Origin of the sequence: Microbacterium nanhaiense (assembly GCF_014646015.1) — a bacterium.
Taxonomy (GTDB): domain Bacteria; phylum Actinomycetota; class Actinomycetes; order Actinomycetales; family Microbacteriaceae; genus Microbacterium; species Microbacterium nanhaiense.
On the sequence record NZ_BMMQ01000013.1, the window covers coordinates 1 to 41,958 of the forward strand.

The 41,958-nt window shown below is 67.0% G+C and carries 42 protein-coding genes, 2 tRNA genes and 1 other RNA gene; 26 read left to right on the top strand and 19 right to left on the bottom strand.

Annotated features, from left to right (window positions below; genetic code table 11):
• Nucleotides 1-145: 145 nt before the first annotated feature.
• On the bottom strand, nucleotides 146-1,123 hold the full coding sequence (locus tag IEX05_RS14535) for an arsenic resistance protein (RefSeq protein WP_188703110.1): 978 nt from the start codon (nucleotides 1,121-1,123) through the stop codon (nucleotides 146-148).
• Nucleotides 1,124-1,198: 75 nt separating this feature from the next.
• Between IEX05_RS14535 and IEX05_RS14540 the strand changes: the two genes are divergently transcribed.
• Complete coding sequence (locus IEX05_RS14540) at nucleotides 1,199-1,687, top strand: GNAT family N-acetyltransferase (RefSeq protein WP_188703112.1); 489 nt, start codon at nucleotides 1,199-1,201, stop codon at nucleotides 1,685-1,687.
• A 31-nt stretch (nucleotides 1,688-1,718) separates the two neighbouring features.
• Here the strand turns inward: IEX05_RS14540 and IEX05_RS14545 are convergent, their stop codons facing one another.
• The 3 genes from IEX05_RS14545 to IEX05_RS14555 all read right to left on the bottom strand — a co-directional run bounded on the left by IEX05_RS14545 (nucleotide 1,719) and on the right by IEX05_RS14555 (nucleotide 3,811).
• Nucleotides 1,719-1,940, bottom strand: a complete 222-nt coding sequence (locus IEX05_RS14545) for an SCO4848 family membrane protein (RefSeq protein WP_188703114.1) — start codon at nucleotides 1,938-1,940, stop codon at nucleotides 1,719-1,721.
• Nucleotides 1,941-2,001: 61 nt separating this feature from the next.
• Complete coding sequence (locus IEX05_RS15485) at nucleotides 2,002-3,297, bottom strand: GNAT family N-acetyltransferase (RefSeq protein ID WP_308423423.1); 1,296 nt, start codon at nucleotides 3,295-3,297, stop codon at nucleotides 2,002-2,004.
• A gap of 43 nt (nucleotides 3,298-3,340) precedes the next feature.
• Nucleotides 3,341-3,811 carry an HIT family protein gene (locus tag IEX05_RS14555; protein WP_188703115.1) on the bottom strand — a complete coding sequence of 157 codons (471 nt, stop codon included), beginning with the start codon at nucleotides 3,809-3,811 and terminating at the stop codon, nucleotides 3,341-3,343.
• Between the two features lie 449 nt (nucleotides 3,812-4,260).
• Between IEX05_RS14555 and IEX05_RS14560 the strand changes: the two genes are divergently transcribed.
• The 4 genes from IEX05_RS14560 (at nucleotide 4,261) to IEX05_RS15545 (ending at nucleotide 6,172) form a co-directional block, all read left to right on the top strand.
• Entirely contained in the window at nucleotides 4,261-5,193 is a 933-nt protein-coding gene (locus tag IEX05_RS14560) for an SDR family NAD(P)-dependent oxidoreductase (RefSeq protein ID WP_188703117.1), read from the top strand.
• A gap of 156 nt (nucleotides 5,194-5,349) precedes the next feature.
• Entirely contained in the window at nucleotides 5,350-5,613 is a 264-nt protein-coding gene (locus IEX05_RS14565; RefSeq protein WP_188703119.1) for a hypothetical protein, read from the top strand.
• A 15-nt stretch (nucleotides 5,614-5,628) separates the two neighbouring features.
• Complete coding sequence (locus tag IEX05_RS15610) at nucleotides 5,629-5,889, top strand: metallothionein (protein ID WP_505744128.1); 261 nt, start codon at nucleotides 5,629-5,631, stop codon at nucleotides 5,887-5,889.
• A gap of 175 nt (nucleotides 5,890-6,064) precedes the next feature.
• Complete coding sequence (locus IEX05_RS15545) at nucleotides 6,065-6,172, top strand: alpha/beta fold hydrolase (protein ID WP_373286310.1); 108 nt, start codon at nucleotides 6,065-6,067, stop codon at nucleotides 6,170-6,172.
• 36 nt (nucleotides 6,173-6,208) lie between these two features.
• On the opposite strand, the gene IEX05_RS14570 is transcribed toward IEX05_RS15545, so the two are convergent.
• On the bottom strand, nucleotides 6,209-6,853 hold the full coding sequence (locus IEX05_RS14570) for a phosphotransferase (protein WP_229661359.1): 645 nt from the start codon (nucleotides 6,851-6,853) through the stop codon (nucleotides 6,209-6,211).
• On the opposite strand from IEX05_RS14570, the gene IEX05_RS14575 reads away from it, so the two are divergent.
• From IEX05_RS14575 to IEX05_RS14595, 5 genes are all read left to right on the top strand, one after another.
• A complete protein-coding gene (locus tag IEX05_RS14575) occupies nucleotides 6,788-8,419 on the top strand; it encodes a M20/M25/M40 family metallo-hydrolase (RefSeq protein WP_229661360.1) in 1,632 nt (543 codons plus the stop codon). The two genes, IEX05_RS14570 and IEX05_RS14575, sit on opposite strands and share 66 nt — an antisense overlap.
• A 2-nt stretch (nucleotides 8,420-8,421) precedes the next feature.
• Nucleotides 8,422-9,891, top strand: a complete 1,470-nt coding sequence (locus IEX05_RS14580) for an MFS transporter (protein WP_188703177.1) — start codon at nucleotides 8,422-8,424, stop codon at nucleotides 9,889-9,891.
• 56 nt (nucleotides 9,892-9,947) lie between these two features.
• Nucleotides 9,948-10,397, top strand: a complete 450-nt coding sequence (locus IEX05_RS14585) for a MarR family winged helix-turn-helix transcriptional regulator (protein WP_188703125.1) — start codon at nucleotides 9,948-9,950, stop codon at nucleotides 10,395-10,397.
• Nucleotides 10,390-11,619 carry an MFS transporter gene (locus tag IEX05_RS14590; RefSeq protein ID WP_229661361.1) on the top strand — a complete coding sequence of 410 codons (1,230 nt, stop codon included), beginning with the start codon at nucleotides 10,390-10,392 and terminating at the stop codon, nucleotides 11,617-11,619. Before IEX05_RS14585 ends, IEX05_RS14590 begins: the two co-directional genes overlap by 8 nt.
• A gap of 69 nt (nucleotides 11,620-11,688) precedes the next feature.
• Nucleotides 11,689-12,144 carry a DUF3817 domain-containing protein gene (locus IEX05_RS14595; protein WP_188703130.1) on the top strand — a complete coding sequence of 152 codons (456 nt, stop codon included), beginning with the start codon at nucleotides 11,689-11,691 and terminating at the stop codon, nucleotides 12,142-12,144.
• A gap of 45 nt (nucleotides 12,145-12,189) precedes the next feature.
• On the opposite strand, the gene IEX05_RS14600 is transcribed toward IEX05_RS14595, so the two are convergent.
• A complete protein-coding gene (locus IEX05_RS14600) occupies nucleotides 12,190-14,541 on the bottom strand; it encodes an ATP-binding cassette domain-containing protein (RefSeq protein WP_188703132.1) in 2,352 nt (783 codons plus the stop codon).
• A 68-nt stretch (nucleotides 14,542-14,609) separates the two neighbouring features.
• On the opposite strand from IEX05_RS14600, the gene IEX05_RS14605 reads away from it, so the two are divergent.
• Nucleotides 14,610-15,530, top strand: coding sequence for an AEC family transporter (locus IEX05_RS14605; protein ID WP_188703134.1), 921 nt, complete (start codon nucleotides 14,610-14,612; stop codon nucleotides 15,528-15,530).
• 39 nt (nucleotides 15,531-15,569) lie between these two features.
• Here the strand turns inward: IEX05_RS14605 and IEX05_RS14610 are convergent, their stop codons facing one another.
• Nucleotides 15,570-16,340 carry an SDR family oxidoreductase gene (locus IEX05_RS14610; RefSeq protein WP_188703136.1) on the bottom strand — a complete coding sequence of 257 codons (771 nt, stop codon included), beginning with the start codon at nucleotides 16,338-16,340 and terminating at the stop codon, nucleotides 15,570-15,572.
• A gap of 85 nt (nucleotides 16,341-16,425) precedes the next feature.
• Here IEX05_RS14610 and IEX05_RS14615 point away from each other — a divergent pair, with 85 nt between their 5' ends.
• The 3 genes from IEX05_RS14615 to ppgK all read left to right on the top strand — a co-directional run bounded on the left by IEX05_RS14615 (nucleotide 16,426) and on the right by ppgK (nucleotide 18,603).
• Entirely contained in the window at nucleotides 16,426-17,199 is a 774-nt protein-coding gene (locus IEX05_RS14615; RefSeq protein WP_188703138.1) for a glycerophosphodiester phosphodiesterase family protein, read from the top strand.
• A 179-nt stretch (nucleotides 17,200-17,378) separates the two neighbouring features.
• Nucleotides 17,379-17,768, top strand: a complete 390-nt coding sequence (locus IEX05_RS14620; RefSeq protein ID WP_188703141.1) for an RNA polymerase-binding protein RbpA — start codon at nucleotides 17,379-17,381, stop codon at nucleotides 17,766-17,768.
• 76 nt (nucleotides 17,769-17,844) lie between these two features.
• Entirely contained in the window at nucleotides 17,845-18,603 is a 759-nt protein-coding gene (ppgK, locus tag IEX05_RS14625; RefSeq protein WP_188703144.1) for a polyphosphate--glucose phosphotransferase, read from the top strand.
• Between the two features lie 107 nt (nucleotides 18,604-18,710).
• Here ppgK and IEX05_RS14630 read toward each other — a convergent pair whose 3' ends face one another.
• The 3 genes from IEX05_RS14630 to IEX05_RS14640 all read right to left on the bottom strand — a co-directional run bounded on the left by IEX05_RS14630 (nucleotide 18,711) and on the right by IEX05_RS14640 (nucleotide 22,343).
• On the bottom strand, nucleotides 18,711-20,114 hold the full coding sequence (locus IEX05_RS14630; RefSeq protein ID WP_188703145.1) for a CAP domain-containing protein: 1,404 nt from the start codon (nucleotides 20,112-20,114) through the stop codon (nucleotides 18,711-18,713).
• Nucleotides 20,115-20,209: 95 nt separating this feature from the next.
• Nucleotides 20,210-21,553, bottom strand: a complete 1,344-nt coding sequence (locus IEX05_RS14635) for an acyltransferase family protein (RefSeq protein ID WP_188703147.1) — start codon at nucleotides 21,551-21,553, stop codon at nucleotides 20,210-20,212.
• A 103-nt stretch (nucleotides 21,554-21,656) separates the two neighbouring features.
• Nucleotides 21,657-22,343 carry a response regulator gene (locus IEX05_RS14640; protein ID WP_188703149.1) on the bottom strand — a complete coding sequence of 229 codons (687 nt, stop codon included), beginning with the start codon at nucleotides 22,341-22,343 and terminating at the stop codon, nucleotides 21,657-21,659.
• Nucleotides 22,344-22,478: 135 nt separating this feature from the next.
• On the opposite strand from IEX05_RS14640, the gene IEX05_RS14645 reads away from it, so the two are divergent.
• The 3 genes from IEX05_RS14645 (at nucleotide 22,479) to IEX05_RS14655 (ending at nucleotide 26,118) form a co-directional block, all read left to right on the top strand.
• Nucleotides 22,479-23,444: a DMT family transporter gene (locus IEX05_RS14645; protein ID WP_188703151.1), complete on the top strand. Its 966-nt coding sequence runs from the start codon at nucleotides 22,479-22,481 to the stop codon at nucleotides 23,442-23,444.
• A gap of 4 nt (nucleotides 23,445-23,448) precedes the next feature.
• Nucleotides 23,449-25,329: a sensor histidine kinase gene (locus IEX05_RS14650; protein WP_188703153.1), complete on the top strand. Its 1,881-nt coding sequence runs from the start codon at nucleotides 23,449-23,451 to the stop codon at nucleotides 25,327-25,329.
• Nucleotides 25,330-25,425: 96 nt separating this feature from the next.
• Nucleotides 25,426-26,118, top strand: a complete 693-nt coding sequence (locus tag IEX05_RS14655) for a DedA family protein (RefSeq protein WP_188703155.1) — start codon at nucleotides 25,426-25,428, stop codon at nucleotides 26,116-26,118.
• Nucleotide 26,119: 1 nt separating this feature from the next.
• Here IEX05_RS14655 and rnpB read toward each other — a convergent pair.
• From rnpB to IEX05_RS14670, 3 genes are all read right to left on the bottom strand, one after another.
• Nucleotides 26,120-26,478, bottom strand: an RNA gene (gene rnpB, locus IEX05_RS14660) — RNase P RNA component class A.
• A gap of 23 nt (nucleotides 26,479-26,501) precedes the next feature.
• A complete protein-coding gene (locus tag IEX05_RS14665; protein WP_188703157.1) occupies nucleotides 26,502-27,233 on the bottom strand; it encodes a zinc ribbon domain-containing protein in 732 nt (243 codons plus the stop codon).
• A gap of 1 nt (nucleotide 27,234) precedes the next feature.
• Nucleotides 27,235-27,307, bottom strand: a tRNA-Val gene (locus IEX05_RS14670).
• Between the two features lie 167 nt (nucleotides 27,308-27,474).
• Here IEX05_RS14670 and aceE point away from each other — a divergent pair.
• From aceE to IEX05_RS14700, 6 genes are all read left to right on the top strand, one after another.
• Nucleotides 27,475-30,204: a pyruvate dehydrogenase (acetyl-transferring), homodimeric type gene (aceE, locus tag IEX05_RS14675; RefSeq protein ID WP_188703159.1), complete on the top strand. Its 2,730-nt coding sequence runs from the start codon at nucleotides 27,475-27,477 to the stop codon at nucleotides 30,202-30,204.
• A gap of 73 nt (nucleotides 30,205-30,277) precedes the next feature.
• Nucleotides 30,278-31,507: a PucR family transcriptional regulator gene (locus IEX05_RS14680; protein WP_229661362.1), complete on the top strand. Its 1,230-nt coding sequence runs from the start codon at nucleotides 30,278-30,280 to the stop codon at nucleotides 31,505-31,507.
• A gap of 78 nt (nucleotides 31,508-31,585) precedes the next feature.
• Entirely contained in the window at nucleotides 31,586-32,509 is a 924-nt protein-coding gene (locus IEX05_RS14685; protein WP_308423424.1) for an ACP S-malonyltransferase, read from the top strand.
• Nucleotides 32,510-32,533: 24 nt separating this feature from the next.
• Entirely contained in the window at nucleotides 32,534-33,535 is a 1,002-nt protein-coding gene (locus IEX05_RS14690) for a beta-ketoacyl-ACP synthase III (RefSeq protein ID WP_188703162.1), read from the top strand.
• Between the two features lie 71 nt (nucleotides 33,536-33,606).
• Nucleotides 33,607-33,852, top strand: coding sequence for an acyl carrier protein (locus IEX05_RS14695; RefSeq protein ID WP_114116764.1), 246 nt, complete (start codon nucleotides 33,607-33,609; stop codon nucleotides 33,850-33,852).
• A 71-nt stretch (nucleotides 33,853-33,923) separates the two neighbouring features.
• Complete coding sequence (locus IEX05_RS14700) at nucleotides 33,924-35,165, top strand: beta-ketoacyl-[acyl-carrier-protein] synthase family protein (protein ID WP_188703163.1); 1,242 nt, start codon at nucleotides 33,924-33,926, stop codon at nucleotides 35,163-35,165.
• Nucleotides 35,166-35,234: 69 nt separating this feature from the next.
• Here the strand turns inward: IEX05_RS14700 and IEX05_RS14705 are convergent, their stop codons facing one another.
• Both IEX05_RS14705 and IEX05_RS14710 read right to left on the bottom strand, forming a co-directional pair.
• On the bottom strand, nucleotides 35,235-35,735 hold the full coding sequence (locus tag IEX05_RS14705; protein ID WP_188703164.1) for a DUF3145 domain-containing protein: 501 nt from the start codon (nucleotides 35,733-35,735) through the stop codon (nucleotides 35,235-35,237).
• Nucleotides 35,736-35,890: 155 nt separating this feature from the next.
• Nucleotides 35,891-35,965 (bottom strand) — tRNA-Asn (locus tag IEX05_RS14710).
• 186 nt (nucleotides 35,966-36,151) lie between these two features.
• On the opposite strand from IEX05_RS14710, the gene IEX05_RS14715 reads away from it, so the two are divergent.
• Nucleotides 36,152-37,804 (top strand): sensor histidine kinase, encoded by a 1,653-nt coding sequence (locus tag IEX05_RS14715; RefSeq protein ID WP_188703165.1) that lies wholly within the window; start codon nucleotides 36,152-36,154, stop codon nucleotides 37,802-37,804.
• Nucleotides 37,791-38,978, top strand: coding sequence for a hypothetical protein (locus tag IEX05_RS14720; protein WP_188703166.1), 1,188 nt, complete (start codon nucleotides 37,791-37,793; stop codon nucleotides 38,976-38,978). The genes IEX05_RS14715 and IEX05_RS14720 overlap by 14 nt, the downstream gene beginning before the upstream one ends.
• 51 nt (nucleotides 38,979-39,029) lie before the next feature.
• Here the strand turns inward: IEX05_RS14720 and IEX05_RS14725 are convergent, their stop codons facing one another.
• The 4 genes from IEX05_RS14725 to IEX05_RS14740 all read right to left on the bottom strand — a co-directional run bounded on the left by IEX05_RS14725 (nucleotide 39,030) and on the right by IEX05_RS14740 (nucleotide 41,520).
• The gene (locus IEX05_RS14725; protein WP_188703167.1) at nucleotides 39,030-39,767 is read right to left on the bottom strand and encodes a response regulator transcription factor; all 738 of its coding nucleotides are present in this window, start codon (nucleotides 39,765-39,767) and stop codon (nucleotides 39,030-39,032) included.
• 123 nt (nucleotides 39,768-39,890) lie between these two features.
• Nucleotides 39,891-40,415: a SipW-dependent-type signal peptide-containing protein gene (locus IEX05_RS14730; RefSeq protein ID WP_188703168.1), complete on the bottom strand. Its 525-nt coding sequence runs from the start codon at nucleotides 40,413-40,415 to the stop codon at nucleotides 39,891-39,893.
• Nucleotides 40,415-40,930 carry a signal peptidase I gene (locus IEX05_RS14735; RefSeq protein WP_188703169.1) on the bottom strand — a complete coding sequence of 172 codons (516 nt, stop codon included), beginning with the start codon at nucleotides 40,928-40,930 and terminating at the stop codon, nucleotides 40,415-40,417. The genes IEX05_RS14730 and IEX05_RS14735 overlap by 1 nt, the downstream gene beginning before the upstream one ends.
• A gap of 32 nt (nucleotides 40,931-40,962) precedes the next feature.
• Nucleotides 40,963-41,520, bottom strand: coding sequence for a hypothetical protein (locus IEX05_RS14740; RefSeq protein ID WP_188703171.1), 558 nt, complete (start codon nucleotides 41,518-41,520; stop codon nucleotides 40,963-40,965).
• 256 nt (nucleotides 41,521-41,776) lie between these two features.
• Between IEX05_RS14740 and IEX05_RS14745 the strand changes: the two genes are divergently transcribed.
• A partial coding sequence (locus IEX05_RS14745) for a transposase (RefSeq protein WP_188703173.1) occupies nucleotides 41,777-41,958 on the top strand: 182 nt, incomplete at its 3' end.

A 41,958-nucleotide genomic window follows, 5' to 3' on the forward strand; every position in this document is an offset into this window, starting at 1 on the left:
AACCGGCTCAAGCAGTGGCGCGGCATCGCGATGCGCTCCGACAAGCTCCTCCGCAGCTACCGAGCCGCCGTCAGCCTCGCCGCGACGCTCATCTGGATCAAATCAGACTTGATCAACACGGCCTAGGCGACGCGATCGGCTGATGCTAGTTCAGCGTCGGACGCCTGCGGGGCACCAGCCGCGGCACGAGGCGCACCATCGCGACCATCGCGATGAGCTCCACAAGCGTCTGGACGATGACCGCGAGGGGTGCGAGGCCGAACTCCGCGGGGAGCGCCAGGACGAGCGGCAGCACGACGAGCCCGTTGCGCGTGGTTCCGCTGAAGATGACCGCGCGCCGCGCCGCCGGGTCCAGCCGCGCTGCGCGGCCCGCGATCGCGCCGAGGGGAATCATCACGACAACGAAGAGCACATATGTCGGTACCAGCCGCAGGAGCGATTCGAGGTGCGCGCCGACACCGGCGATTTGGGATGCGGTGACGCACCCGAGTGTCAGCATCATGAGCGGCACCATTGCGCCGGCCGCCGTGCGGTGGACTCCCGAGCCCCAGCGCGTGCGTGACGCGGCGAATTGCGTGAGTGCGGCGGCCGCCATCGGCAACAGAATCAGCAGGACGAGAGCCTGAACGAAGGGGCGCGGATCGACGGCGGCAGCAACCTCGGATCCGACGAAGAGTCGCAGGTACAGCGGAAGCATGACCATCTGAGCGAGCATCAGCAGGGGAGACGCGGCGAGAAGCCTGCTCGCGGATCCGCCGGCCAGGCCGGCGAAGACGATCACATAATCGATGCAGGGCGCCAGGAGGACGAACAGGGCACCGACGAGGAGGGCTCGCTCACCCGAGATCAGACGGGTGACGGCCCACGCGACGGCCGGCACGACCGCGAAGTTGAGCACGGCAAGGGTGAGGAGAAACCTGCCGTCCCGCAGCGAACTCCGAAGCCGTGAGAACGGCACCCCGAGGAACGTCGCGTAGAGCAGCAGGCCGAGAACCGGACTCACGGCCGCGCCCGCCGCCCCGGCGACGTTCGGAAGTCCGACGCCCACCGCCGCACCGACCCCGAGCGCACCGAGGAAGAGCGCGACCTGGTGCCGCTCCATCCATGCCGTTCCCGCGCTCATTCTGTCCATTCTCGCCGCTTCTGGCCCTACGATTTTCCTGGCGGGATTCCTCGCCCCTTTCCCGGGAGAACACTCATGCAGGTGCGAGACGCACGCGCGGCAGACGCCGAAGCGATCGCCGAGATCTACAACGATGCCGTCCTGAACACCACGGCGATCTGGAACGACGTCACCGTCGATGCCGCCGACCGCGCTGTGTGGATCACGCAACGGCAGGAGAGCGGGTTCCCGGTGCTCGTGTCAACGGACGATGACGACGTGGTCGGCTACGCCACGTATGGAAGTTTCCGCCCCCACGACGGATTCCGTCACACCGTCGAGCATTCGGTGTACGTGCGGGGGGACCAGCGCGGATCCGGCATCGGCGGCACGCTCATGACACAGCTCATCGCGCGGGCTCGCGAGAACGGCGTGCACGTCATGGTCGCCGCCATCGAGTCCGGCAATACCGGCTCGCTCCGCCTGCACGAGAAGTTCGGCTTCGTCGAGACGGGGCGGATGCCGGAAGTCGGCACGAAGTTCGGCCGCTGGCTCGACCTGGTACTGCTGCAGCTGGCGCTGTAGCGACGTACGGGCCGACGCGATGAGTTGCGCGTCAGTCGAAGCCGCCAGCGAGCGCTGCGACGCCGGCGACGAGCGAGAGTGTCGCCATCACCATCGCCGCGATGAAGATGTACAGGTGCACCGTGAGGAACGTCGTGGCCTTGCCGTTGGCGTCACGGGCCCGAGGATCCTTCACGACGCGCCGGAAGAAGTTCGGCCAGGTGAGCACGTTGAACGCGGCGTTGAGAAAGAGGACGACGGCAAGGATGGTCATCCCCTCAGCGTATGGCACGGCTGTTGTTGCCCTCACCATGCGCAGCGAGCGCTTCTTCGACCTACAGGTGTTCGCTAGGCGAGAGGGCGCGCGCCCAGACCTGTTCGTGCTGCTTCACGTAGTGGGACACGCGCCGCCAATGTTCGCCGTGCCCCGTCGAGTACATGGACGCCCACGGTTCACGGCCGGTGTCGTGCGACTCGCGAAGCAGATCGTGCATCGCCGCCGCGCGCCGGTGCATGGTGCGGGGGAGTGCTGTGCGGAGCGCATCGTCCGCGCGATATCCGTCGATGAAAACGGAGAGCTCGCGCGCCGCCTCGTCAGGGTCACGCCCCGCATCGTTGAGAGTAAAAGCTTGAGCCGCGTATGCGAGATCCCACAGTCGAGTGCTTGGCCCCGCGCCGTCCCAGTCGATGAAGACCCAGCGATCCCCCGTGATGAGGTTCCATGGCGCGAGGTCGTTGTGACAGATCAGCTCGGCGTTGGCGGGCTCCAGGAGGGTGTCCCATCGCGCATCCGGCGGGGGAACATATGAGGCGCTGGCGTCGTGAATCGCTCGAACCGTCTCCCCGACGCGGTGGAGCTCGGAATGTGTGAGTGGTTCTCGGCCCATCGCGAGGACGCCGTCGACGTACTCGATGACCTGCCTCGCGTGCGCGTCGCGGCCGACAATGCGCGGCGCATCGACACCCGATTCGCGAAGGTGCCGCACGTAGTCTGCGACGCTCTCCGTCGATCCCGTCCAGGACTTGCGCACGGTGTCGCCGACCCGCACGACGACACCTCCGGCGTTCCCGCTGGACAGCGGGACTTCGTCGAGCGCAAGTTCGAACAACAGGCTTGTGCGCACGGATCCATCCGGCCGGATGATCTTCTCGATGCGGCTACCGCGCGGGAGCGCGCCGAGCTTCTTGATCGCCCGCGCGGAGCGGTGGTTGCGTTCGTCGGTCTGAAACACGATTCGTCGAGCGCCCGCGTCCCGCGCCGCCTCGATCATGAGTCGCTTGACGCGCGCATTCACGCCCGAACCCCACACCGTGGGGGACATGTAGGTCGCGCCGATCTCCAGAGCATCCGGCTGGTCGGACAGGACGAAGTGTGACGTGGTGCCGACGATCGCGCCTTTGAGACGGATCAACCAGGTACGGCACAACGGCGGATCACCGGCGATGCGTGCAATCATTCGCCGACGAAGATCGCCGGCGTCAGCGGGCGCACCTCCGGGCGCGTGCTCCCACACAGGGGCGGTCAGCGCGGCATAGAGCTCGCTGATGTCCTCGTTCCCGATAAACGGCGCCAGGGCGATGTCGGTATCGGAGAGGGTGCGGGGGAGTGCGCCCAACAGGTCGGTCGACATGCGGGTCAGCCTAGTGAACAGAACCGGTCGGCCGCCCGGTATACTAAGCGCGAACAAGCTTCTCCCGAAGTCGTCGCGCGTACGGCTTCCGCTCCTCAAGGTCGACCCATCGCGCCTCGTCATGGCGCAGGTAGAGGCGATCCCCGGCGTGTCGGGGGAGCACGTGCATGTGGACGTGCCACACGTCCTGATCGCCTGCAGGCTCGTTGTGCTGTCGAATCGACGTGCCCTCGCACCTGTACGACGTACGCATTGCCTCCGCGACGCGTTGCGTCAGATCCCAGACGGCGTGCCCGATGACTGTGGAGAGGCCGTAGATGTTCTCGACGTGCGCACGAGGGATGATGAGCACGCCGCCCGGGTTGTCCGGCCACCATTTCGGCGCGATGCGGGCAACGACATGCTCCGTGACGGCGACGACATCCGACGGATCATTCCACTCGTCGAAGATCCCTCGCTGGAAGCGGCAGAACGGACACTCGTACGAGTCTGGTGCATGCGTCGGCCAGGACATGTTTCATCCTCACACGGGGAGCACCTGTACGCTGCCCGCCATCAGTAAACTGACATAATGTGCATTATCGGCGACACCCTAGGTGTAGTTGGGCATGATCTAGGTGGGCCCTGGCCGTTGATCTTAGAGACGCTGACTCCCTCTTCACGCTGGGAAAGCGAGAAGATCAACACCAGGTCCCGCAACAACTCCTCCGAGGAGTTCCGGCACCACGCCGTCGGCCTCATAGGAGTTGCACGGTCGAGCGAAGTATCAGGACGGGCCGCGCGCGGGCGTACACTCCCACCGGCCGTTCCGCTTCCCCATCGACACCTGCCCGGTGCTGCTGCGCTGATCGCCGCGGCGTGCGCCCGCGCTCGGTCCTCCCATCGTGGAAGAACATCGCACAGAGCTTCGTCGACAGCGCAAGGGCCTGTCGGCACTGGAGAGGCGACACCAGGCTGGGCGGCATGACGGATTACCAGAACCTCAAGAACAAGGTCATCGTTGTCACCGGCGCGTCCAGCGGCTTCGGTCGCGGCGCGGCAGAAAAGCTGGCCGATCTCGGTGCACACGTCGTTCTCGCGGCACGCCGCACCGACGTCCTCGATGAACTCGTCTCTGAAATTACAAGGTCCGGGGGCAGCGCGCTGGCCGTAGGTACCGACGTCAGCGATCCCGCGGCGGTCTCGCGCCTTGCGGACACGACCGTGAAGCGGTTCGGGCGGATAGACGTGTGGGTCAACAACGTCGGCGTCGGAGCGCTGGGCATGTTCTGGGATATCCCCATCGAAGACCATGCGCGGGTCATCGACGTGAACTTCAAGGGCCTGATCTACGGCGCGCACGCGGCACTTCGCCGCTTCCGCGCACAAGAGTCCGGTTTCCTCATTAACGTCGGCTCAATCGACAGCGAGGTGCCGTTGGCCTACCAGTCCTCGTACGCAGCATCGAAGGCGGCGGTGCTCAGCTTGAGTCGGACCCTGAACGAGGAACTTCGGCTCACCGGCGACAACGAGAACATCAGGGTGGGCACGATTATGCCGTGGGCGGTCGACACGCCCTGGTGGACTCACGCGGCGAACTATACCGGGCACGCGCCACGAATGGCGAAAATGGACGATCCATCGATCGTCGTGGATGCGATCGTGGCCGCGTGCATGAACCCCAGGGAGGAACAGCCCGTCGGACCGAAAGCGCGCGCGGCGAACCTCTCTCACAATCTCTTCCCCGACCTCACCGAGCGACTTTCGGCGAAAATTGCCGACACCGAAGCAGAGAAGGGGCGCCCCGCTCCCCACACCACGGGCTCGCTCTACGAGCCGATGCCCGAAGGCGTCGGTGTCGAGGGCGGTATTCGGGAGCGGATGCAACGCGAGGACGCCGCACAAAACGAACAGTGATCCCTGCTCCCGCACATGCGCTGTCTTTCATCGTCGAGCGAAAGAGCTTCGGAATGAGGGCGTTAGCATACCCCTTCGCCTGCCCTCAACCCCCTGAACAGCGACAGCACGCGCTCCTAGCGTAGGCCGGACAGTCACACCCAGAACGGAGATGGCATGAGCAACAGCAGCACGCCGGCAAGTCCGGTGAAGGACGAGAACTACAACCTGATCGCCTTCTTGGCCGCGACGTTGAACAACGCCTGGCAAATGGAGACATACATCGCCGACGCCGAGCAGGCAGGCGACACGGAGTTGGCGGAGTGGTTTCGGAAGGTGCAGCACAACAGCCTGAAGGCGGGCGAGCAAGGCAAGCAGATGCTCGTCGCTCGATTGGGCGGTTCTGCCCCCTCCGCCCCGTCCGACGCAGGTCAGAGTTGAGAGACCGCGATTAACGTGGCCACCTGCGACACCTGCGGTAACCAGTACGACAAGGCTTTCACCCTCACGCAGGGTGACCGGTCGGGCACTTTCGACAGCTTCGAATGCGCTGCCCACGCCATGGCACCCACGTGCGCCCATTGCGGGTGCCGGATTTTGGGCCACGGTGTTGAGAACCCGGACGGGATCTTCTGCTGTGCGAACTGCGCGCGAGCTCAGGGAGAATCCGACCTGACGGACCGCATCGAAGCGCGTGAAGCGAGTCCCGCGTCGTGACGAGCTGACCTCGCAGGCCGTGAGCAAAGTCGCTGGCGGCGAAGAGCACCCACTCAGAGGGCTCTTTGCCGCCAGCGACGATCGCTCATGGCCTTGTCAGCGCTCGAAGCTTCCTGCCATTACGGGGCAGGGTGAGGAGCACGTGTCGGGCGAGGGCTGGACGAAACAGGTGCCCGTGTTCGCGGCGGCTGGTTACCGAACGATCACCTACGACCGACGCGGATTTTGTCGCAGCGACGAGCCCCGGTCGGATACGGTGACGACCGCCTCACCGAGGACCTGAACCGCTACGTTGCTCTGCCGGTGTCGGGTGAGCATGTTAGAACATTTCGAGCGCCTCGCTGACGTGCCGCAGGCCGCGCGCTTCGAAGGCGCCGTCCCCCACCTGACGCGCCCACGCCGCAGTTCCGATCGCCTCGCAAAGCAGCTCGAGATGCCACACGTCCGCAACGCGCGGATCAGCCCCGTATCCGTCGAGGAACGCTCGCTCGAGCGAGGGCGCCGCGCGCCATTCCTTCACGGCAAGGCGACAGAAATCGCTCGAACGCGTACGTCTTGCATACCTGCCGAAGTCGATCGCAGTCACTCGGTTGCCATCGATCAGCCAATTGCGTGCGTGCCAGTCGCCGTGAGTCGGCACGAGATCGACGGCTTTCGGTGAAACGGAATCGAGAACGCCACGCGCCGCGCGTTCATCAGCCGGATCAATGCGGTGATTGGCTTCCAGCCATCTCATCGAACGCGAGACGAGGCTGCTGACATACTCCTCGTCGCGCCGCGGGGGCTGGGCCTCGTGGATGAGTCGTAGCATTTCACCGGCCTGCCGGTGCACGTCGGGCGACAGATCGTGCCCGCTCCCTTGCACCAGAATTCCTGGCTGATACTCCAGCACGAACACGTGGAGATCCTCGTCCGCGTGCAGCATCCGGCTTGTGCGGTGCGCGGAGATCAGCGGCGTCGTCACAGCGCGATGCGCCGCGATCTCGCGGCCGATGTGGTGATTCGCCGGCCCCGCGGCCTTAACGATGACGTCGCCGTCGGCGCATCGCGCGTGGAGGACGACGGTGTCGACGAGATGCCACGAAAGATTACTGACGAGCTCCGTCTCCCCCAGCCATGCGTTCACGCGCGTGGCCTGCCGTGGATCGAGCAGGCCACCACTCCAATCAGTCACCGCGACACCGTACCATTGGCCGCCGTGCCGCGGTACGCTCGCGCCATGACGCAGTTCTCACCGCTGGCAGAACACCTCTCTCGGATGATTCAGATCCCTACTGTCGCGGATCGCGATGATGCCACGTTCGAGGCGTTCGTCGCGCTCATCGAAGATCTGTATCCGAACGTCCACGCCGCGCTCGAACGCGAACGAATCACGGATCGCGGTCTGCTTTTCCGCTGGCGGGGTGCGCGCGACAAGGACCCGCTCGTGCTGATGGCGCATTACGACGTCGTGCCAGCGGACTCGAGCGAGTGGGGCGAGGATCCGTTCAGCGGCCGCATCGAGAACGGCGTCGTGCATGGACGCGGCGCGCTCGACGATAAGGGGCCGCTCCTGGTCATTCTCGAGGCAGTCGAGTCGCTTCTCACCGACGGCTTCTCCCCCGCTCGCGATGTTTATCTATCCTTCGGAGGCAACGAAGAGTCCTTCGGCGCAGGCGCGGCGGCGATCGTCGAGACCTTGCGCTCACGCAGCATCCGCCCCTGGCTTGTCCTAGACGAGGGCGGCGCCGTCGTCGACTCTCCGCTCCCGTACACCGCGGGCAGCGCGGCAATGATCGGGACCGGCGAGAAAGGTCAGGTCACGCTGAAGCTGACCGCCACAAGCGAACCGGGTCACGCGTCGGCTCCCCGCGGTATCAGCGCGATTGATCGCCTGGCCCGCGCCACCGCTCGTCTCACGCCCGCGACGTTTCGCCCTCGCACGCCAGAAGCGATCGTGCGCATGCTCCACGCGCTCGCTGATCGGGCGACGGGGCCGGCACGGATTGTGTATCGGCTGCTCTCCCACAGCCGCTTCCTCGCAGGTCGACTTTTCGCCGCACTCGGCGGGGAGCCGGCGGCGCTTGTGCGCACCACGATCGCTGCAACACTTCAGACGGGCGGCTCAGCGCCGAACGTTCTACCCGCGTCTGCGAGTGTCACCTTTAATCTCAGAATCATCCCGGGTGAGTCCGTTGACAGCGTCACTCGACGGGTGCGGCGGCGGATCGGCGACTCCCGCATCGCAGTCTCTTCACTCGAAGGTGCGGATCCCACACCGCTCTCCCCCGTCGACGCACCACAGTTCGAGCTCATCGCGGAAGCAGTGGGTTCTGCCTACCCCGACGCGGTGCCGACTCCCTACTTGATGATGCAGGCCTCGGATGCCCGGTATTTTCACGCGATTTCCGATCACGTGTATCGATTCGCGCCGCTCACGATGACGTCGGAACAGCGTGCCTCGATTCACGGAATCGGCGAGCACGTGTCGATCGACAGCCTCGAGAGGGGGCGCGCCTTCCACGCGGCGCTGATCCGGAGCCTCACGTGAGGATGTGGACGATCGTCGGGTTCCTCGCGGTCGTCGAGTTCACCAGCGGAATCCTGCAGGGCTACTACACGCCCATGCTCACCGACATCGCGCGTGCGCTCGGTATCCACGACGCCGACGTGAACTGGTTCGAGGGCACGCAGCTCATGCTTTCGGCGCTCGTCGTTCCCGCCTTCGCCAAACTCGGCGACATGCTCGGACACAAGCGTATGCTCTTGATATCGACGGCGATCGTCGCCGCGGCGTCGCTCGCCCTGCCGTTCGCGACGACGTTCTGGACCTTTCTCCTCTGCTGGGCAATCCAGGGCGCCTACGTCGTGTGGCTGCCCCTCGAGATCGCGCTGGTGTATTCACGTGCGCACCTCGCCGGCCGTGCGCACCTCGCCGGCATTGGGCGGCGGGGAGAAACGGTCGACCGCACGGGATCCGTGGGTGCCGCGGCCCTGACGGCGCGCGCGGCGGGCGTCCTCGTTGCCGCCCTCGAGTCGGGCGCCATCATCGGGGCTCTGGGAGGGGGCGCGCTCGTCGATGCCCTTGAGCTCCACACCGTCCTTCTCGTTCCCGGCATCGCGGTCACCGCATGCTTCTTCGTGATTCTCTTCGGAGTGAAAGAATCCGCAGCACCCGTCGGAGGCCGTCTCGACACCACCGGGCTGATCCTGATCTCGCTCGCACTCGTCGCCTTCACGGGCGGGCTCAGCCTGCTGCGCGTCAATGGGCCTGCCGATCTCCTCGCCTGGGGTGTAACCATGGCGGGGCTTGCGCTCATCGTGCCCTTCGCCCTCTGGGAGCGACGTCACGACGACCCGCTCATCGACGTGCGCATGTTCGCCAACCCCTCGCTCTGGCCCGTCTTCCTCACCGCGGGACTGTTCGGAGTGAGCGTCCTGGGCGCCCAGGCTCCGCTGTCGACCTTCGCTCGGACGGATCCCGCCACCGCGGGCTACGGCCTCGGCACGACGGGCTTCGCCACCTCCCTGATCATGGGTATCTACCTCATCGCGATGATCACGGGCGCGCTGGCCTACCCGTCGCTGGCGCGCCTGATGAGCCCGCGCCGCGCATTGATCGCTGCGGCGGCGCTCGTCGGTGTCGGCTATCTGCTGTTCCTTCCCCTGCACGACGCGTACGCGCAGGTCGTCATGAACATGGTGGTCTCAGGTCTCGGCTCCGGTGCCCTCGTCGCCTCGCTCCCGGCGACGGCGGCAGCCGCCGCTCCCCCGGCGCAGACAGGCGTGGCGACGGGCCTCACGAACTCCGTCAAGACCGTCGGCGGTGCGGTCGCATCGTGCGCCTTCGGTATCGCGCTGGCCACCGGCGTATCAACGGGAACCGCGGGCTCTCTCGCCGGTTACATGACCGTGTGGGCCGTGTGTGGCGTCACCGCCCTCGTCGCGGCCGCGGCGTTGCTCGTCGTGCCGCGCGGCGCGTTTCAGGACGCATCCGCACGCACCGCTCCCTCGCGAGCGTAGCGAATGGGTGGGATCCGCCGTCCACGTGCATAAGGTGTTTATGTAATAATCACCCTATGAATCCGCAGCCGGACGACGCCACCCGCCTCTCCCTTGCGATCGAGCGTCTCGTGCGCGCGTTCCGTCCTCTGACGGAAGAGGACCCGCTCTCGCAGGCCGCGGCCGCGGTGCTGAGTCGTCTCGACACGAGCGGACCGAGCGGGATCACCGGCCTCGCACGTGCCGAGCGGGTGACGCAACCCGCGATGACGCAGCTCGTGAACCGGCTCCACGGCGAGGGGCTGGTCACGCGCGAAGCATCGTCGAGCGATCGACGCTCGGTCGTCGTCGCGCTGACCGCCGAGGGGCGGAACGCCCTCGACGCGCGCCGCGCCCGCCGCGCGCGCCGCGTGGCCGCGAGCCTGGAATCGATCGACGCCGATGCCCGGCACCGGATCCTGTCCGCCCTGCCCGCGCTGGAACAGTTCATCGACGCGACCTACGCACAGGCGGGCACTCGTGAGTGAGGCGCAGGGCTCGCCGCACTGGAAACGCAATCTCGTGGTGAGCGCCGTCGGATCCTTCACCACGGTCTCCGGCATTACGCTGATCCTGCCGATTCTGCCGCTCTTCGTCGAGGACCTGGGCGTCCGCGACACGGCGGCGATCACGAGCTGGTCCGGCATCGCGTACTCGGCGACGTTTCTCACCGCGGCGCTCACCGCCCCGCTCTGGGGTCATCTCGGCGACCGTTACGGGCGCAAATCGATGCTGATCCGGGCGAGCCTCGGCATGGCGATTGCCATGTCGCTCATCGGGCTGTCGCAGAACGTCTGGCAGCTCGTCGCCCTCCGCCTGCTAGCCGGGCTCCTCGGCGGATATTCGTCCGGTGCGACCATCCTCGTCGCCGCTCAGACCCCGAAGGAGAAATCGGCCTGGGCGCTCGGTGTGCTCTCGTCCGCGATCATGGCGGGCAACATTGTCGGCCCCCTGCTCGGTGGGGGCCTCGCGGAGGCCTTTGACGTGAAGACGGCGTTCTTCGCGGTGGGGGCGCTCATCTTCGTCGCTTTCCTGGGGACGGCGCTCCTCCTCAAGGAAGTACGGCGGCCCCGCACCGAGACGAGGAAGGCGACAGCCGTGCGCTGGCGCGATATCCCCGGCAGATCCACGATCCTTGCGCTACTCGGTCTCTCTGCGATCCTCATGTTCGCGACGATCTCCGCGGAACCCATCATCACCGTTCACGTTGAGCGCCTGACGGGCTCCGATTCGGGAGTCGCCGTCTTCGCGGCCGTGGTGTTCTCGCTGTCCGCCCTCGGCACCATCCTGTCGGGCCCGTGGCTCGGCCAGCTCGCGGATCGAGTCGGTCACCTGCGCGTGCTCACGGTGAGCCTCGCGGCCGCGACGGTGCTGCTTGCCCTGCAGGCACTCGCCCCGGATCTCATCTCGTTCTCCGCGCTGAGGTTCGCCACGGGTCTCGCGCTCGGCGGGATCACCCCCACCGTCGTGGCGACCATCAGACGCCTCGTGCCGGACACATCGGTGGGCCTCGTGCTCGGCTATAACGTGTCCGCGCAGTACGTCGGTCAGGTCTCCGGCCCGATCGTCGCCGGGGCGCTCGGCGGGACGCTGGGCACGCCTGTCGTGTTCGCGATGACGGCGGTCGCCACCCTGCTGGGCGTGGCGGTGACCATCGCCATCCGGGCGCATATCGCGCGCACCGCTCGGCCGCGTTCCGGGCATCCCTAAACGCCGTTGCCCGCCGATGAGCGCGGCGCGCTGAGGCTCCCTCATATCCGCCGTCGGTACCGTGAGAGAATGACTCCCCGTTCGCTGTTCAAGACGTTCGCGCTGGCCGAGGTCGTGACCTGGGCGGGCCTGATCACCGCCATGATCCTGCGCGGCGTCGGCGTGACCGACTCCCTCGTGCCGGTGGCGGGCGGCGTGCACGGCTTCGTCTTTCTCGCCTACTGCGTCGTCACGGTGATCGTCTGGGTCGACGGGCGGTGGGGTGCGGGGCGTGGCGTCCTCGGCCTGGCGCTCTCGGTGATCCCGTTCGCGACGTGGCCGTTCGAGATCGCCACCGATCGCGCGGGGCTCCTCGCGCGGCGGTGGCGTCTCGGATCCGGCGATGAGGAGCCGCGCACGCTCCCCGAGCGGATCCTGGCGTGGGTGCTACGCCACGTCGCGCTCGCAGCGCTCCTCCTCGGCGCGCTCGTCGTGATCGTCTTCGTCGTCCTGTTGTGGCTCGGCCCGCCCGTCGAGCTCTCCTGACACGGATCCCGAACGACGAAGGGCGGCCCGAGGGCCGCCCTTCGCTTATGCGACGTATGCCGCGAGATGCTCCCCCGTGAGCGACGCCCGCGATGCGACCAGCTCGCTCGGGGTTCCCTCGAAGACCACCGTTCCGCCGTCGTGGCCCGCGCCGGGACCCATATCGATGATCCAGTCGGCGTGCGCCATCACTGCCTGGTGATGCTCGATCGCGATGACCGACACTCCCGAGTCGACGAGGCGGTCGAGCATCGCGAGCATGTTCTCGACGTCCGCGAGGTGCAGTCCGGTGGTCGGCTCGTCGAGCACGTACACCGAGGCGCCTTCCGTCATCTGCACCGCGAGCTTCAGACGCTGGCGTTCTCCGCCGGAGAGGGTGTTCAGCGACTGCCCGAGGGTGATGTACCCGATGCCGACATCGACGAGCCGCTGGAGGATCTTCGCGGCGGGCGGCACCTTGGACTCACCGACGGAGAAGAACTCGAGAGCGAGCGACGCCGGCATGTCGAACACGTCGGCGATCGACTTCCCGCCGAGCGTGTACTCGAGGACCTCCGCCATGAACCGGCGACCACCGCAGTCTTCGCAGGGCGTCGTCACCCCCTGCATGAAGCCGAACTCGGTGGTGATCGAGCCATTGCCCTTACACGTCGGGCAGGCGCCCTCACTATTCGCGCTGAAGAGCGCCGGCTTCACTCCGTTGGCCTTCGCGAAGGCCTTCCGCACGGGTTCGAGGAGTCCCGTGTACGTCGCGGGGTTGCTGCGAGAGGACCCCTTGATCGCGCTCTGGTCGACGAAGACGACGCCCTCCGTGCCCGTGAGCGAGGCGGCGAGCGAGCTCTTGCCCGATCCCGCGACGCCCGTCAGCGCGACGAGCACGCCCGTCGGGATATCCACGTCGACCTCGCGGAGGTTGTTCGCCGACGCGCCGCGGATCGCGATGGCGCCCGTCGGAGTGCGCACCGAGTCCTTGACACGGGCACGATCGTCGAGGTGGCGGCCCGTGACGGTGCCCGCGTCGCGGAGCCCGTCGACGGATCCCGCGTAGACGATCTCGCCGCCGGCGGATCCCGCCCCCGGGCCCACGTCGATGACGTGGTCGGCGATCGCGATCGTCTCGGGCTTGTGCTCGACGACGAGGACGGTGTTTCCCTTGTCGCGGAGCTGCAGGAGGAGCCGGTTCATGCGCTCGATGTCGTGCGGGTGCAGGCCCGCCGTCGGCTCGTCGAACACGTAGGTGACGTCGGTGAGCGGCGAGCCCAGGTGCTTGATCATCTTCAACCGCTGCGCCTCACCACCCGACAGCGTGCCCGCCGCACGATCGAGCGAAAGATAGGCGAGGCCGATCTCCACGAAAGATGCCAGGAGCTCGTCGAGCGCGTGAAGCAGGGTCGCAGCGCCCGGCTCGTCGAGCGCGCGTACCCACGACAGCAGGTCGCTGATCTGCATCGCGCAGCAATCGGCGATGTTGCGACCCGCGATCCGTGAGGATCGCGCCGGCTCGGCGAGGCGGGTGCCCTCGCACGCGGGGCAGGGGGCGAACGCGACGGCGCGATCGACGAAGGCGCGCAGATGCGACTGCAGCTGCTCGCGATCCTTCGAGAGCATCGACTGCTGGATCCGCGGAACGAGACCCATGTAAGTCATGTTCACGCCGCTCATCTTGACCTTGGTGTCTTCGCGGTAGAGGAAGTCGTGCAGCTCGGTCTCGGTGAAACGATCGACGGGGGTGTCGGGGTCGAAGAAGCCCGACTCGGCGTACTGCCGCACGCTCCATCCACCGACCTTGTACCCGGGCACCAGGATCGCGCCGTCGTTGATCGACAGGCTCCCGTCGTACAGCTGGGAGAGATCGAGATCGCTGACGCGGCCGGTGCCATCGCATCCGGGGCACATGCCGCCGAGCACGTTGTACTCGGCGCGCTGGCGCTTCGTGTTGCCCGCGCGTTCGATGAGGATCGCGCCCGACGCCTTCACGCTCGGCGTATTGAACGAGAACGCGTTCGGCGGGCCGATCTGCGGGTCGCCCAGACGGCTGAACAGCATGCGGAGGAGCGCGTTCGCGTCGCTCGCCGTGCCCACGGTCGATCGGATGTTCGCGCCGAGACGCTCCTGCTCCACGAGAATCGCCGTCGTCAGGCCGTCGAGGGAGTCGACGTCGGGGCGCGCGAGCTGCGGCATGAAGCCCTGCACGAAGGCGCTGTAGGTCTCGTTGATCATGCGCTGCGATTCGCTGGCGATCGTGTCGAACGCGAGCGAGCTCTTTCCGGATCCGGACACGCCGGTGAACACCGTCAACCGGCGCTTGGGGAGGTCGACATCGACGTTCTTCAGGTTGTTCTCGCGGGCGCCGCGCACGCGGATCGTGTCGTGCTGGTCGGCAGGGTGAACGGTCATAGGACAGATCGTCGCATGCCGCGGCGATAGATTGGAAGTCTCACGCCCACGAGAGGACGACCCCGCGCATGCTCGACATTCTGACCGGTTTCGCGGTCATCGGCCTCGCAATCGTCATCGGATACGTCGTGGGACGCATCGATCTGCTCGGTGCCGAGGGTGGCCCGATCCTCGCGAAGCTGTCGTTCTTCGTGCTGAACCCATTCCTCATGGTCGTGGTCCTGAGCGAGGCCGACATCGCCATGCTGTTCTCCTCGCTCCTTCCCGTGTCGGCGATCGCCGCCGCCGTGATCTTCCTGATATACGGCGTCGTCGCAAAACTCCTGTGGAAGAGGTCCTGGGGCGACACGGTGATGGGCGCGCTCTCGGCGGGCCAGGTCAACGGGAACAACATGGGCATCCCGATCTCGACGTACCTGCTCGGCAACGCGGCGTACTCCGCCCCCATCGTGCTGCTGCAGCAGATCGTGTTCACCCCGATCACGCTGTCCGTTCTCGATGCGCTCTCGAGCGGCGAGACGAAGTGGTGGAAGGCCGTGCTGCGCGCGTTCCGCAACCCGATGGTCCTCGGCTCCTTCGTCGGGTTGGCGGTCGCGCTCACCGGGGTTGAGATTCCGCCGATCGTGCACGAACCGATGCAGCTGCTCGCCAATGCCGCCGTGCCGGTGATCCTGATCAGCTTCGGCATGTCGCTGCACGGGCGCCGCGTGTTGACGGGCCCCGGCACGAGGCGCGACGCACTCCTCGCCACCGCCATGAAGATCCTGCTGATGCCCGCCGCGGCCTACCTGATCGGCCGATTCCTCTTCGGTCTCGACGATCACGCGTTGTTCGTCGTGACGGTGCTGGGTGCGCTGCCGACCGCGCAGAACGTCTTCAACTACGCACAGCGCTACAACATCGGCCTGATCATCGCGCGCGACACCGTTTTCCTGACGACGCTCGGGTGCGCCCCCGTGCTCGTCGCCGCGGCCCTGCTCCTGGGATGACAGAAGGCCCGGCGAACACGCCGGGCCTTCTGCGCTCGATCAGACGATCGGGTTGAAGCTCGACGTGTCGCCGCAGATCCGCTCGTTGTTCTCCGGGATCTCGTCGATCGCCGCCTCGGCGATCTCCGCCGCGAACTCCGCAACGTTGAGCAGCTTGCCCGCCTCTTCGCGGCGCGCATCGATCGCACCGGGCTCGAGACGGTTGAGCAGCGTCGCGGTGATCGTGCCCTCGATCATGTCCGCCGAGACGACCACGAAGTCGATCCCCTTCTCCGCGAGCTCCGGGATCCGCTTGCGGAGGGCATCCTCACCGGCGCGCTTCGACAGCGCGACCGGCGCATACGCCTCCATCGTCGGGGTGGTGCGAATGAAGTGCGCCTGGTGGCTCGTGACGAAGACGACGCGGGCACCGGCGCGCATCAGCGGGAGCGCGGCGTCGAGGGCGCCGACCTGCGCGTCGCGGTTGAGGCGCATGGCGTAGTCCTCGCCCATGTTCGCCTCCATACCGCCGGACGCGTTGAGCACGAGGATGTCCAGACCGCCGAACACATCCCGTACGGCACCGAACATCGAGGCGACGGAGTCCGCGTCGGTCAGGTCGGCGCCGACGACGAGCGTCTGCGTGCCGAACTCCTCGTTGAGCTGCGCCGCGAGCTTCTCGGCGCGCGGCGCCTTGTTGCGGAAGTTGATGACGACGTTCGCGCCGGCGGCGGCGAGGAACTTCGCCGTGTCGGCACCGACGCCTCGCGACGATCCGGTGACGAGGGCGGTCTTGCCGGCGAGGGTTCCGGCGGGAATCGGGTACGACACGAGCGTCTCCTGTATTCGAACGGGCGAAAGCTCCTCGAGACTATCGAACGACGACCGCGATACCCATGAGTGCTAACGTCGCGGCATGGCGTCACACCCGTTCTTCACCGGGCTCAGCAGCCCCCGCATCCTCGCCCATCGCGGGCTCGTCACCGACGAGATGCGCGAGGAGGGCATCGTGGAGAACTCCGTCGCCGCGATCACCGCGGCACACGCGGCGGGCGCCCAGATCATCGAATCCGATTGTCATCTCACGTCCGATGGCGTCGTCGTGCTCTTCCACGACGACACCCTCGAGCGGGTCACCGGCGACCCGCGGGCGATTGCGGACGTCACGCTCGCCGAACTCGAGAGGATCATGGCGACGCGCGGAGGGCTCGCGACCCTCGCGCAGGCGCTCGATGGCTTTCCCGAGTCGCGATTCAACATCGACGTGAAGGCGGCGGCCGCCGCGGATCCCGCCGGCGCGATCGTCGCGGACTATTCCGACCGTGTGCTGCTCACGAGCTTTTCCGACGCGCGGCGCCGACGCGCGCTCGCCGCGGCGCGGCGGGCGGGCGGCGCGCCCGCCACCTCCGCGGGCGCGTCCGTGATCCTTCGACTCCTCCTCGCGACGCGGGTGCTACCGCTGCCCGCTCTCGCCCGCCGGGTCCTCCGCGGCGTCGACGCGCTGCAGGTCCCCGAGAAGCGCGGGCCGATCCGCATCGTGACTCCGGCCGTCATCCGTGCGGCGCACGCCTGCGGCGTCGAGGTGCATGTCTGGACCATCAACGAGCTCGAGGAGATGCGCAGGCTGCTCGGTATGGGAGTCGATGGCATCGTGACGGACGTCGCCGACCAGGCACTTCACGCGATGTGATTGACGGCGGTGTCTCGCCGCGCTAACGTCCGCGGTGAGGGATGCATCGGCAACGACGCGGTGCGTCTGCGAAGGGTCCCCTCTGGGCATCAGCTGGGAAACCCTCTGCTCGCGCGCAGTTTCGGATGATCCGCACAGCGCAGTTCGTTAGACCTGACAGACGACGAGAGGACACGAACATGGCAGATCGCAGCCTGCGTGGTATCCGACTCGGCGCCCAGAGCCTACAAAGCGAAGAGGGCGTCGTGTTCATGGAACGCAAGGAGCACACGTACGTGTGCAGCTCGTGTGGTCGAGAGACGACACTGATGTTCGCCGCCGACGCCGAGGCACCGGCCACCTGGGAATGCCGCACCTGCGGATCCGAGGCACTGCTGCAGACCGCCGACGGCGCCACCGAGGTCGACCATTCCGGCGACAAGGTCGCTCGCACGCACTGGGACATGCTCCTGGAGCGCCGCAGCGTTGAAGAACTTGAGCAGCTCCTCGCGGAGCGACTGGAGTTCATCCGCGAGCGCCGCGGTGAGGGCAACGACCCGACCCGCGAGAAGAAGGCAACGCGCGCCTGACGCGCCGCAGGCCAACGCCGGGATCCGCAAGGGTCCCGGCGTTTTTGCGTGCCGGCGCTCCCATAGAATGTGATGCATGACTGAAGCACCCCAGCTCGCGATCGGAATCGACATTGGCGGCACCGGCATGAAGGCCGGAATCGTCGACCTTGCCACCGGCACGATGAAAAGTGATCGCGTCCGTATTCCGACGCCGACGGGAGCCACCCCGCCCGACGTGCTGGCCACCGCCCGCGAGCTCACGACGATGCTCGGCGACGAGGCAGCGGGGCTGCCGATCGGCGTGTGCTTCCCGGCGATCGTCAAGAACGGCGTGACCCTGTCGGCCGCGAACGTCTCTGAGGAATGGGTCGGTCTCGAGGCCGACAAGATGTTCAGCGACACCCTCGGCCGCGAGATCCACTTCGTCAACGACGCCGACGCCGCGGGCCTCGCGGAGCTCAAGTTCGGCGTCGCGAAGGGCCAGCCCGGCCTGTCGATCATGACGACGCTCGGCACGGGCATCGGCTCGGCCTTCCTCTTCGACGGCAAGCTCGTCCCGAACAGCGAGCTCGGCCACCTGATCTGGAAGGGCAAGAGCATCGAGCTCTACGCCTCGGCCTCCGCGCGCGAGCGCGCCGACATCTCGTGGGCGAAGTGGACCAAGCGCCTGCAGAAGTTCTACTCGCACGTCGAGATGCTGTTCTCCCCCGATCTGTTCATCGTGGGCGGCGGCGTCTCGAAGAACCCGGAGAAGTTCCTCCCGGGTATCAAGACGAACGCCCCCATCGTGGTCGCAGAGCACCAGAACAACGCGGGGATCATCGGAGCCGCGAGCCTCGTCCTGGGCTCGTAGTTTTGCGCAAGAGGATCCGAAGACGCGTCGATTCGCGATAGCGTGCGGACAGAAGCCGGGTGCACAGCATCCGGCTTCTGTTGTGTCAGCGGCCCGGTTCCCAGGATCTACTTCGCCGCATACAGCGCGATGCCTTCGTAGGACCAGTTCTTGTCGCCCCGGCGCAGCGCCTCGGCCTCGGCCGCGTTCGCGGTGAAGAAGTGCTTTCCGAACCTCGCCGACCAGAAGCGGTAGACGGGCTTCGTCGCGGTCGACGGCGCCGACGCGGCGCAGAACGCGACGCCCTCGTAGGACCAGTTCTTGTCCTCCCGCCTGATAGTGTCGGCCTCTCGCCTGCTCAGGGTGTAGAAGTGCGACTCGAAGGTCGACGACCAGAAACGATAGACGGGCGACTTTCCGTCGCCGCAGCGAGCGTCGTTCGCGGCCCACACCCGGAAGTCCTCGCCCTCGAATCGCCAGTTCGGGTCGCCCGAAGAGAGGGCATCAGCCTCGTCCCGGCTGACGGTGTAGAAGTGCGCGTTGTCGAACGTCGATGACCAGAAACGGTAAACGGGAACGGTCTTCGCGCCGGTCTCCGCAGATAGCGCGGGCGGTACGACGGCCTCGGCGTGCGCCTTGTTGTGATGGGCATTGCTCTTCCGGTTCGTGGCCGTCCCTCGCCACAATGTGACGCGGTTTCCGGCCCCGAGGTTCTCCGCGAGCACCTGCACCTCGTAGTCATCGGCCGTGGCGTACGGCCCGATGGAGATGCTGAACGACCCGTCTGGCGCGGTCTTAGCGCTCGCCCACGTCGAGTGGATCGCATACCGCAGCGTGATTCTCGAGCCCGGGGACGACGGATCCGTCACCCGGCCGGCGATCGTGATGACACCGTCCCGCGGGACGGTGATCGCGGAGACGCCTCCCCGCGGGTCGTCGGGATCCGAGGTGGCGGTGTACATCGACGGATCCGCGTCCCGGGCCCGCCCGCTTCCTCCCGTGCTGAATTCCTGCACCATGAAGTATCGCCCGTCCTCCGCGACCGCGACGCCGATGCCGATCCGGTCGACCTCGGGGTCGAGCAGGTGAGCGCGGTGGGCGGGTGAGTCGAGCCAGCCCTGCACGCCACGGATACCGTCCGGCGCGAGGTGCATGTTCTCGTAGAGGCCTCCCGTCCAGCCGTAATCCCACCCGCCCGCATCGGCGAGGAGGCGAGGGTTGTGCTCATAGCCGTGCTGGTCGTAGGAGTTTGCCCAGTTCTGGGCGACCGAACCGAGCTTCGGCGACGGCGCGACCGGACGAAGGCCAGCGCGGATCCGGGCGTTGTTGGTCGCCACCAGGATCTGCGCCTTCACGAGTTCGACGTTCGCCGCGAAGGGCGCCGTCCCGCCGCGCGCAGCGACCTGCTCGGCGGGCGGCGGCTCCCCCGCCGGTGTCTCGGCGGCGGCCGCCGTTGCACCGCCGGCGACGAGCACTGAGGCGACGAGTACGGATATTAGTGCGCGATGAATCCGCGCGCGTGCGAAGACCATGGCCTGCCTTCTCATGCGTGGAGCTTGGAGAATGCTGAGTGGAGCTACTGCCGTTCGAACATATCGCGCAGGACGGCGACACGCGCAAGGTGTCGTCAGGATTCGGCGTGGCGCGGGACCGCATCCCCTCGGTTCCGCACCGCGACGGCGGGGCGTTCGTGTGCGGGCGACGACAGAATCGAAGCGGCGCCGAGAGGCGCGGCGGACAACAGCGCCGTCGACCAATCTCCCAAACCAAGCAGAAGCGCGACTGTCGTGCCGGCAATCGCCAGCACGACGGCCAGCACGACGCGTGCCGCAACGGGGATCCTCGACGTCGTCGGATGGCCGGCGATCGCGTCGGCGCGCCTGGCGAGTGGGCGGTCAGCGCGCGTCACGGCGGCTGCGAACGGGATCACGAGCGCGAAGACCGCCGCGAGCCACGGGATGCGCGTCGCCCACCAGGCCGCGGAGTGCGGCTCCGGCAGCGGAAGGCCCAACAGCCACATCACGGCGAGCATCAGCATGATGAGGGGCATGTGCCAGAGGTAGGCGCTCATCGCTCCCCCGCCTACCTTCGTCGTTACGCGAGACACGCTCGGCCGGGCGGTGACGCGGTCGAGCCACGGAAGGGCCGCCTGCAGTGCGAAGAACTGAGCCGCGCCGAGAAGCACCAGCGCAACGGACGGCGGGTTGAGGTTCTCGATCATGTCCGGCGACCACCCCAGGGCGACGCAGAGGATGAGCAGCCCGAGGGCCACCGCCGTGCCTGCGAGCAGCGCTCGCCGCGACCACGCGCTCGTCCGCCTGTCGAGCATCGTGAAACCGAGCTGTTGCATCAGCAACCACACGAACACGAGGTTGACGTAGCCCATCGCCAGGTCCGCATAGCGACTCGCGAGGTCGACGACGAGGGCGCCGAGGGCGAGACCGGCAAGCACGACGGTGGGCCGGCGCTCATGAAGCCACGACATGGCCGGCACGAGCGCGGTCGCTCCGATGTAGACGGCGAGGAACCACAGGGGTTGCCCGATGCGCAGGCTCGCCTCCGCGACAAGGCCGGAGTCCGCACCGAGCACCCGCGCAATCGCCAACGCGGATCCGACGGCGGCCACCATGAGCGTGGCCGGGACCGCGAGACGACGCACGCGCCCCGCGACGTAGTCGCCGACCGTTGCGCCGCGACTGCGAAGGCGCCGCCACTGGAGGAGGGAGACGTACCCGCCGGCGATGAAGAACAGCGGCATGACCTGCACCACCCATGTCGCGGGCGCGAACCAGGTCTCGCCCGCGAGCGCCACCTTCGTCTGCAGTCCGCCGCCGGTGCCGATCCAGGCGCCCACCATGAGCGCGTGCAGCACGATGACGGTCAGCAACGACAGGGCTCGGACGGCGTCGATGGTCGTCGACCGCTCCGGAACGGTCGGGGGCGGAACGGTGGCTATGCGGATGGTCGTCATCTCGGCTCCTCACGATGGGTACGCTGAGCGACCCTAGAGACGAGATTCCGCCCGTGCCATCACGCACAAGGGTGATATCGATGGCTACCCGAGAGCGACGATGTCACGACCCGACGTCGACGAGCCCCGATTCGTACGCGGCGATGACGACCTGCGCGCGGTCACGCAGCCCGAGCTTGCCGAGGACCCGCGAGACGTGCGTCTTCACCGTCTGCTCCGAGAGGAACAACGTCGCGGCGATCTCCGCGTTCGAGTTACCGGTCGCGATGAGACGCATGACCTCGAGTTCACGCTCGGTCAGTTCAGACAAGATGGCCGAGCGATCCCTCCGGGCCGGCCGCGAGGTGTACTCCGCGATGAGACGCCCAGTGACGGCGGGCGCCAGGAGAGAGTCACCGGCGGCGATAATCCGCACCGCACGTACGAGTTCTTCCGCCGTCGCGTCTTTGAGGAGGAACCCGCTCGCTCCGGCCCTCAGCGCCGAGAAGACGTACTCGTCCGCATCGAAGGTGGTGAGGATCACCACGCGGGGATGCTCGAGGCCGGGCATCGCGAGGATCTCGCGCGTCGCGTCGAGCCCATTGAGCTTCGGCATGCGGATGTCCATCAGGACGACGTCCGGGCGCGCCCCCTTCACGAGCCGCACGGCCTCGCTACCGTCCGCGGCGCTACCGACGACGTCGATGTCCGGCTGTGCGTTGAGCAGCGCGGTAAACCCTTCGCGCACCATCGCCTGATCGTCGATGACCGCGACTCTGATCTGCGGTCCGTCTGCTCCGGGATGCGTCATATGTCGATGGTATGTGCGCCCCCTGCAGGGCACCGCCGATCGGGCGGGCGGACACCGAATATCACACCGTGGTACGAGGGCAGATGGCCCTTTCGAGTGATGCGCCCCGCCTCCTCGCGTCCTTACGGTGATCGCATGCACGTTTTCGCCGTCCTCCTCGCCGCCGTGAGCGCGATCGGACTCGCCGCCGGCACCCACCTCCAGCATCGGGCCGTGAGCTCTGCGACGCCGTCGACGGCGGGTGGGCCGCGCGCCGCGGTGCTCCTCGCGCTCCGACGACCGTCGTGGCTCCTGGGAACCGGTATCATCGTGGCCGCCACGGCGTTGAGCATCGTCGCGCTCGGTCTCGCTCCCGTCGCGCTGGTGCAGCCGGTCGGGGCACTCTCGCTGGTCGGGGCGGCGCTCATCAGCGCCCGCGTGCTGAGAGTGCGACTCAACCGCAGCCTCGTGATCGGGATCGGCGTCGCGGTCCTTTCCGTCGCGGCGTTCGTCGCGTTGTCGTCGGGCTTCGTGCGCGACACGAGGCCGGCGGTGGCCGACCTGTTCGCCCTCGCGTGGCTGATGCTCGCTCTGATCGTCGTCGCGATCACCATCGCTCGGACCTCGCGGGGGCACCTCGCCCGCGTGATCACCGCCGGCGTGCTATTCGGCACCGTCGCGGCCGCCATGCACATCATCGCCAGTGAGACCTTCGCCTGCCTGGCCCGCGAAAGCTGCCGTTTCGTTGCTCCTCTGGGCGAGCTGCTCCCCCTCGGTGTGCTCGGCGGGCTGGTCGTCGTCGGATCCGGCTGCGGCGCGTGGCTTGTTCAGACCGCTTACGCGAGCGGTCCGCCCGAGACCGTGCTCGCCGCACTCACCGTCATCGACCCGATCGTGGCGGTACTCGTCGGTGCCGTCATCCTGGGAGAGTATGTGATCATGCCGATTCCCGTGATCCTCGCCGTCGCCCTCACCGGGATCATCGCGTGCGTCGGCATCGCGATGATCGTGCGCCACCATCCCGGACACCTCCGCCCGTCAGAGGCCCTCGACACGCACGCTCCCGTCGTTGACGACGCGGTACACGACGAGGACCCGGTCCTCGAATGCCGGAGCCTGTGAACTCATGATTGCTGAGCCGTCGGAACGGGGGCGCCGGCGCATATACTCCGTGGCCGGGCTGCTGCGCGACGCGCGCCTCGTCCTGCCTGGCGCCGCGATCTCGCTCGCCGCGTTCGCGCTGCTCGTGCCGCTGTTCTCGCTCTCGATAGCCACGCTCATCGTCTGGATCGGAGCCTTCCTCCTCCCGCTGGCGCTCCTGCTCGCCGGCGCGTTCGCCCGCCTCTCTCGCGCCCGCGTGCGCCAGTGGGGCGCGGAGCTTCCGGAGGTCTCCTATCGCCCCCGTGCACCGGGGATAGCGGGGCGCATCGCACGAATCGGCGAACCGCGCCGTTGGCTGGATCTCGCATATGAGGGCCTGATCGCGCTACCGTTGCGCCTCGTCAGCTTCGTCATCGCGATCGTGTGGATCGTCGTGCCGATCGCGGGCCTCACCTACGGACTCTGGGGCGGTTTCCTCCCGGCCGAGGAGCACACCACGATCGGCCAGATACTGACGGCCGTGATGGGCGGCCGCGTCGACGAGAACTGGGCGCATTCCTTCGGGCTCGACGCCGCTTTCAATGCCCTGGTCGGCCTCCTGTTCGCGGTGACGCTGCCCCTCGTCATGCGCGGCCTGGCCCGGAGCGAGGCCGCGGTCACTAGGGCGGCGCTCGGCGGCGCCCGAACCGTGCCGCAGGATGCGCGCGCGGGCGGCGACGGGAAGGATCGTCTCCCGGCGTCGACCGGCGACGGCTGGACGTGGATCCTCGTCAGTCTTGCTGCCGTCGCGATGCTGGCCGTCAGTTGGCCCGTGTTCGCCGTGCTGCACGGCGCCTCCCCCTGGGCGGCCATGCTCGTCTCGCTGCTCCAGGCCGCGGCGCTCCTGCTCGCCGTCCGCGTGCCGGCCGCCGGCATCGCTCTGCAGACCGCCGGCTTCGTCGCTACCGTGCCGCTCACCGCCACGTCGTCCCCGTGGCCGTGGCCCGTCACGATGCTCATCGCCCATTGCCTGCTCGTCCTCGTGATCGCGCTCCGCCGCTCCTGGCCGTGGGCGATCGGCGCGTGGCTCGCACCACAGCTGGGTGTGTTCGCCGCCGCATCGTTCCAGGGGCTGACGCCCGGGTGGAGCGCCGCAGCCGCGAGCCTCGTCGTTTCGGCGAGCGTCACGCTGGGAATCGCCGTCGTCGGCGCCGCCTTCCGGGCGATCGTCGCGAGCCGCGGCGCGCTGCGGATCGAGCGACAGGCGAACGCTCACCTCAGCGCGCAACGGCGCGAGATCGACGAGCGCACGCGCATTGCGCAGGAGCTCCACGACGTGGTCGCCCACGGCCTGTCGGTCATCAGCGTCCAGGCCACGACGGCGGTCTACCGCCATCCGGGCCTCGATCAGGCGCTGCAGGAGGAGTTCAGCTCGATCGCGCAGTCGTCTCGGCAGGCGCTCTCGGAGATGCGCGGGCTCCTCGCGCTCCTCAGGTCCTCCGACGGCGAGGTCGCCGCGCCCCTCGCGCCGCAGCCGACCTTGGACGACGTCGGCCGTCTCGTCGAAACGACCCGTCAGTCGGGAGCGCGGATCGATCTTCGGGTCTCCGGCACGGACGAGCCCGCTGCTCCCGTGCCGCCGCTCGCGGGCCTGGCCGCCTACCGCATCGTGCAGGAGGCGCTGAGCAACGCCGTGCGCCACGCCCCCGGATCCGTCATTGCGGTCGAGATCGGCGTGGAGCGCACCCGCCTCGTCGTCGATGTGCGAAACGGCCCACAGGATCCGAGCCGTGCGCACACCCCTGCCCCCGGAGCGGGGCTCGGGTTGGCGGGTGCGGCGGAACGCGCGCAGGCCCTCGGCGGCGTTCTCCGCGCGGGCCCGCTGGGCGACGGTTTTCTCGTCAACGCGGTGATTCCCCTCGTCTGAGGAGGCATCCCGGGCCTGCCGATCAACCCTAGGTGCTACCGCGAAAGATACCTGAGACGGACGCGCGGTCACCTCGCCGGTGCGTACGGTGCGGATATGGACTTCTTCATCGACCTGCTGCCGGCGCTCGTCACGTCGCCGTGGCTCCTGGTGGTCGTGCTCGCGGTGTGCACCATCGACGGCTTCTTCCCGCCCGTACCCAGCGAGACCACGCTCGTCGCCGTGCTGACGGCGTCGATCACAGTGGGGGTCTCTCCCCTGTGGATCGCGGCGATCACGGCGGTCGCGGCCGTGGGCGCCATCGCCGGAGACAGCATCGCCTATGCGCTCGGTCGTCGCCTGAGGTCGGGTCGCCTGGCGCGCTCTCGGCGACCGCGCCTGCGGAAGATCGCGGGCTGGGTCACCGACCGCGTCCACTCTTCGCCGGCCGTGATCATCCTCGTCGGCCGCTATATCCCCGGTGGGCGCGTCGTCGTCAACATGGTCGCCGGATCGACCGGGCTCCGGTACCGCCGATTCCTCGTCTTCTCGGTGATCGCGGGAGTGTCGTGGGCCGCGATGACGACCGCAATCGCGTCGGCGTCCGCCGCCTGGCTGGGGCACCCGCTCTGGTCGGCGCTCCTCGGTATCGGCATCATGCTCGTGCTCGGTCTCGTGATCGACCATGTCGCTCGACGCCGCGAGCCAGCGTCATCGGGCGCCACCGCCCAGGCGGCCGTCGCGCGGCGGGGCGAGCACGCGGCGCGACCTAAGCTCGCGCCGAAGACCGCCCCCGCGCGACGTGTGTAAGCGAATGGGCCACCCGATACGCCGGGTTCTGTCTGAGAGACGAATCTCTCCGGACGGCCATCTCTCTCGGCGACGCGTTGCCGCGCCGCTCTAGCAACCTACCCGAGGACTCGGCGGGCCGCGTCATCATCCTCTGTTGGTCTTGCTCCGGACGAGGTTTACCCAGCGGGCCGTGTCACCACGGCCCCTGGTGGTCTCTTACACCACCGTTTCACCCTTACCCGTCCGAGGACGGGCGGTCTACTCTCTGTTGCACTTTCTCGCGGATTGCTCCGGGTGGGTGTTACCCACCGTCCTGCCCTATGGAGCCCGGACGTTCCTCGGCGCGCTCTCGCGCGACGCGACCGTCTGGATGACCCATTCGCTGGTCTAGTCTACGGGCCTCAGAGACCCGACTCGTACGTGCGCACCATGATGCACCCGCATTCGGGGCAGTTCACGACGTCGTCCTCGGCTGCACGCCGCAGCGCGTCGACGTCCGTCGGCGCGAGCGTCATGTGGCATCCGCCGCAGGTGCCGTGTTGGAACAGGCCCGCGCCGACGCCGCGCGACGCAAGACGCTCGTAGTCCTTGAGAAGCGGATCCGGGATCCGCCCGGCGACCGCCTCGCGGTCGCGGGTCAACTGGGTGAATTCGACCGACGCCGCCTCGACGGCGGCCTTGCCCTCTGCGCTCAGGCGCTGCCCCTCGGTCGTGATGCCGGCGAGGACTTCCTGCTGCTCGGAGACGCGCCGTTCGGCCTCCTGAAGCTCCTCCATCAGCTCGAGCTCGCGCGTTTCGAGGGCGTCGATGCGCGCCGCGAGCGCCTCGATCTCGTTCTCGAGCGCGCGGGCATCCCGCGCCACGGCGGTCTTCGAGAGACGCTCTTCGTCGCGCATCTGACGACCGCGGGTCACGCTGATGTCCGCCTCGACTCGGCGAAGCTCCGCACTGATGTCGTCGCGCGCATTGGTGCGCTCGACGAGGGCGCGACCCTCCTCGTTGCGCGACGAGATCAATTCCTTCACGCGCGCCGCGTGCGGGGGATTCTTCCGCTGCGCATCGACTCGCTCCAGAGCGACGTCAATCGACGCAAGATCGAGCAGAATTCGCTGGTCAGCCGCAGATGCCTTCACGTGGGTCCTGCCGGGATCGAACCGACGACAACCTGGGTGTAAACCAGGTGCTCTACCAGCTGAGCTAAGGACCCGTCCGATTGATTCTACGTGCTTTCGATCCCCCGCTTGCACTCGGCACCCGTGAAGAGTGGATAGTCTGGTGTCATACGTGTGCGATGACCCCGACCACAGCTCGCTTTCTCGCACAGCTCGATCCCCAAGCCGGGCATGATCTGCCCGCACGACGAAAGGTCACCTGGTGGCAGTTCACGATCAGGATCCGTACTCGCAGGGCACCGTCGACAGCGACCCCGAGGAGACCGCCGAATGGCAGGAGTCCCTCGACCAGCTGGTCGACGCGAAGGGTGCCCAGCGCGGACGCGAGGTCATGCTGAGCCTCCTGCAGCGCTCGAAGGAGCGCCGCCTGGGCGTTCCGATGGTTCCCACGACGGATTACGTCAACACGATCTCCGCGGAGGACGAAGCCGCCTTCCCCGGTGACGAGGACCTCGAGCGCCGCTACCGCCGATGGATCCGCTGGAACGCGGCCATGACGGTGCACCGCGCCCAGCGCCCCGGCATCGGCGTCGGCGGACACATCTCGACGTACGCGTCGGCCGCCGCCCTCTACGAGGTCGGTCACAACCACTTCTTCCGCGGTCAGGACGACCCGGTCGGGGGAGACCAGATCTTCTACCAGGGCCACGCCTCCCCCGGCATGTACGCCCGCGCCTTCCTCGAGGGTCGCCTCTCGGAGCAGCAGCTCGACGGCTTCCGCCAGGAGAAGTCCGCGGCGCCGCACGGCCTGCCGTCGTACCCGCACCCGCGCCAGATGCAGGACTTCTGGCAGTTCCCCACCGTCTCGATGGGTCTCGGTCCGATCAACGCGATCTACCAGGCCATGACGAACAAGTACCTCGAGGCACGCGGCATCAAGCCCGTCGCCGACTCGCACGTCTGGGCATTCCTGGGCGACGGCGAGATGGACGAGGTCGAATCGCGCGGTCAGCTGCAGGTCGCGGCGAACGAAGGCCTTGACAACCTCACATTCGTGATCAACTGCAACCTTCAGCGCCTCGACGGTCCGGTTCGCGGTAACGGCAAGATCATCCAGGAGCTCGAGAGCTACTTCCGCGGTGCCGGCTGGAACGTCATCAAGGTCGTCTGGGGCCGCGGATGGGACGAGCTGCTCGCCCGCGACACCGAGGGCGCCCTGCTGAACATCATGAACTCGACGCCGGACGGCGACTACCAGACGTTCAAGACGGAAGACGGCGCCTTCGTGCGCGAGCACTTCTTCGGTCGCGACCCCCGCGCGCTCAAGCTCGTCGAGAACTACACGGACGATGAGATCTGGGCCCTCCAGCGCGGCGGCCACGACTACCGCAAGGTCTACGCGGCGTACAAGGCCGCGATGGAGCACAAGGGTCAGCCGACGGTCATCCTCGCGAAGACCATCAAGGGCTACGGCCTCGGTCCGCACTTCGAGGGCCGCAACGCGACCCACCAGATGAAGAAGATGACGCTGGAAGACCTGAAGCTCTTCCGCGACACGATGCAGATTCCCGTCACCGACAAGCAGCTCGAGGACGACCCCTACCGCCCGCCGTACTTCCACCCGGGAGAGAACGACGAGACGATCGAGTACATGCTCGAGCGTCGCCGCGCGCTCGGTGGATTCCTGCCGGAGCGCCGCGTCACGAACGTGCCGCTGGAGCTGCCGAAGGACAAGGACTACTCGCTGCCCAAGAAGGGCTCGGGCAACCAGGAAGTCGCCACGACGATGGCCTTCGTGCGCATGCTGAAGGATCTCATGCGGGTGAAGGGCTTCGGCAACCGCATCGTCCCGATCATCCCGGACGAGGCCCGTACCTTCGGTATGGACTCGTACTTCCCGTCGGCGAAGATCTACAACCGCAACGGCCAGAACTACCTCTCGGTCGACCGCGACCTGCTGCTCGCCTACAAGGAGAGCCCGCAGGGCCAGATCATGCACGTCGGCATCAACGAGGCAGGCGCGACCGCGGCGTTCACCGCGACGGGTACCTCGTACTCGACGCACGGCGAGACCCTGATCCCCGTCTACATCTTCTACTCGATGTTCGGTTTCCAGCGCACGGGTGACGCGTTCTGGGCCGCCGGTGACCAGCTGGCGCGCGGCTTCGTGATCGGCGCGACCGCTGGTCGCACCACGCTGACGGGCGAGGGCACGCAGCACATGGACGGTCACTCGCCGCTGCTCGCGTCGACCAACGACGCGGTCATCAGCTACGACCCCGCGTACGGCTACGAGGTCGCGCACATCGTGCAGTCGGGTATCGAGCGCATGTACGGCGGTACGCACGAGAACCCGAACGTCATGTACTACCTCACGGTGTACAACGAGCCGTTCAAGCAGCCGGCGGAGCCGGAGAACGTGGACGTCGACGGCATCGTTCGCGGTATCCACCGCGTGTCCGAGGGATCCGGCGACGGGCACCGCGTGCAGCTACTCGCCTCGGGCGTCGGCGTGCCGTGGGCGTACGAGGCCCAGGAGCTACTGGCGAACGACTGGGGTGTCGTCGCCGACATCTGGTCGGTCACCAGCTGGAACGAGCTGCGCCGCGACGGCCTCGCCGCCGACGAGCACAACTTCCTCAACCCCGCCGACGAGCCCAAGACGGCGTACGTCACGCAGAAGCTGCAGCACGCCGAGGGTCAGCCCTTCGTCGCGACGAGCGACTTCATGCACGCTGTGCAGGACCAGATCCGTCCGTGGGTTCCGGGCCCGTACGCCACGCTCGGCGCTGACGGATTTGGCTTCAGCGACACGCGCGCGGCCGCCCGTCGCTACTTCAAGATCGACGGCGCCTCGATGGCGGTCAAGGCGCTGCAGATGCTCGCCGACCAGGGCAAGGTCGACCGCGCGGTCGTGGCGCAGGCGATCGAGAAGTACCGCCTGCACGACGTCAACGCGGGCACCTCGGGCAACGAGGGCGGCGACGCCTGACCTGAACGGGTACGGCATGGGCGGGGATCGGAGCGCTTTCGGTCCCCGCCCATCGTCGATGACGAGGAAGCTGATGACAGAAACGACTCGCGTAGTAGGCATGGACAAGCAGGCGACCCTCGCGTGGCTTCGCCGCATTTCGGGCGACATCTCGACGGCGACCCTGCGCCGCTTGGAGGAGAGCCTGCCGTGGTATTCGGAGATGCCTCCGGGCCGACGATCGGCCGTCGGGCTCGTCGCGCAGGCCGGCATCACCTCCTTCATCGAGTGGTACGAGGATCCCACCTCGACGCCCACGATCGCCGCCGACATCTTCGCGGCGGCTCCTCGCGAGCTGCTGCGCAGCGTGAGCCTGCAGCAGACGCTTCAGCTCGTGCGCGTGACGGTCGACGTCACGGAGGAGAAGGTCGCCGGGCGCGGTGATCACCTGCGCGAGGCGATCCTCCTCTATTCGCGCGAAGTCGCGTTCACCGCCGCCGACGTGTACGCGCGCGCCGCCGAGTCCCGCGGGCTCTGGGACGCCCGCCTCGAGGCTCTCGTCGTCGACACGATCCTCACGGGCGAGACCGACGACGAGCTGCCGAGCCGCATCGCCGCGCTTGGATGGCACGGCCACGGCGAGGTCGCGGTGCTCGTCGGCACCACGCCGTCGACCTTCGATGTCGACCAGGTGCGGCGCAAGGCTCGCAAGCTCGGCGTCGACGTGCTCATCGGCGTGCAGGGTTCGCGCCTCGTGCTGGTCGTGGGGCGGGCCGAGGAGCCACCATCCGATCACCCGGAGACGCTGCCCGGTCACCCCTTCGTCGACATCGCGCGCGAGCTCGAGCCGTTCTTCGGATCCGGCCACCTCGTGCTCGGGCCGACCGTACCGGCGCTCGTCGACGCGAGCCGCAGCGCGCGCGCGGCGCTCGCGGGTTTCGCGGTCGCTGCCTCCTGGCGCGGAGCGCCCCGCCCCGTCGAGGCAGACGACCTCCTGCCCGAGCGAGCCCTCGCCGGCGACGGCATCGCGAAGCAGACCCTCGTCGACCGGATCTTCCGCCCCCTCGAGGGGCACTCGACGGACCTCGTCACCACGCTGTGGAGTTACCTCGACAACGGCCGCTCCCTGGAGGCGACGGCGCGCGAGCTCTTCGTGCACCCCAACACCGTGCGCTATCGGCTCAAGCGCGTCAGCGACGTGATCGGGTGGGACGCCACCGGCCCGCGCGAGGCCCTCATCCTTCAGACCGCGCTCATCCTCGGATCCATCAGCTCGTCGGAGCACGCGCGCCGCAGGCAGTCCGCGCGGCGCGTGCGATCGTAGTACCCATACAACGAAATTCGACATTCTTGTAGGGATGTCGCCAGGCTGGGCGCGCATGCGCCGGGAAGAATGTATCGAGTGATTGTTGCCGCTTTCCCCGGACAGGGTTCTCAGACCCCCGGTTTCCTGATCCCGTGGCTCGAGGCGCCGGGTGCGCGCGAGCGTCTCGAGCGCTATGCGGAGGCCGCCGGCGTCGATCTCGTCGCCGCGGGCACCGAGTGGGACGCCGACCAGATTCGCGACACCTCCGTCGCGCAGCCGCTCATCGTCGCCGCGAGCATCCTCTCGTGGCAGCAGCTGAGCGACTCTGAGCGCGCAGCCTTCGGCGGCGTCGCAGGCCACTCGGTCGGCGAGATCGCCGCCCTCGTCGCCGCAAACGTCATCAGCGACATCGACGGCATGCGCCTCGTCGGTGCGCGCGGACGCGCGATGGCCGAGGCGGCCGCACTCGCGGAGACGGGGATGAGCGCGGTTGTGGGCGGCAAGGAGCCCGATGTGCTCGAGGCGATCTCGGCGGCCGGCGTTGCGCCCGCCAACTTCAACGGCGGCGGTCAGATCGTCGCGGCCGGCTCGATCGACGGCCTCGCAGCGCTCGGCGAGAACGCACCGCGCGGCGCCCGTGTGATCCCGCTTCAGGTCGCGGGGGCATTTCACACCGCGTACATGTCGTCGGCGAGCGACGCCCTCCAGGCCGCCGTCGACGAGATCTCGCTCGTGAAGGATCCCGCCCTCCCCCTGTGGACCAACAGCGACGGCTCGCTCGTGTCGAGCGGTGCCCGCGCCCTGGAGCTCATCGTGCACCAGGTTCAGAACCCCGTCCGATGGGATCTGTGCATGGCGGCGTTCGCCGATGGCGGTATCACCGGCCTCGTTGAGTTCGCCCCCGCCGGCGCCCTCACCGGACTCGCAAAGCGCGGCCTCCGCGGAACGCCGGCCGTCGCACTCAAGACACCCGACGACCTGGTCGCAGCGCGCGACCTTCTCGCCGAGACCGCTCACTGATCTCTCGGCTGCAGGAGAACCACAATGACTGCCGTACTGAACCAAGCTCCGCTGACCTCGTATTCGCGGATCCTCGCGATGGGTGCCGCGCGCGGCGAGAACGCCGTGCCGAACGACGACCTCATCGGCCCCATCAACTCGAGCGACGAGTGGATCCGCCAGCGCACCGGGATCGCGACGCGCACGCGCGCGAACAGCGAGACGAGCGCGATCGACCTCGCGACGGCCGCGGCGAAGGAAGCCATCGCCAAGGCCGGCATCGACCCGGCTGAGATCGGCGTCGTCATCGTCGCGACGATCTCCAATCCGAAGCAGACGCCGTCCGTCTCGGCGATCGTGGCCGACGCGATCGGCGCGACGCCGGCGGCGGCGTACGACATGAACGCCGCCTGCGCCGGGTACTGCTACGGCATCGCTCAGGCCGACGCACTGATCCGCACGGGCGCCGCGAAGTACGCCGTCGTGATCGGCGCCGAGAAGCTCAGCGACATCGTCGACCCGACCGACCGCTCGATCTCGTTCCTCCTGGGCGACGGCGCGGGCGCGGCCGTTCTCGGCCCGAGCGACACGCCTGGAGTGTCGCTCTCACAGTGGGGCTCGGACGGATCGAAGGCGCACCTGGTGGGCATGAACCACACGCTCACCGAGTTCCGGGACGGCGCCTCGGAGTGGCCGACCCTTCGCCAGGAGGGCCCGAGCGTGTTCCGCTGGGCGGTCTGGGACATGGTCAAGGTCGCGAAGAAGGCGCTGGAGGACGCGGGCGTGCAGCCGGAGGACCTCGCCGCATTCGTGCCTCATCAGGCCAATGGGCGCATCATCGACGAGTTCGCGAAGCAGCTGGGCCTGCCCGACACCGTCAAGATCGCGCGCGACATCGAGACGACCGGCAACACCTCGGCCGCGTCGATCCCGCTGGCGACGCACCGCCTCCTCGAGGAGAACCCGGAGCTGTCGGGCGGCCTTTCGCTGCAGATCGGATTCGGCGCGGGCCTCGTCTACGCCGCGCAGGTCGTCGTCCTGCCGTAAGTAGCAGAACTTCCGCCATAGACTTAATGGCGGTTTCCTGACCACCAAGCCACTACCAAGGAGATAATCCCATGGCACTCAACACCGAAGAGGTCCTCGAAGGCCTGGCTGAGCTCATCACCGACGAGACCGGAATCGACGCCGGCGAGGTCGCGCTCGAGAAGTCGTTCACGGACGACCTCGACATCGACTCGATCTCGATGATGACGATCGTCGTCAACGCCGAGGAGAAGTTCGGCGTCACCATTCCCGACGACGAGGTCAAGAACCTCAAGACGGTGGGTGACGCAGTCACCTTCATCACGTCGAACTCCTAAGTGATGTCGGGCGCCGCGGCCACCCGCGGCGCCCGTTTCACACCCCACCACCTGGAGCAAGGAAACCACGAATGACCAAGCGCATCGTCGTCACTGGCATCGGCGCATCGTCTGCGCTCGGCGGCACCGCCGAAGAGAACTGGAAGAACCTCCTCGCGGGGGTCTCCGGAACGCACACGCTGACTCACGACTGGGTTGAGCAGTATCAGCTCCCCGTCACCTTTGCCGCAGAAGCATCGGTCCGACCGACCGACGTTCTCCCCCGCCACGAGGCGAAGCGCCTCGACCCCTCGACTCAGTTCGCCCTCATCGTCGCGCGCGAGGCGTGGGAGGACGCGGGTAGCCCCGACGTCGCCCCCGAGCGCCTCGGCATCGACTGGGCAACGGGGATCGGCGGCGTGTGGACCCTGCTGGACGCCTGGGACACGCTTCGTGAGAAGGGCCCGCGTCGGGTCATGCCCCTCACCGTTCCGATGCTGATGCCCAACGCCGGTGCCGGAAACCTCTCGCTTCGTTTCGGCGCGAAGGCGTTCGCGCGAACCGTCGTGAGCGCATGCGCCTCGAGTTCCGAATCAATCGGCAACGCCTACGAGCACCTCCAGGCCGGGCTCGCCGACGTCGTCATCGCGGGCGGCGCCGAGTCGGCGATCCACCCGATCACGATGGCGTCCTTCGCCTCGGCACAGGCGCTGTCCAAGCGCAACGACTCCCCCGAGACCGCATCGCGGCCCGGCGCCATCGACCGCGATGGTTTCGTCATGGGTGAGGGCGGCGCAGCCGTCGTGCTGGAGACCGAAGAACACGCGAAGGCCCGCGGAGCGAAGATCTACGCATACCTCGTGGGTGCGGGTGTCACGGCCGACTCCTACCACATCACGGGCAACGACCCCGAGGGCCGCGGCGCGGCTCGCGCCGTCGAGCTCGCCCTCGAGCAGGCCGGGGCGAGCGCCGATGAGGTCACGCACATCAACGCGCACGCCACCTCGACGCCCGTCGGCGACCCCAACGAGTACAACGCCCTGAAGAACGTCTTCGGCGACCGGCTCGATGAGATTCCCGTCTCGGCGACGAAGGCGTCGACCGGGCATCTCCTCGGCGGCACCGGCGCGCTGGAAGCGGTCTACACGATCCTGGCGCTGCGCGACCGCATCGCTCCGCCCACGATCAACATGACCGAGCCGGATCCGGAGGTGCCGTTCCGCCTTTCGGGCGAGGCGCAGCCGCTCGGCGACGCGCCCCAGCTCGCCATCAGCAACTCGTTCGGCTTCGGGGGGCACAACGCCGTGGTGGCGTTCCGCTCGTACGACGGGTGACGTCGTCGCGGACGCAACGTGGGCCCCGGAGTTCTCTCCGGGGCCCACGTTCGTTCATGTGAGCGGCGCTTACCCCACGCCGCTCGACAGCCAGACGACGGGCGCATCATCGCCCGCGGCGCGAAAGACCTCCAGCTCGTCGTCCCAGGCCGTCCCGAGGGCGAGGTCGAGCTCGCGCCGCATCTCGCGCGGATCCATGAGGTCCATCGCGGCGCGGATCCGTTCCTCGGGCACCGTGATGCTGCCGGCGGCATCCATCTGAGAGTGGTGGATCCCCAACTCAGGAGTGTGCATCCAGCGACCGCCGAGCGACGCCGTCGTGGGCTCCTCGGTCACCTCGAAGCGCAACTGATCCCAGCCTCGGATCGCCGAGGCGATGACGGCGCCGGTTCCTGCGAAGCCGTCCCAGGGGAACGCCGCGCGTCTCGTGCCCGCAAGCGCCGGCTGCTCGCTCCACGCGAAATGCACCGGGCGGCCGATCGAACGGCCGACCGCCCACTCGAGGTGCGGGCACAGCGCTTTTGGCGCTGAGTGAATGAAGACCACTCCGCGCGCACGAGGTGTCGCCATGATCTCTCCGTTTCGTCAGGTGCGGCTTCCCCTCCGAGCCTGACCGGCGCATCATGTGCGATCTGTTCAGCTGTAGATCTGATTCTGCCTCACCTGTCGTCGTATGACAACACGACAGAAACAAGAGGGCCCTCACCCCGAAGGGCGAGGGCCAGTGGCTCCCCGAGTTGGACTCGAACCAACAACCTGCCGGTTAACAGCCGGCTGCTCTGCCATTGAGCTATCGAGGATCATCTCGTTTTGTCGCCCCTTGCGCGGCAACTCGTTAAGCCTAACATCGCCCCACAGGCGAGGGCCAATTCGAGCGCGCCCCCGGGCGCGTCGTCCTCAGGAAGCCCCGTACCCAGCGGCTCTTCCTCGAACAGCGCGCCGGGGATCGTTGCAAAGGGTTTATTTGCGTGAGTAGCGTTGTCCTCATGTGGAGACGCACTACTCTGTGGGGCAGCGAACGGATCGCTGACTTCACCCACGGGCGGACTGCGGCGCTACATCAGATGGCGATCAGCCTAGTGTCGCTGTTCTCTGTAATGGTCTCGTTCGCCCTCGGGTCGATCGAGAACACCAGCATGTTGATGGCGGGCCTCCTGCCCATCCTGATACTCATGGCCCTGGTTGTCGCGCTACCGTGGTTTCGGATCCCACGGCTCTGGGGCGCGCTTATCCCGCTCATCGATGTGATCGCGATCGGGATGATGCGCGAGTCGAATCCCAGCGTCGGATTTTCCCTGCTCTGGGTCTTTCCAGCGATCTGGCTAGCCACGTCCTTCGGCCTCTTCGGTCTCCTGTTGGCGAACCTCTTCATCACCGGCATCTACTGGTTCGCTCTGGGTACCGATTCGCAGAACGGAATCAGTCCGACGGCGGTACTCATACCCATGATCATTGGCGCTGTCACCGTCACGTCATACGTCGGGGCTCGCCGATCCGCTTTTCAACGGTTGCTTCTCGATCTCCAGGCGAGGCAGCTTATCTCCACCGCCGCCCAAGCCCATCAACAGGAGAACACGCTGAAGGAAGTGCTCGATTCGGTCGACTTTGGCGTCGTACGAATCTCCTCCGGCGGGAAAGAGACAGTGCACAACGACGCACACACGCACATGCAGGGCTTGCTCGGCTCCGGAGAACGCCATCCCGCTCTCTACGCCGCTGACGGGATCACCGAGCTCACTGCCGAGCAGACTCCGCTCGCACGAGCTCGGCGGGGCGAGACGTTCGAACGAGACCTGGTTTGGTATGGGCGACCGGGCGAAGGGCGGCGCGCACTGAGCGTGATCTCCCGCGCGTTGCCCCCGTCGGCAACCGGTCCGGCAGGAGGCATTCTCGTCTCACTGGACGTGACCGACGAGGTGACGGCGTTGCGGGCAAGAGAGGATCTCGTAGCGTCGGTATCGCACGAACTGCGTACTCCTCTGACGTCTATCCTGGGGTATCTCGAGCTGGCGCTTGAGTCTGACGATCTTTCGGAGGGCGTCCGCCGCAAGATCGAGATCGCCGAGCGCAATGCGACCCGATTGCTGACGATCGTCTCAGACATCCTCACCGCATCGGCCCAAGGCAACGGCGGCGTTCAGGTGTCGATCAGAGCTGAGGGAGCACGCCTCGACACGGTCGTTCGGGCAGCCGTGGAAGGCTTTCGGACTGCCGCTGCCGCGCGGCAAATGACGATCGACAGCACAGCGGTTGAAGAAGTGACGGCGTTCATCGATCCGGTGCGGATTCGCCAGGTCGCCGACAACCTGCTCGGCAACGCCGTGAAATACGGCAAGGACGGTGGAACGATCGATGTCGGCGTGACGTGCGATGATGACCACGCATGGCTGGTTGTCAGAGATGACGGCCCAGGCATCTCTGAAGAGGAGTTACCAAGGCTGTTCGACAGATTCTTCCGCGCAGATTCGGTGCGTCGGACATCCGTCCACGGGAGCGGATTGGGCCTGTCCATCACTCGCGAGATAGTCCGGGGCCACGGGGGCAACATCACCGTGCAGTCTCCACCGGGCTCTGGCGCCACCTTCGTGGTCCGGCTGCCACTTCACCAGAAGGAAACGATCGACCATGATGGTGCTTGACACTTCCACCGTGTCCACGATGACCTCGCTGGTCGTCGTCACAGCGGGCATAGTGTTCGTCTTCGAGACGCTGCTGCGAGAGGATCACAGCGTCAGCCGAATCTGGTCACTGGGCTTCATCACCGGCATCATCTCCTCTGTCTCCTACACCATCTGGGCGATGGACACGTCGGCTTGGTGGGCGGTTGCTATCGGTAACGCTTCCTTCGTCGCCAGCGCCGGATTCATGTGGCTCGGGTGCCGCCGCTTCAACGACAAGCCGTTGCGTATCAGTGGAGGGGTCGTCGCCTTCTTGATCGTGACCACACTCGTCGCGACGCTCGTGGCCGGAGAAGACGGCGGGCCCTGGGCAGGAGCGCCAGTGATGTATGCGGGGCTGACGATCTTGCCAGGGGCGGCTGCTTTCGAGACCGTCACCGGCGCACTCGTGCGCATTCGCATCAGCGTCGCACTGACTGTCGTCTTTGTCGCTGAGGCCGCCTTCTATGGCACCCGCGCCGCAGTGCTCCTGGTCGTCGGCGAAGACAGCACGGCGTTTCTCACGTGGTGGGGGACGCTCCCCGCGAGCGTTCTAACCATCGTATTGACCGTAGTAGCGGTAGTCGTCACGTCGATGCTGCGAGCGGAGCGAACAGGTCTGCGAGGACGCCGTGCCGTAACGGCGCCCCGCATGCTGGACAACGCGCTGGACACGCCGTCGTTTCTCAGGCTCCTCGACAGATCCTTGCAACGGATGCGAGAGCAGACGACGAATGACGACCGGATGGCAGTGATCTCCGTCAGACTCGAGATGCTAAACGCGATAGCGATAGCCTTCGGAGGGCGTGAGGCGAGCAAACTGCGCACGTCGGTTCGAAGTGCCGCTCGATTAGCCGCGCCGGTGCAGGCATGGGTGGGGATCGACGGAGAAGACGCTCTTCTGATAGCTACGACCGTGCGCACATCCGACCAAGCCAACGCGCTGGCCTCTCGGATCGGCACGTCGATCTCCACGTCGTTGCAAGAGACGGGCGTGACTCTCGCGCCGGAGGTCAGGCTGGGTGTCGCGATCAGCGATGGTGATACTGATGCGATGGGGCTGGCCAGCAGCGCCCGCCAGGCGCGCCCTGAGATCGGTGCGTCCGACGGCGCGGGATCGCACTCTCCTGACGGCCCACCGATGTTCCGGCCGTGAGACGCAGTCGAATCAGGCTGACGGGAGGCACAGGCGCACGAGGCTGGCTCTTCAGAGGGTGAGCCGGTAGCCCGCACCGCGCACCGTCTCGATCCAGCGAGGCTGTGCCGAGGAATCGCCGATCTTTCGACGGAGGTTTGCGATGTGCACCTCGATGGCTCGTTCGTCGTGCACGTTGACGAAGTCGCTCGGCATGCCTCGATCATCGCGCACGATCAGAGCAAGCTCAGTCTTGCTCACCACTCGATGGTCCGCTCGGATTATCTCGGCAAGGATGTCGAACTCGCTACGGGTGAGCTCGACGGTGACGCCCTCGACGGTCGCCAGACGCATGCCGGGATGCACACGCACCCCCTGGTGCTCCAGCCATCCCTCGTTTTCGTCCTCCGCGGGCTGAACGGCTGATGTGTCGACGACCATACGCGGGCGACGCATCATGGCCTCGATCCTGGCACGCAGTTCTCGTGGGCGAAATGGTTTGGTGACGTAGTCGTCCGCGCCGGACTGCAGTCCCTGAAGAGTGTCGATCTCCTCGGTTCGCGAGGTCAACATCAGGAGATAGGTCGAGCTGAATGCACGGATGCGCTTCGCTGTTTCGAAGCCGTCCATTCCGGGCATGCTCACGTCGAGTGTGGTGACGAGCGGATTGAGACGCCGCACCAGCTCAACGCCTTCAAGACCGGCAGCGGCGGTGTGCGCGTCGAAACCGGCGTTCTCGAGGATATCTGCCACGAGCGATCGGATATCAGGGTCGTCCTCGATGACGACCCCGATGCGAGGTTCTTCCACGCCGTGACCTCCGCTAGCCTCGTGTCCAGCGAGCGTGGACTCCGTGATGATACCGCAGAAGATCCTAGTGAACGCTTCACCGGGCACGACTGCTCCCGCGACCGAGCCGGGAGGCAGGGTTCATCATGGACACAGCGTGGAGATCCCTGTCCGGTTCTCGACGACCTGGAAGAAGATCGTGGGGTATTGCCAGTCCGAGCCGTGTGCGTGAACGCGCGGGAGCGCATCGCAAGTCCAGGTCTCGTCAACTCGGAACTGTGCGCCTAGCCTCACACCGGAGGTCTCCCACGGCCACGGCTCGGCGTCAGGGTCGTCTTGCTCCGCGAGGCTGACGTCGAAGGATACTGACCGCGCTCCGTCCGGAGCATCGAACGTAATGTAGTAGTTGCGCTCCCGCGAGCCCGGCGTTCCCCAGGTTTCGACGCTGACCTCGGCCACAGAGCACTCTGCGAGCGGTGCACCGTCGTAGCCATATGCCGTACAGGTGTCGGCTTCGGACGCTTGCCCCCAGATGCCAGCGCTCACAGGTGCGGATACCGTTACCCTATCCGACCATGCCGCAAGGGTCGGGCTGGACACGCCGACAACAGCACAGAGCGCTCCGGCACACATCAGCGCGATCGTGGCAACGAACCCGCGGCGTCCCATCAGGCCACCGCCGTCCGCGGCGAGGTCTCTTCTTTCGGGATGAGGAGGGCGAGCCCGAGCAGACCGAGCAGGCCTGCCAGGAGAGGCACCGCCACGGCCGGAGCCGTCATTCGCATAAGTACGAGACCCCAGCCGGGCACCTGCACCGCAGGTGCCCAGACCTCACCGTCGACAGCGTAATCGACTGCATCGGTGAACTCGTTGTTATCACCTTTCATGGTGATCGTGTAACCCGAGTCACCGTCCGGCTCGATTCTCTCGATGCGGTGAGTGACAAGTTCGCCCGCCACCGGGTTCGGCAGGCTGACGACGTCTCCGACCCTGAGGTCATGTGCCTGTACGCGAGTATCCACGAGCAGATCGCCCGTCATGATCTCCGGCTCCATGGAGCCGGAGATCACCACCAGCGGCTGTATGAAGCCTGCGGCGGTCGCACCCCAGATCAGCGCGCAGAGTCCTCCTACCCCGGCGAGCGCCCAAAGTACAGCGAGCGAGATGCGGCGGAGGCTCTGCATGGTCGGTGTTCTTTCGTCTTTTCGAGCGGGACTCAGGCCGTGGCAGTGCCGGCAATCGTAATGATTACCGTGCCCTCGGCTCCCTGATTAGCGGCAGACCAGTCCGAAGGCGTGGTGACGGTGAGCTCGAAGTGATCACTGGATGCCGAGCCGCCGACGGAGGTGAGCGAGGACACGAGGTCATTGACCGCAACGGAGGGAGCGTCCACGAACGTAGCGGTCGACGTGAACGACACCTCGGAGGTGAGCGCGGCGTTTACCGAACCTTCGTTTCTTACCCAAAGATCCACCGTGCGTGTCTCGCCCGGTAGAAGATCTGCGAGTGCGCTCGCAGGCACGACGAGCTCGACGCTGCCTGGATCATCAGACTCGCTCCACGTCGTTCCGTCGAGGGATCCCTGAAGGTTGAAGGTCGCGGCACCGGCAGGAGCGGAGAAGAACGCGTTATCCGTCCAGGCGGCGCTGGTGATGGCGGCTCCGATCCCGCCGACAGCGAGCGCGGCCAGCGCGAAAGCGAGGATCGGGCGGCGGTTTCCGTGCCGATGCTCACGGGTGCTACGGAGGGTGTCCTGCGTCGTGTTCTCTGTCATGCTTCGACAGTAAGGAACCGCCCTCAGGCGATCCGAAAGGACGGCTCAGGGAGACCTTAGCTTCTCCCGAAGAGTGCCGACACGTGAGGTCAGGCCCCGTCGCGCCCGCTGGGCGAAGGGCCTCTGAAACTCCATGAGGCGGTGGATGCGTTTGACGTTCCTCTGGTCTGCGACTAATTACACATTCGGGCGTGAGGAATGGATCGGTGACAACTGATCGTTAGCGTCGGGAGGCGCTGACGGGGAGGATGTCATCATGCCCGGTCCCTATCCCAGAGAGTTCCGCGAGGATGTCGTCGCGGTCGCTCGCAGCCGTGAGAGCGGCGTCACCATCAAACAGATCGCCACCGACTTCGGTATCAGCGAAGCGACCCTGCAGAACTGGCTCCGCCAAGCCGACGTCGAAGACGGGAACCGTCCCGGTCAGACCGCCGCGGA

What these genes read in the sequence shown, in the direction of transcription:
- IEX05_RS14535 (WP_188703110.1), bottom strand. Translation starts at nt 1,123, where the DNA reads ATGAGCGCGGGAACGGCATGGATGGAGCGGCACCAGGTCGCGCTCTTC.
- IEX05_RS14540 (WP_188703112.1), top strand. Translation starts at nt 1,199, where the DNA reads ATGCAGGTGCGAGACGCACGCGCGGCAGACGCCGAAGCGATCGCCGAG.
- IEX05_RS14545 (WP_188703114.1), bottom strand. Translation starts at nt 1,940, where the DNA reads ATGACCATCCTTGCCGTCGTCCTCTTTCTCAACGCCGCGTTCAACGTG.
- IEX05_RS15485 (WP_308423423.1), bottom strand. Translation starts at nt 3,297, where the DNA reads ATGTCGACCGACCTGTTGGGCGCACTCCCCCGCACCCTCTCCGATACC.
- IEX05_RS14555 (WP_188703115.1), bottom strand. Translation starts at nt 3,811, where the DNA reads ATGTCCTGGCCGACGCATGCACCAGACTCGTACGAGTGTCCGTTCTGC.
- IEX05_RS14560 (WP_188703117.1), top strand. Translation starts at nt 4,261, where the DNA reads ATGACGGATTACCAGAACCTCAAGAACAAGGTCATCGTTGTCACCGGC.
- IEX05_RS14565 (WP_188703119.1), top strand. Translation starts at nt 5,350, where the DNA reads ATGAGCAACAGCAGCACGCCGGCAAGTCCGGTGAAGGACGAGAACTAC.
- IEX05_RS14580 (WP_188703177.1), top strand. Translation starts at nt 8,422, where the DNA reads ATGTGGACGATCGTCGGGTTCCTCGCGGTCGTCGAGTTCACCAGCGGA.
- IEX05_RS14585 (WP_188703125.1), top strand. Translation starts at nt 9,948, where the DNA reads ATGAATCCGCAGCCGGACGACGCCACCCGCCTCTCCCTTGCGATCGAG.
- IEX05_RS14595 (WP_188703130.1), top strand. Translation starts at nt 11,689, where the DNA reads ATGACTCCCCGTTCGCTGTTCAAGACGTTCGCGCTGGCCGAGGTCGTG.
- IEX05_RS14600 (WP_188703132.1), bottom strand. Translation starts at nt 14,541, where the DNA reads ATGACCGTTCACCCTGCCGACCAGCACGACACGATCCGCGTGCGCGGC.
- IEX05_RS14605 (WP_188703134.1), top strand. Translation starts at nt 14,610, where the DNA reads ATGCTCGACATTCTGACCGGTTTCGCGGTCATCGGCCTCGCAATCGTC.
- IEX05_RS14615 (WP_188703138.1), top strand. Translation starts at nt 16,426, where the DNA reads ATGGCGTCACACCCGTTCTTCACCGGGCTCAGCAGCCCCCGCATCCTC.
- IEX05_RS14620 (WP_188703141.1), top strand. Translation starts at nt 17,379, where the DNA reads ATGGCAGATCGCAGCCTGCGTGGTATCCGACTCGGCGCCCAGAGCCTA.
- ppgK (WP_188703144.1), top strand. Translation starts at nt 17,845, where the DNA reads ATGACTGAAGCACCCCAGCTCGCGATCGGAATCGACATTGGCGGCACC.
- IEX05_RS14630 (WP_188703145.1), bottom strand. Translation starts at nt 20,114, where the DNA reads ATGGTCTTCGCACGCGCGCGGATTCATCGCGCACTAATATCCGTACTC.
- IEX05_RS14635 (WP_188703147.1), bottom strand. Translation starts at nt 21,553, where the DNA reads ATGACGACCATCCGCATAGCCACCGTTCCGCCCCCGACCGTTCCGGAG.
- IEX05_RS14640 (WP_188703149.1), bottom strand. Translation starts at nt 22,343, where the DNA reads ATGACGCATCCCGGAGCAGACGGACCGCAGATCAGAGTCGCGGTCATC.
- IEX05_RS14645 (WP_188703151.1), top strand. Translation starts at nt 22,479, where the DNA reads ATGCACGTTTTCGCCGTCCTCCTCGCCGCCGTGAGCGCGATCGGACTC.
- IEX05_RS14650 (WP_188703153.1), top strand. Translation starts at nt 23,449, where the DNA reads ATGATTGCTGAGCCGTCGGAACGGGGGCGCCGGCGCATATACTCCGTG.
- IEX05_RS14655 (WP_188703155.1), top strand. Translation starts at nt 25,426, where the DNA reads ATGGACTTCTTCATCGACCTGCTGCCGGCGCTCGTCACGTCGCCGTGG.
- IEX05_RS14680 (WP_229661362.1), top strand. Translation starts at nt 30,278, where the DNA reads ATGACAGAAACGACTCGCGTAGTAGGCATGGACAAGCAGGCGACCCTC.
- IEX05_RS14690 (WP_188703162.1), top strand. Translation starts at nt 32,534, where the DNA reads ATGACTGCCGTACTGAACCAAGCTCCGCTGACCTCGTATTCGCGGATC.
- IEX05_RS14695 (WP_114116764.1), top strand. Translation starts at nt 33,607, where the DNA reads ATGGCACTCAACACCGAAGAGGTCCTCGAAGGCCTGGCTGAGCTCATC.
- IEX05_RS14700 (WP_188703163.1), top strand. Translation starts at nt 33,924, where the DNA reads ATGACCAAGCGCATCGTCGTCACTGGCATCGGCGCATCGTCTGCGCTC.
- IEX05_RS14705 (WP_188703164.1), bottom strand. Translation starts at nt 35,735, where the DNA reads ATGGCGACACCTCGTGCGCGCGGAGTGGTCTTCATTCACTCAGCGCCA.
- IEX05_RS14715 (WP_188703165.1), top strand. Translation starts at nt 36,152, where the DNA reads ATGTGGAGACGCACTACTCTGTGGGGCAGCGAACGGATCGCTGACTTC.
- IEX05_RS14720 (WP_188703166.1), top strand. Translation starts at nt 37,791, where the DNA reads ATGATGGTGCTTGACACTTCCACCGTGTCCACGATGACCTCGCTGGTC.
- IEX05_RS14730 (WP_188703168.1), bottom strand. Translation starts at nt 40,415, where the DNA reads ATGGGACGCCGCGGGTTCGTTGCCACGATCGCGCTGATGTGTGCCGGA.
- IEX05_RS14735 (WP_188703169.1), bottom strand. Translation starts at nt 40,930, where the DNA reads ATGCAGAGCCTCCGCCGCATCTCGCTCGCTGTACTTTGGGCGCTCGCC.
- IEX05_RS14740 (WP_188703171.1), bottom strand. Translation starts at nt 41,520, where the DNA reads ATGACAGAGAACACGACGCAGGACACCCTCCGTAGCACCCGTGAGCAT.